Here is a 57,671-nt window from a genome sequence, read left to right as displayed (position 1 = left end):
AAGGTGTGCGCAGTCTGGCCGAAGTGGTTCGGGCGCCGCACCAGTTGGCGCGCCGGCTCGCGCAAATCGGAGTCATCGACGCTGCCGATGCGGCAAGGCTTCAGCCGTCGCTCGCGCCCGGCCAGCGTCTGGTCAGCCGTGAGGGCGGACTGTGGCGCTGGGACGGGCTGACCGCAAGCGCCGACGCACCGACCGCCGCCGCCCAACGCCTTGCGCAGAAGAACCGTCTGGCTGAACTCGATGCCGAGGCGGTCGAGGCGACGCTCCTGGTCCGGGCAGCCGAAGAGGCGCTGGCGCGGGCGGAAAATGTCGTGCGCGAAAATACCGAGGCCGAGCGGCAGGCACGCCAGGCATGGCGCGATGCACAACATCAGGTTGGCGCCGCCCGCGACGCGCTTGCGCAAGCAGAAAAAGCCGCCGGCGAGCTGACCAGCCGCCGCGCTGCCCTGGACGAGGCGCGGGCACGTGTCGCCGACGCGCACGAAGAGGCGCAGGCCGGCTATGTCGAAGCCGAGGACATGCTTGGTTCGGCGCCTGATCTCGCCGATCTCCAGGCACGTCTGGAACAGCTTTCCGGTGCTGTGGCGCGCGACCGATCGGCGGTGGCCGATGCGCGCGCGGTGCATGAGGGTCTCAATCGCGAGGCCGAGGCGAGGGTTCGTCGCCTGACGGCAATCGCCGCAGAGCGCCAGAGCTGGGTGGTGCGCGCCGAAAGCGCTGCCGAGCAGGTCGAAGCGCTTGCCGAACGGCGTGAGGAAGCCGCTGCCGAGCGCGAGGTGCTGGCCGAAGCGCCCGATGAACTTGATGCCCGCCGTCGTGCCTTGCTGTCGCAACTGACGCAGGCCGAGGCCCAACGCAAGGAAGTATCCGACCGGCTTCAGGATGCGGAAAACAAACAGGCCGTGCTCGACAAGGCGGCGACCGCCGCAATCCAGGGGCTGGCCGAAGCACGCGAGGCCAGGGCCCGCGCCGAGGAACGCTTGACTGCCGCCTACGAGCGCCGCCGGGAGATCGAGGCACGCATCCAGGAAGTGCTTGCAACACCGCCGCACCTGGTCATCCGCCATACCGGCCTCGAAGCCGACAGCCCGATGCCTGATCCCGCCGATATCGAACGGACGCTGGAGCGTCTCAAGATCGAGCGCGAACGGCTCGGTGCGGTCAATCTGCGCGCCGAAGAAGAGCAGAAAGAATTGTCCGACCGTCTGGAGGCGATCGTCTCCGAGCGTGAGGATATCATCGAAGCGATCCGCAAGCTTCGCCAAGGTATCCAGGGACTGAACCGCGAAGGCCGCGAGCGCCTTTTGGCCGCTTTCGACCTGGTAAACGGCCATTTCAAGCGGCTGTTCACCCATCTCTTCGGCGGCGGTACGGCGGAGCTACAGCTCATCGAATCGGAAGATCCGCTCGAAGCCGGTCTCGAAATCCTTGCGCGGCCGCCGGGCAAGAAGCCGCAGACGATGACGCTGCTATCGGGCGGCGAACAGGCGCTGACGGCGATGGCGCTGATCTTCGCCGTGTTCCTGACCAACCCGGCACCAATCTGCGTGCTCGATGAGGTTGATGCACCGCTCGACGATCATAATGTCGAGCGCTTCTGCAACCTGATGGACGAGATGGCCGCATCGACCGAGACGCGCTTTGTTGTCATCACCCACAACCCTATCACCATGGCGCGAATGAACCGGCTGTTCGGTGTTACGATGGCCGAGCAGGGCGTCAGCCAGCTGGTCTCGGTTGACCTCCAGGCGGCCGAAGCCCTGCGCGAGGCGAGCTAAGCCCGGGGATCAAGAGTTTTTGAGCTTGAGGCCGTAATGCTTGCGGTAGCGGCGGTAATTGAGCTGGCGTAGTGCTGTCTGGCCTAGTCCCTTGACCGATACGGTCCAGTGTCGCTGCTGCTTGATCTCGCTGCGTTCGGCCTCGATCGTGCTGCCGCCGAGCTCGTGGCTGACATCTGTGACGAGGTTGGGAAACACCGACAGCACGCGCAGGTCCAGTTCCCAGAAGAACTTGATGTCCTCATCGATCTGCCGGTAGACGGTCGGACGGGAGAGCATGCGCTCGGCTCCGCGTCGCGTGATCAGGTAACCGACCATGCCGGCAGTCGGGCTTCCGTGCGACACGATCGAAATGTCCGCCACCGCAACCGATTCAACTATGGGGCGCTCCTGAAAGTCGAAGAGCTTGAGGATGTCCCATTCGACCGGCGCTTCCTGAAGTGCTGAGACGCGCGCGACGAAAGCGGCGGGCTCGAGCAAGCGGAAGTCGTCCTCAAGGATCAATCCGAAAGGCACGCCGCAATCGAGAAACGCGCGCATTGCCTTGCGGTGGCTGGCATATGCCGCCACTTCGCTCGGAGCCAGCGGGCGCTTTGAACGCTTGCGATTCCGCTTGGCGTCGTAAAGATCAATGGTCTCGGTGGATTGTGGTGTCAGGCCTTCGACAAATGTGAAAGGCCAGGCGATTGCTGATAGCTGCGCGTGCGCCGACTTGCGACGAGGCCCAGCTTCGACATCCACGGTCACGACGAACGTGACGGGCAAAGGCGAAGTCATGTGTAGTGGCTCACTTAAAGGGTGTACCGCTAAATTAGAGTGGGATCACCGGGCAACATGACCACACGTTCGAACGCACGATGTTTTGTGCGGCGTTTGAATCTCATAAAAATTGCTCGACGTATAGTGATAAAATCGTGAGCGTCGGCAGGCTTTTTTTCAATGAACTACGATGCGGCTGCTTCGGCGAGCAGATAAGAAAGCGCCATATCACGTTCATCTTCATGGAGAATGTCCATGTCGAAAAGCTTCATACTGCGCAGCCCCTCAATGACCAGAAACGCGACGATCAGCTTGGATTGGTCGGGCGTTTCGGCTTTCAGGCGGTCGAGCAGACTACGTTTGAAGTCTCTGACCGGATTGAGGAAATCGGGATCCTCGGCGAGTGCGGCGAGTACGCCTGCCGCCGATGGCTGATTCTGCGCGCATTCCTCAACGGACAGTTCGATAAAGGCGGCCAGACTGTTGTCAGGCACGTCACTGGTCTTGTTGGCTGCCTTTGCAGCGAGCGCGTCCTCGAAGCTTTTGAGGTAGTTCTGGACCAGGGCCTGCATCAGCTTGGCCTTGGTCGGGAAGTTGTAGAGCAGCCCACCTTTGGAGACGCCGGCGCGCTGGGCCACCGCGTCGAGGGACAGGTTGCCCGGGCCGATGATGTCAGCCAGTTCCGCAGCGGCGGCAAGGATTTTTTCGCGAGAACTGGGTCTGTGGCCCGACATTGCAGGGTCTCCGTTTGGATCACATTATAGTGGATTGACAATACCGTCCAGACGGTACAGTAAGCTCGCCGCTCTTGGGTTTTCCAAGAAAAAGTCCAAAGTGCAGTGCGGCGCACCCGGGTGCCGATTCCAGACCGATTGGGGATCTCCTTTGATCAAGCGTTTCATCATCGCTATCGTATTGCTTGTACTTGTTTGTGGCGGCATCGTTGGCTTCAACATGTTCCGCGACAACGCAATCCAGCAGTTCTTCGCCAACATGCCTGTCGCATCGGTCACCGTGGCGACCGCCAAGGTCGAACCCGCTGCCTGGACCCCGGGCATTGAAACGATCGGTACGGTCGCTGCCTCCCAGGGCGTCGACCTGACAGTCGAGACGACCGGCATCGTCAAGGAGATCAAGTTCAAGGCCAACCAGCGCGTGAACAAGGGCGACGTGCTCATCCAGCTCGACGACAGCGTCCAGCAGGCTGACCTAGCTGCCGCCAAGACGCAGGCCGCGCTCGACAAGCAGCTGCTGGATCGCGCTGTTGCCCTGCAAGAGCGCGGCGTCGGCTCCGATGTCGTACGCGACTCGGCGGGCGCGAAAGCATCCACCTCGGCCTCGCAAGTCGAGAAGCTGCAGGCAGTGCTCGACCAGAAGCAGTTGCGCGCGCCGTTCTCCGGCACGATCGGCATTCCGAAGGTCGACGCCGGTCAGTATCTCCAGCCTGGAACCATCGTTGCCACGCTGCAGGATCTTGAGACGATGCGGGCGGATTTCGCCGTTCCCGAGCACCAGCTTAGCCTCCTGAAACTGGGCCAGCCGGTTCAGTTCGGGGTGACCGAAGGCGACATGCCGTTCACCGGTTCGGTGATTGGTATCGATCCGAAGGTCGACCCGCAGAGCCGCCTGGTTTCGGTCCGTGCGGAAATCACCAATCCGCAAGGCAAGCTGAGCCCCGGCCAGTTCGTGCGTGTGCGCGTCGTGCTTCCTGAAGAAGACGGTGTCGTAGCCGTGCCGCTGACGGCCTTGACCAGCAGTCTTTACGGCGACTTCGTGTACGTAGTGCGTCCCGCTGCTGACAAGGCGGAGGCCTCCGCTGCCGCGGCAGAGCCTGCCAAGGAGCAGGCGGAGCCAGCACTCGTGGTCAAGCAGATCTTCGTCAAGGTTGGCCGCCGTTCGGAAGGCCGTGTCGAGATACTGGAAGGTGTTTCCTTCGGTGACGAAATCGTCATCGCCGGTCAGAACAGGCTTTCCAACGGTACTCCGGTCAAGGTCGACAACACTGTCTCGCCAGTTGTCTCGACCGATGCGAAGGCATCCGCAAAATGAGTTTCTCCGACATCTTCATCCGCCGCCCCGTCCTTTCGACGGTCGTGGCCCTCATGATCCTGCTCCTGGGTTTCCAGGGGTTGTTCAACCTGTCCGTCCGCCAGTATCCGGAGGTCGAAGAGACGGTGATCACCATCACCACCGTCTATCCGGGCGCGAGTGCCGACCTCATCCAGGGCTTCATCACGGCACCAATCGCAGCTGCGGTGGCGACCACTGAAAACATCGACTACGTCAAGTCGCAGAGCAGCCCTTCGTCCAGCACCGTGACCGTGCAGATGGAGCTTGGCTCCAACCCCGATACGGCACTGACCGAGGTCATGTCGAAGGTCCAGCAGGTGCGCGGGCAGCTGCCGACCGACGCGGAGGATCCGACGATCGTCAAGGGCACGGGCATGCAGTTCGCCATCATGTATCTGGCGATGCAGAACCCCAACATGACGGCGGAGGAGCTGACCGAGTATATCGAACGCGTCATTCGTCCGCGCGTCTCGACCATCGAGGGCGTTGCAGAAGTGCAGGTCTTGGGTGCGAACAAGTATTCGATGCGCGTATGGATAGACCCGGTCAAGCTCGCGGCGCGAGGCCTGACGGCGCCTGAGGTCCTGCAGGCGATCAACGCGTCCAACTTCCTGTCCGCACCGGGCAAGACCAAGAACGAATACGTTGCCTATTCGATCACCATGAAATCGACCTTGCAGACGCCAGAGGCCTTTGGCGAACTGCCGCTCAAGTCGGACAATGGCAATGTCGTCAGGCTGCGTGACGTTGCGCGCGTGGAACTGGCGGCCGAAAGTACCGATACCGTCGTCAATTTCAACGGCGAGCCGGGCACCTTCATTGGTATCTTCCCGACACCTTCTGCCAATCCGCTGACCACCGCGGCCGCTGTCATCAATGAATTGCCGGCGATCAGGGCGAGCTTGCCCGAAGGCATGACCATCACGATGGTCTACGATTCGACCGAAACGATCAGCGCGTCGATCGACGAAGTGTTCAAGACCATCGCTGAGGCGGTCGCGATCGTCATCGTCGTGATCCTGCTCTTCCTCGGCTCGTTCCGCTCGGTGCTGATGCCGGTGGTGACCATTCCGCTGTCGCTGATCGGTGTCTGTTTCATCCTTTTGATGATGGGGTATTCGATCAACCTGCTGTCGTTGCTTGCGATGGTGCTGGCGATCGGCCTGGTTGTCGACGACGCGATCGTTGTGGTGGAAAACATCCACCGCCACATCGAGGAGGGCATGTCGCCGATGCAGGCGGCCTTCAAGGGCATGCGCGAGATCTTCGGGCCGGTGGTCGCCATGACCATCACGCTCGCTGCCGTGTTCGCGCCGCTGATGTTCACCGGCGGTCTTACCGGTTCGTTGTTCCGCGAGTTCGCTGTCACGCTTGCAGGCGCTGTCATCCTCTCGGGCTTCATCGCCGTGACGATCACGCCGATGATGTCGGCGCGCATGCTGAAGGCCGGCAACCACAGCCGCTTCGCCAAGGCTGTCGACCGCACCTTCGAGCGTATCGCCAACCGCTACGAGCGGCTGGTGGCGGGCTCGCTCAACTATCGACCGGTGACGTTGCTGGTCGTTATCGCCCTTGTCTCCGTAACGGGCTTCATGTTCTTCAAGACGTCGAACGAACTGGCGCCTGAAGAGGACTCCGGTGCATTGTTTGCGCTGGTCACCGCGCCTCGTTATGCGACAACCGATTACACCAGCCTCTACACCGACCAGATCCGCGACCTGACCAAGGATCTGCCCGAGCTGAAGACGAATTTCTCAATCGTCGGCATGGGCGGCGGCACCAATTCGGGTTTTGCCGTCTGGGCGCTCAAGGACTGGTCTGATCGTACGCGTTCGCAAAAGGAGATCCAGGCGGACATCCAGGCACGGCTGTCCAAGGTCAGCGGCGTGGAAGCACTTGTCTTTGCGCCCCCGTCCTTGCCGGGTGCAGGCGGCGGCTTGCCGATTTCGGTGGTCATCCAGTCGACCGGCGATCCGAGCCAGGTCTTCGAGGTGGCCGAGCAGATCAAGGCAAAGGCCCAGGCTTCGGGTCGCTTCATCGTCGTGCAGAACTCGCTGTCCTTCGATGCGCCCCAGGTGACCGTGACCATCGACCGTGACCGGGCCGCAGCCCTCAACCTGTCGGTGCGCGACATCGGCATGACATTGAGCCTGCTTGTCGGTGGCGGGTCGATCGCCCAGTTCGATCGCGATTCCAACAGCTATGACATTATCATGCAGGTGCCGGACCAGTATCGCGGCAATCCTGAAAGGCTTGGCGAGTTCTATGTCCGCAGCGTCAACGGCCAGATGGTTCCGCTGTCGGCGGTCGTGACGATCAAGACGAACTCCTCGCCGGCTGCGATCGAGCAGTTCAACCAGCTCAACTCGGCAACGATTTCCGCGCTGCCGGTACCGGGCGTGACCACGGGCGACGGCCTGAAGACGATCGAGGACATTGCCCGGCCGCTGCTGCCTGCCGGCTTCTTCATCGATTATGCAGGCCAGTCGCGTCTGGAAAGCGAACAGGGCAATACAATCCTGATCGCGTTCGCGCTGGCGATCGTGGTGATCTACCTGGTTCTTGCTGCCCAGTTCGAGAGCTTCCGCGACCCCCTCATCATCATGATGTCGGTGCCGCTGTCGATCTTCGGCGCCATCGTGCCGCTCAATCTCGGGCTCGGCACGCTGAACATCTATACCCAGGTCGGCCTGATCACACTGATAGGACTGATCACCAAGCACGGCATCCTGTTGGTCGAATTCGCCAACCAGCAGCGCGAGGAACACGGCATGTCGCGGCGCGATGCGATCATCGCTTCGGCCAAGGTTCGCCTGCGTCCGATCCTGATGACGACGGCTGCCATGGCGCTCGGCGTCGTGCCCTTGATCATCGCCTCGGGCGCTGGTGCTGCGGCACGTTATTCGATGGGCCTGGTGATCTTCTGCGGCGTCATCGTCGGAACGATCTTCACCCTGTTCGTGGTGCCGATGTTTTACACCCTCATCGCCCGCAAGGACCTGGCCGCGCACGTCGAGGAGCCTGACGCCGCGCAGATGGCGGAACCGGCCCATCACTGAGGTGAGCTAGGGACGGAACAAGAAAGGCCCTGGAGAAATCCGGGGCCTTTTTGCGTGGGACGCGTGAACCGCCTGTAGCATCCGCTCGAAAAATCGAAAACGTTTCTTGCAAGGCACGACGCGTCCAGGACGCACAATGCTCTAGCGAAATCTGATCGTTTCGTTGGCTGGCTCCGACGAAGCGGACTGAATATCAAGAAATTGGAAGAAATGGCTGGGGCGCCAGGATTCGAACCTGGGAATGTCGGTACCAAAAACCGATGCCTTACCGCTTGGCGACGCCCCAACAAGCCGTAGGCAACTCAAGAGTAAGCCGCAGGCGAGTCAATCGACCGCCGCCTTATATGCAGTGCGCGGCAAAAGCACAATCGCGCCTTTGCCGCTTTTCCATCTCAAAATGGCGATCATTCGCCCCAGACTGCGAGCTCGTTGCCGGCTGGATCGGCGAAATGGAAGCGCCGTCCGCCCGGGAAGGAAAAGATCGGTTTGATGATCGTCGCGCCGGCTTCCTCGACCGCAGCCAATGTTGCTTCCAGCGCTTCGGAATAGAGAATCGGCAACGGCTTGGCCGGCAGTTCCGCCTGGAACCCGCCGTCGAGGCCTTCCGAGAACGCCGAATAGTCGGGACCGTAGTCGGTGAAGGTCCAGCCGAAGGCGGCGCTGTAGAAGGATTTCACATGGTCGAGCGTGCCGCCAACAGCGGCCATTTCGATGTAGTCGAGCTTGCCGGACTTGCGCATTTTCGTCTCCAATGATTGTTCATGATATGTTCTATATGAGGCGGAAGCAGCCCGCAAGGGTGCTGCAACGCAGGTTCATTAATCGATTGTAGGTCATTCCGTGGGGGAACTGCGCCTTGCCTTTCGCAGCGCAGCATCATATCGCTCGGCCCAGAAGCGGGCGGCTGCCACCGTCTCGCTCCACACTCAGTCGGCGAGGAGAAGGCATGACCAAGTGGGTTTACAGGTTTGGCGACGGTGCAGCGGAGGGGCGCGCGAGCGACCGCGACCTGCTTGGTGGCAAGGGAGCGAATCTCGCCGAGATGTGCAGTCTTGGCCTGCCGGTTCCACCCGGTTTCACCATCACCACGGCGGCCTGCAACTGGTATTACGGCAACGGCCGCAGCTATCCTGAAACGCTTGAAGCCGACGTCCGCGCGGCACTCGACCATATCGGTGCGATTACTGGCCGCCGTTTCGGTGATCCCAAAAACCTGCTGCTCGTCTCGGTGCGCTCGGGCGCCCGCGCCTCGATGCCGGGCATGATGGACACGGTGCTCAACCTCGGCCTCAATGACGTCACGGTCGAAGCGCTTGCGGCGGATGCCGGAGATGCTCGTTTTGCCTATGACAGCTACCGCCGCTTCATCACCATGTATTCCGATGTCGTTCTCGGCCTCGATCATGAGGTATTCGAGGAACTGCTCGAAGAGGAAAAGGCCCGTCTCGGCTATGAACTCGACACCGAGTTCACCGCCCCCCAGTGGCAGGAAGTCATCAAGCTCTACAAGGCCAAGGTCGAGGAAGAACTCGGCCGCTCGTTCCCGCAGGATCCGCACGAGCAGCTGTGGGGCGCTATCGGTGCGGTGTTTTCGAGCTGGATGAACCATCGCGCGATCACCTATCGCCGCCTGCATGACATTCCTGAGAGCTGGGGCACGGCGGTCAACGTCCAGGCCATGGTGTTCGGCAACATGGGCGACACCTCGGCCACCGGCGTTGCCTTCACCCGCAACCCTTCGACCGGCGAGAAGATGCTCTATGGCGAGTTCCTGGTGAACGCGCAGGGCGAGGACGTGGTGGCCGGAATCCGTACGCCGCAGAACATCACCGAGGCCGCGCGCATTGCGGCAGGCTCCGACAAGCCCTCGCTGCAGAAGCTGATGCCGGAGGCCTTCAACAGTTTCGTGGCGATTTCCAATCGCCTCGAACAGCATTACCGCGACATGCAGGATCTCGAATTCACCATCGAGCGCGGCAAGCTGTGGATGCTGCAGACACGTTCGGGCAAGCGCACGGCGAAGGCAGCGCTCAAGATCGCTGCCGAGATGGCTGGCGAGGGGCTGATCACCAAGGACGAGGCGATCTGCCGGATCGACCCGTCCTCGCTCGACCAGCTGCTGCACCCGACAATCGACCCCAAGGCGCAGCGCGAGGTGATCGCGGTCGGGCTGCCGGCGTCACCGGGGGCTGCCACCGGCGAGATCGTGTTTTCGTCCGACGAGGCCGAAGAGCTGAAGTCGGCCGGGCGCAAGGTCATTCTCGTCCGGATCGAGACCAGCCCCGAGGATATCCATGGCATGCACGCTTCCGAAGGCATCCTGACCACGCGTGGCGGCATGACCAGCCACGCGGCGGTGGTTGCCCGCGGCATGGGCAAGCCTTGCGTTTCGGGCGCCGGATCGCTGCGCGTAGATTATCGCGCCGGCACGCTGATCACCATGGGCCACACCTTCCGCAAGGGCGACATCATCACCATCGACGGCTCCAACGGCCAGGTGCTGAAGGGGTCGGTGCCGATGCTGCAGCCGGAACTGTCGGGCGATTTCGCCGCGATCATGGAATGGGCCGACGCCGCGCGCCGCATGAAGGTGCGCACCAATGCCGAGACGCCGGCGGACGCGCGCATGGCGCGCTCCTTCGGCGCCGAAGGTATCGGCCTTTGCCGTACGGAGCACATGTTCTTCGACGGCGACCGCATCGTTGCGATGCGCGAGATGATCCTTGCCGACACCGAAAAGGACAGGCGCATAGCGCTCGACAAGCTGTTGCCGATGCAGCGTTCGGATTTCATCGAGCTGTTCGAGATCATGGCCGGCCTGCCCGTGACGATCCGACTGCTCGATCCGCCGCTGCACGAATTCCTGCCCAAGACCGAGGAAGAGATATCTGAGGTCGCGGCAGCGATGAACGTGCCGGCCGACAAGCTGCGCCAGCGTACCGAGGCGTTGCACGAGTTCAACCCGATGCTCGGCCATCGCGGCTGCCGTCTTGCCGTCTCCTATCCCGAGATCGCCGAGATGCAGGCGCGCGCCATCTTCGAGGCGGCGATCGAAGCAGGCAAAAAGACCGGAAGCCCTGTGGTACCCGAGATCATGGTTCCATTGGTCGGCCTGATGAAGGAGCTCGACTTCGTCAAGGCGCGCATTGATGCAGTCGCCAAGAGCGTCATGCAGGAAACCGGCATCAACATCGACTATCTCGTCGGCACGATGATCGAGCTGCCGCGTGCGGCGATCCGGGCGCACGTCATCGCCGAAGCGGCCGAGTTCTTCTCCTTTGGCACCAACGACCTGACGCAGACCACCTTCGGCATCTCGCGCGACGATGCAGCGTCTTTCCTTGAGACCTATCGCCAGAAGGGCATCATCGAACAAGACCCGTTTGTCTCGCTCGATATCGAGGGCGTCGGCGAACTGGTGAAGATGGCGGCCGAGAAGGGCAGGGCGACGCGGCCTGAGATCAAGCTCGGCATCTGCGGCGAGCATGGCGGTGATCCGGCCTCGATCCACTTCTGCGAAAGCGTCGGGCTCGACTATGTGTCGTGCTCGCCCTTCCGCGTGCCGATCGCACGATTGGCGGCAGCGCAGGCCGCGGTGAAGGCGAAGCGCTAGGGCGTAGGTCTTCGGGTATACCCATTTCGCAAATTGGGTATAACCGCCTGTATCAGATAATCTGGCTAAGCAGGCGGCCGATTTCGGGCCGCTGCTTCAGAGATGCGTTGATGGCTTCGCGCCATTTCGTTCCGTTACCCAGAGCGGTCTCATAAGCGATTGCCAGTTCCTGCGGGCGATCCTCGACCAGGACGCGGATCAGCGTTTCGGCTTGGGCCAGGTCTTTTGCTACCTTGCCCAAACCCGGCCCGGTTCGTCTTTGGGCGACGATCAACTTGTGCACCGCGTAGCGCTCGGGTTTCGGTATCTGAACCAGCACTCCGCTCCGATACAGCGCCACGGCTGGTATCGGCTCCGCGATCAGGAAGTTCAGAAATGGAAGCGTCTGTGCGTAGACGTTCAGCGGTTCTAGCCTGACGATCTCGCTTTTGCTCTGCATGCGAGGCGCAAGAAAGTCGACCATCGCTCCGCCGCCTTTCAAGCGCCAACGCGTAGACCTTCCTTTCGGGTCCAGGCCGGGCGCGGGTTCCAGAGACAGGGATTTGAACGTTTCAGCGAGAGATGGATCGACCTGATCGTCGATCGCCAGTTTGAGGTTTTCGAATGCGGCAATGTCGACGTCCTGCGTAACTGCGAGTGTGCCTGAAAAGGCAAATCCCAGTTCGGCGCCGTAAAGCCGGAACGCGTGTGTTCCAACCAGCGTTCCACCCAGGCGAAACACGCCTACTCTCGCCATGGCGTTCAGAATGCTACCGGTTTGGCGATCAACAGTAACGAGACCTGCGGCGCGCAATTGAGCGACCAGCAATGCGCAGTGCCGTTCAAAGCTCTTGTCGTCTTCGATATCTTCCCGCATGCGTGCGATGCGTTGACGGAGGTCTTCACTGTCGGGGCCGATATAGCGATCGACCGGCTTGTCGCCAATTTTTTGCCGGGCGTACCAGTATTTGCCCTGCGGAAGCTCCTTGAGGAATGGAGCCCCGGCGATGGTCTTCACGTCGCGCATTCGATGGGCTTCGAGAAGGTCCTGATAGGCAGTGTGAGTTGAGAGCGGCAAGCGCATGACGATACCCTACGTCAATCTTTGGCGTAGGGTACAAAATATACCCTACGCAAGCAACTCGTGTAGGGTACGGCGCCAGCGGCTCTGGCGAGTGGAATGGCGAAATAGCCTGAATTGTCATCATGGCGCCAGAATTGGGGTGCCATTGCCCGGCAGTTCGAGACAGCAATCCCCGAAAGTTCGCATGCGCATGCTTGGCAGGTTTTTGATTGGCGTCGGCCTTGCGGCGCTGGTGAGTTCTTCAGCCTCGGCTGCATTGCTCGAACCCCGGTTGCATCTCAAGCCGTCCGGCGAATCCAGTCCGCGCGTGGCACTGACGCTGGACGCATGCGGCGGCAAGACCGACACCCGCATTCTCTCTGCTCTCGTCGAAAACAAGATACCGGCGACGATCTTCGTCACCGGCATGTGGCTGAAGCGGAACGGCGAAGCCCTGGCGATCATGAAGGCGCATCCGGAACTGTTCGAACTGGAAAACCATGGCGCCAGGCATATTCCGGCTGTCGACACGCCCCGCAGTATCTATGGGCTGAAAAGCGCGGGCAGTGCCGAGGCCGTGCAGGCCGAGGTTGAGGCCGGCGCACTGGCATTGACCGCGCACGGCGGAGCAGCTCCAACGTGGTTTCGCGGCGCGACAGCGCAATACAGTCCGACCTCCATCGCGCTGATCCGTGGGCTTGGCTTCAAGATCGCCGGCTATTCGATCAATGGCGATGGCGGCTCGCTGCTCGGCGCGCATGAAACCGACCGCCGCGTATCCGCCGCAAGGGACGGCGACGTCATCATCGCCCACATCAACCAACCCACGCACGCTGCCGGTGGCGGACTGGTCAAGGGGCTACTGAAGCTCAAGGCAAAAGGCTACGCCTTCGTACGCCTGAACGACGTTGACGATAGCGGCACAGACGGCACGACAAACTAGTCCTTGCGCGTCATGCCGGTCGCGCAAGGCGCTGTTGCTCAGGCCGCTGCTCGAAACGCCTCGACCACACCGACATAGGCCACGGCGAGCTTGGCTAGAGGGCTGTTGCTGCGCGAGGCCGATTCCACCTTGAGCTTGCCGCCACTGACGGGAAGCGAAAGCAAAAGGAACTGACGCCGGGCGCCATCGCCGATCGAAGCCGCGGCGACATGCTTGTCGTCGCCGTCTTCGTCGATGCGCATCTTGAACAGAAGGATGCCGCCCACCGCTTCGAGCGCGTCATCGACCATTTGCGTAAATTCGGCCTCCGATACGTCAGTGGGCGCCATGGCCGGGACATCGACCTGTATGCGCTCGACAGCCAGTTCGTCGCTGGCAAGTTCGGCAGGCTCCGTTTCGTTGTCGGTCACGTCCTCAGTGACCGGCACATGCCCTTCGGCTGGCGTCAACTCTGGGAGGTTTTCGGCCGCATCTTCGGGTTGCGTGGCGGTCGTTGCGCCGAGCAGTTCTGTCGCCACCAGCTCAAGGTCGTCGGTTGCCTCGTCGAACGGCTCGTCGACGCCATCCGCCAGAACAACCGCATCGGCTTCATCGGCAGCAACAGGCTCTTCAGATTGCATCTCATATTGCGGCAGGATTTCATCCTCCGCGCGCGGCTGCGTATCCATGTGATCCCTCACATTGCTCGACCCACCACACCAGCCGGTAAGAAAGGTTAACCTCGACCGTGGCCGCATTATGGCCGTCGGTCTTTTGCCGGCTCGACGTGACTTTGGTCAGGCTGGACAAACCAGGTATTGCGACCAGAATGGCGGGATACGATCTGGGAGGACCACATGCTTGGACTGATGCAGGAATGGCCGCTGCTGTGCCACAAGATCATTGACCATGCGGCCAGGCAACACCCGCATCGAGAGGTCGTATCGAGATCGATCGAGGGGCCAATCGTCCGCACCAGCTATGCCGAATTTCGCAGACGCTCGCTGAAGGTTGCGCAAAGGCTGGAACGGGACGGCCACAAGATTGGTGACCGTATCGCCACGCTTGCCTGGAACTCCGCCCGGCATATGGAAGCGTGGTACGGCATCATGGGCATGGGCGCTGTCTACCACACGCTCAACCCGCGCCTTTTCCCCGAGCAACTGGTCTGGATCATGAACCATGCCCAGGATCAGGCACTGTTCGTCGACTTGACCTTCGTGCCGCTGGTGGAAAAGATCGCGCCGCAGGTGCCCTCGCTCAAGCGCATCATCGTGCTGACCGACGCAGACCACTTGCCACAGACGACGCTGTCGAATGTCGTGGCCTACGAGGATTGGCTGGCCGAGGCCGACGGCGACTTTGTCTGGAAGGCGCTGGACGAGCATGATGCAGCCGGTATGTGCTACACCTCAGGGACGACAGGCGATCCCAAGGGCGTCGTCTACAGTCATCGATCCAACGTGCTGCATGCGATGATTGCGGTGATGCCGGATGCGATGGGCATTTCGGTGCGTGACGTCGTCATGCCCGTGGTGCCGATGTTCCATGCCAACGCCTGGGGGCTTGCCCAGAGCACGCCGATGGTCGGCGCGAAGCTCGTCATGCCAGGGGGCAAGATGGACGGTGCGTCGATCTACGAAATGCTGGACAGCGAACGCGTCACATTCACCGCTGCCGTGCCGACCGTGTGGCTGATGCTGCTGCAACACCTCGAAGAGACCGGCAAGAAGCTGCCGCATCTCAACAAGGTCGTGATCGGCGGCTCGGCCTGTCCGCGCGCGGTAACGGAGAAATTCGAGCGCAACTACGGGGTCGAGGTCATTCACGCATGGGGCATGACGGAGATGTCGCCGCTCGGCACCTTGTGCACGATCAAGCCGGAGTATGACGACCTCGACGGCGCTGATCGATTGAACATTCAACAAAAACAGGGTTTTACGCCATTCGGCGTCGAAATGAAAATCACCGACGACGACAACAATGAGCTGCCTTGGGATGGCAAGACGTTCGGCCGGCTCAAGGTGCGCGGTCCGGCGGTCTCAGCCTCGTATTTCGGCGGCGCCAGCGCCGAGCAATTCGATGCCGATGAATGGTTCGACACGGGCGATGTCGCACATATCGACACCCACGGCTACATGCAGATCACCGACCGCTCCAAGGATGTGATCAAATCGGGCGGCGAATGGATCTCCAGCATCGAGCTGGAAAATCTTGCCGTCGGTCATCCCGACGTCCAGGAGGCGGCGGTCATCGGGGTCAGGCACTCGCGCTGGGACGAGCGTCCGCTGATGGTGATCGTGCGCAAACAGGGCAGGGAGCCTGACAAGACCGACATACTGGCCTTCCTCAACGGCAAGGTCGCCAAGTGGTGGATGCCGGACGATGTGGCCTTCGTCGACGAGATACCTCACACGGCAACCGGCAAGATCCAGAAGATGGCGCTGCGCGAGACGTTCAAGGATTATCGACTGCCCACCGACACCGGCGCCTGAACAAGGTTCATGTGCGGGAAGGCGTTCAATGCCGCCTTTCCGCTTCAACCTCCGGCGGAAAGGCTCTAGTTTGGACCTGCAGCTATCTTAGCCGTGGGGGCGTGCTGCCTTATACGCAGTGGGCAACGGGGTACTATGGTTGAGTTTCAGACGATGTATATTGAGCAGCGCACGACACGCGCGGCCGGCCTGTCCCGGGGCATGGCGTCTTTCTCGGCCGTACTGCTGATCACCGCGGTGCTTGGCCATCGCCGCGGCCTCGTCGACACCACGGCTTTCTTCTGGGTTCTCGGCATCGTCGCATTGCTCGCAGCCTTTGCCCTGCTGCTCTCTGGTTTTGCCTTTTCGCGCCTGTGGAAATTTGGCGACCGGGGCGGCCATGACTTGACCGTGGGAGCCTTGCTGGGGCTGGCGGTGCTCGCACCCTTCGCCTTCATCGCCTACCAGATAGCCACCTTGCCGATGCTGCGCGACATCTCGACCGATGTCGAAGACCCGCCCGCCCTTACGGCGGCGATGTCATTGCGAACGCCGGCCATGAACCGGATGGAGCCGTCGACGGCGGGTGAGCGCGCGTTGCAGGCGCAGGCCTATCCGCTGGTTGCCGGCCGCCGCTATGACCTGTCGCTCGACCGGGTGTTGGAAAGCGTAAATGCGGTTCTGGCGCGACAGGGCTGGGAGATCGTCGTGCCACCGCCCGCCGCCGACCAGGCAATCGGCGAGGTGGACATCGAGGCCGTCGCGCGCACCTTCATCCTGGCGCTGCCCTCTGACGTCGTGATCCGGCTGGTGGATGACGGCGACTCGACCTTCGTCGACATGCGCTCGGCCTCGCGCTATGGCCGCCATGATCTCGGCGACAACGCCGAACGCATCATCGGCTTCCTGACTGAACTCGATCAGGAGATCGCCGCCCAGGCCGGCACGGCGACGTCCACAACGACGGAGCAGTAGCGTCAACTGGCGGGTGAATAGACGCTGTCGATGGCGGGCGCCTCGTTGCTGAGTGCCTTGCCACGCCCGACCAGGTCTTCGAGATGGGCAAGAACCGACAGGCCAGCTGCGCCATGAAGCCTGGGGTCGGTGTCGCGATAGATCGCACGCACGATATCAGGGATAGAGCAGTCGCCTGCAACAAGGCGTTCGAGGATGGCACGTTCGCGTATCTTGCGGTGCGCCTTCAGGCCGCGCACGAATTTCTGCGGTGAAACCACCGGGCCACCATGGCCGGGCAGGTAGATGCGGTCGTCGCGTCCGATCAGCTTTTCAAGTGAGGCCATGTAGTCGGACATCGCCCCGTCGGGCGGTGCCACGATCGAGGTCGACCAGGCCATCACGTGGTCGGCGGAAAACAGGATGCCTGTGCCTTCGAGCGCAAACGCGGCGTGATTCGCCGCATGGCCCGGCGTCAGCACCGCGCGCATGCTCCAGCGGTCGCCTTCTACAACCTGGCCATCGCCAACGACCAGGTCGGGAACGAAATCGGTGTCGCTGCTCGCGTCGAGCGGTGCGATTTCACCGATGCGCAATGGACGAGCCGAGCGGTGCGGCCCTTCGGCGACCGTCACGGCCCCGGTCAGCGCCTTGAGCCGAGAGGCGAGCGGCGAGTGGTCGCGATGCGTGTGGCTGACGAAGATGTGGCTGACCGGACGGCCGGCAATGGCGCGGACCAGCGCCTCGAGATGCGCATCGTCTTCGGGGCCGGGGTCGAGGATCGCCAGCGTTTCGCTGCCAATGATGTAGCTGTTGGTGCCGTGGAAGGTGAAAGCGCTCGGATTGTTGGCGGTGAGCCGCACAACGCTGTCCGCGACGGCGACGGGCTGGCCGTAGGCGGGTTCGAAGCGTTTGTCGAAATCGAGAGACATGGCCAGCCGATATCTGTGAGTTCGGGGAGCGAACGGCAAATTCGTTTGCCGCTTAGCACGGAAGACAATATAGGGAAAACCACGTCTACAGCGCTTTGGCGCGCTTACCACAAGGGGATTTACATGGCTGTTGCATCCAGTTCCACCGCGCTCGTTTCCGCGGCGCTGCCCGAAAAGGGTGCGATGCGCCTGGCGACCCAGCTTCTCCTGGCTGTCGCCGGCTCGCTGCTGCTCATCGCTTCGGCCAAGACGAAGGTCGTGCTCGGACCAGTCGACATGTCGCTGCAGACTCTCGTCGTGCTGGGCATCGGTGCAGCCTACGGCCTGCGCCTCGGCGTAGCGACCTTGCTGCTCTACATGGCGCAGGGCGCCATGGGCTATCCGGTGTTCCAGAGCACGCCTGAGAAGGGCCTCGGCATCGCCTACATGCTCGGCTCGACCGGTGGCTATCTCCTGGGCTTCGTCGCCATGGCGGCAATCGTTGGCTGGGCCGTCGATCGCGGCTGGGGACGCAGCATCGTCAAGATGCTCGGCGCCATGCTCGTCGCCGAAGTCGTCATGATGGCACTCGGATTTTCGTGGCTGTCGCTGCTGATCGGTGCTGAAAAGTCCTGGCAGTTCGGCGTCGTGCCGTTCATCGTGCCGGATCTGATCAAGGTCGCACTTGCTGCCGCGGCTGTTCCGGCCGTTTGGGCGCTGCTGCCCAAGAAGGGCTGATCAGTCAGCAGCGAGTACTGGTTTTAGCAACGCCCCGGCCTTAGAAAGGCCGGGGCGTTTGCATTTGAAGAGACGGAGATCATGACTGTTCTTGTCACGGGCGCGGCTGGCTTCATCGGTTTCCATGTCGCCAGGCGACTTCTAGCCGAGGGCCATGATGTCGTTGGTTTTGACAGCGTCACCGACTACTACGACACCTCGCTCAAGCGCTCGCGTCTCGACGTGCTCGCCGAACATGGGGATTTCCGCCTCATCCAGGCTGATCTCGCCGATGCGGCGGCGGTGAAATCGGCATTCGAGTGCCGTCCCGAGGTCGTCATCAACCTCGCGGCACAGGCCGGGGTGCGTTACTCGCTCGATCATCCCCAGGCCTATGTCGACGCCAACATCACGGGTTTTCTCAACATCCTCGAAAACTGCCGGGCGATGCCGCCGAAACACCTGATCTATGCCTCGTCGAGCTCGGTCTATGGCGGCAACAAGAAGCAGCCCTATTCGCCGCGCGACGGCGTCGACCATCCGGTCAGCCTGTATGCGGCGACCAAGAAAGCCAACGAGTTGATGGCGCATACCTACAGCCATCTGTTCGGCGTGCCGGCAACCGGTCTGCGTTTCTTCACGGTTTACGGCCCCTTGGGGCGGCCAGACATGGCCTACTACAAGTTCACCCGCGCCATCTTCGCCGGGGAGACCATCGACATCTACAATGGCGGCGACATGTACCGCGACTTCACCTACGTCGACGACATCGTCGAAGGCATCGTTCGCGTGATCGACCTGCCGCCCAGGGCCGATCCAGACTATGACATCGCAGCCGGCGGTGCGTCGGGCAGCTGGGCGCCGCACCGGGTGATGAATATCGGCAATCGCCGCAAGGAACATCTGATGGAGATGATCCGTGTTCTCGAACGCGCTACGGGCCGCGAGGCGGTGAAGAATTTCATGCCGCTGCAGCCGGGCGACGTACTGAGCACCTGGGCTGACGTGAGCGACCTCGAAGCATTGATCGGCGAGCTTCCACACACGCCGATCGAAGAGGGATTGGTCCGCTTCGTCGATTGGTACGGCAGGTATTACCGCGTCCAGTAGCGAAGCGACCGGTCAGGCATACTGCGCTCCCGTTACGGTGCTACCGACAGCATTGCCCGGCAGATAGGTCGCGCCGCCGCCGACCGTGTTGATCACGCCGTTGAGGCTGGTGTTGTAGCGAGTTCCCGTAGCCGCACCGTTGAAGGTCATGCCGCCACAGCTAATATTGCCGTTCTGGCAGGACGCGAAGGCCGTCGCGAAAGCCGGCGTGCCGACAAACGTGACCGTACGGCCTTCGGTGGTGATCGCTCCGCCGCTGCGCGTGCTCCAATGGATCGGCGAGGGTCCGGTAATGGCGTAGTTGCCGGTGGCGGTCACGGCACCGTTGTTCTGGCTCATGATGTGGCCCTGGGCGCAGGCGCCGAACCTGACATTCTGGAACTGGATCGTGCCGCCGTCGGCATCCAGGCCAAACCCGCTGGTGGCCGTCCTGACCTTCAGGCCCTTGAGCAGACAGTGCGTGCCCGCTGGAGCAGTGATGGCGCTGGACGCGGTGGTGGAGATGATGACGCTGGCGGGCGCGCCGCTGTTGCCGGCGAGAACCAGGGCCGATGCGCTCGCCTGGCCTACCGTAACCGGAATGGTCAGCGCGCCGCTGTAGGTTCCGTCGCCAATCTGGATGGTGACGGTGAAACCGGCAAGGTCGAGACTTGCTGCGACGTCGAGGGCCTTCTGGATGGTCATGAGCGCGCCGCCGGCCGTGTTGGCGAGCCCTGTGTTGGCATCTGACCCATCCGTGCGAACGTAGTATGTGCGGTTGCCGGTGAGCATCTCACGCACGTGATGTTTGGCCACTGCCTGGTTCTGGTCCGTCAGAGCCAGGCCTGGCTGCAGCAGCACGCGCCCGTCGCTGCCGCGGACCTTCAGCGCTTCCATCCAGGTCGAGCCGTCGGGCGACACCTTCACATGCCAATCGTCGTCGCCAGCTAGGCCGAACTCTGCTCGGCCCGAATAGCCGGTCTGAAACAGCAAGGAGCCATTGTCGCCGGCGGCGGCCTTGTTGATCTTGACCTGCTGTCCCGCGCCCAGATTGTCGAACAGCACGGCCTGGCTCTTCACCGACAACCGGTTGGCCGTATCGGCAGTGGTATTGATGCCGACCATGGCGACCGGATTGACTCCGAGCGCCACCGCATCCTGCCAGGCGCTGCCATCATGGGCGAAGATGCGCTGTTCGTCGTTCACCCAGGCGATCCAGCCTTTTGCTGGGACGTGGAAAGCCCAGGCGCCGTCTTGCCAGGCTGCTATCTGTCCGCTCTTGCCGGTCCAGGCGCCCGCTCCCGCGGCGGCGACGATGTAGCGGTCACCTTCGACGGGCAAAGCAGGCGGCGCGGCCATGTGCCGGTCGAGAACCGAAAGCTGCACCACGACATCCAGCGCCAGCAGCGCCTCGTTGTGGGTGACGTGCTTCTGTGCCTGCGACGGCATGATGAAGGGCATCTTCAGATTGGTCGTTTGGTCCAAGGCCGGCTCCTGTCGTTGGCTTTGGTGCAATGATAAGGCCGCGCGGAAGGGCGTGGACAAACGGGCGTCTCTATCCACGCTTGGAGCCTGATCGCGTACGCGGTGGAATTGCATTCCCGTAGTCGTCGTGCAGGGGGCAAAACTGACTTGGCAGGCCCTCAAATTTGGTCTTGTGCTGCTTGAGACGCCGCCGGTTTGCAAGGAAACTGCGCGCAACAGGTCATTTCGGCGCCAAAGCCGCGACCAGGAACGATTTCCGAAGGCCTTGCAATGCTTGCCAGACTGACTCACCTGGACCGTCTCGAGGCGGAGGCGATCCACATATTCCGTGAGGTCGCCGCCACTTTTACCAAGCCTGTGATGCTCTATTCCGTGGGAAAGGATTCCTCGGTCCTGCTGCATCTGGCGATGAAGGCATTCTATCCGGCCAAGCCGCCATTTCCGTTCCTCCACGTCGACACGACCTGGAAATTCCGCGAGATGATCGAGTTCCGCGATGCCATGGCGCGCGAGCTCGGCTTCGACCTGCTCGTCCACGTCAACCCTGACGGCGTCCGCGATAATATCAATCCATTCGACCACGGCTCGAACACGCATACCCACGTCATGAAGACGGTCGGCTTGCGCCAGGCGCTCGACAAATACGGCTTCGACGCGGCATTTGGCGGTGCCCGCCGCGACGAGGAAAAGTCGCGAGCCAAGGAGCGCATCTTCTCGTTCCGCAACGCCCAGCATGCGTGGGACCCGAAGAACCAGCGCCCGGAAATGTGGAAGATCTTCAATACCCGCGTTTCCCCGGGTGAATCGATCCGCGTCTTCCCGCTCTCCAATTGGACCGAGCTCGATATCTGGCAGTACATCTTGCAGGAAAACATCCCGATCGTGCCGCTCTATTTTGCCAAGCACCGGCCAGTGGTCGAGCGCGACGGAATGCTGATCCTGCGCGACGACGACCGCATGAAGCTGCATCCCGGCGAGGTGGTGGAAAACAAGCTTGTGCGCTTCCGCACGCTCGGCTGCTACCCGCTGACCGGGGCGATCGAATCCGATGCGGACAGCCTCGAAGGCATTGTCAGCGAGATGCTGACTGCCCGCACATCCGAGCGGCAGGGACGCCTCATCGACCGCGACGAAGCCGGTTCGATGGAAAAGAAGAAGCGCGAAGGGTATTTCTGAGAATGCGCCACGCCATGGCCACCACGATCGAGCCCGCCGAAAGCGTCCGCGATTACCTCGCAGCGCAAGAGCAGAAATCGCTCCTGCGCTTCCTGACCTGCGGTTCGGTGGATGACGGCAAGTCGACGCTGATCGGCCGGCTGCTGTCCGACACCAAGCAGATCTTCGAGGATCAACTGGCAGCACTAGAACGTGACTCGCGCAAGCATGGCACGACAGGCGAGGACGTCGATTTCGCGCTGCTCGTCGACGGCTTGGAGGCCGAGCGCGAACAGGGCATCACCATCGACGTTGCCTATCGCTTCTTTGCCACTCCCAAGCGCAAGTTCATCGTCGCCGATACGCCCGGCCACGAACAGTACACGCGAAACATGGCGACGGGCGCTTCGACGGCCGATCTCGCCATCGTCCTGGTCGACGCGCGCCAAGGGGTGCTGCGCCAGACCCGGCGCCACTCGATCATCGCCTCGTTGCTCGGCATCAGGAACATTGTCGTTGCCGTCAACAAGATCGATCTCGTCGGTTTCGACCAGAAGGTGTTCGAACGCATCACAGCTGAATATGCGGTCTTTGCCGAGAGCCTCGGCTTCAAGTCGATCGTGCCGATCCCGATGTCGGCGCGCTTTGGCGACAACGTCATGCGGCGCTCGGACAAGATGGGCTGGTACTCCGGCCCGACGCTCATCGAGCATCTCGAAACCGTGGTGGTCGAGGAAGAGGCGGTCGCGCGTCCGTTCCGCTTTCCGGTGCAATATGTGAACCGGCCCAATCTCGATTTCCGCGGCTTTGCCGGAACCATTGCCTCAGGCTCAATCTCGCAGGGCGACGAGATCGTCGTCGCGAAGTCGGGCAAGCCCTCGACGGTCAAGCGCATCGTTGCCCATGGCGGCGACCTGCGGACGGCGGTTGCAGGCCAGGCGATCACGCTGGTGCTCGATGACGAGGTCGAGGTTTCGCGCGGCAATGTGCTTGTGACCCCTGACGCGCGACCGCATGTCGCCGACCAGTTCGCTGCCAATGTCGTGTGGTTCGACGAAAACGCGCTGCTGCCCGGCCGCTCCTATATCCTGCGCACCGAGACCGACCAGGCGAGTGCCACAATTACCGAGCTCAAGTACCGTATCAACGTCAACGACTTTGCTCATGAAGCGGCGAAGTCGCTGGAGATGAACGAGGTCGGCGTCTGCAATGTCTCGGTCCAGTCGCCTGTTGCCTTTGACAGCTTCGCCGACAATCGCACCACCGGCGCTTTCATCCTGATCGACCGGATCAGCAATGCCACCGTCGGTGCCGGCATGATCGTGCATGCGCTGCGCCGGTCCGAGAACATCCACTGGCAGTCGCTCGACGTGTCGCGCAAGGCTCGTGCCGACCTCAAGAACCAGCGGCCTTCGGTACTCTGGTTCACCGGCCTGTCAGGCTCCGGCAAGTCGACGGTCGCCAACCTTCTGGAAAAGAAGCTGCACGCGGCCGGCCGCCACACCTACGTGCTCGATGGCGACAATGTCCGCCACGGCCTCAACCGGGATCTCGGCTTCACCGACGAAGACCGGGTCGAAAATATCCGTCGGGTCGCCGAAGTCGCCAAGCTGATGGCCGACGCCGGCCTGATCGTCATCGTGTCGTTCATTTCGCCCTTCCGTGCCGAGCGTCGCATGGCGCGCGAGATGATGGGGCAGGGCGAGTTCGTCGAGGTCTTTGTCGACACGCCGTTCGAGGAATGCGCCAAGCGCGACCCCAAAGGGCTTTATGCGCGTGCCCTGGCCGGTGCGATCAAGAATTTCACCGGCGTCGATTCACCCTATGAAACTCCGGAGAATCCTGAGATTCATCTCCAGACCCTCGGCAAGACGCCTGAGGAGATGGTCGAGGCGGTCGAGAGCTGGTTGAATGAGCGTGACCTTGCAGAACGTCAATACGACGACGGCGGCGGCATCTGACGCGGCGATCCTCGAACTGCTCGAACGCCTTGCGCTCGACGCGGGGCGCGCGGTGATGGAGGTCTTTCATTCCGGGATCACGGTAACCGACAAGGCGGACGCTTCGCCTGTCACCCAGGCCGATCGTGCCGCCGAGCACGTGATACTCGAAGGCCTGCGCGCGGCCTTTCCCGACGTGCCCTGTGTCGCCGAGGAAGAGACAGCCGAAGGCGTAGTTCCGCCTGAGCTCGGCAGGACGTTCTTTCTCGTCGACCCGCTTGATGGCACCAAGGAGTTCGTCAGGCGCCACACCGATTTCACCGTCAACATCGCACTGATCAGGGACGGCGCGCCTAAGATCGGCGTGGTATATGCGCCGTGCACCGGCCGCTTCTTCTCCGGTCGTCCAGGCAGAGCGGAGGCTTTCGAGGCTCGCGACGGCAAGCCCGTCTCGGAGCGCCATCGCATTCACGTGCGCGAGGGACGTCAGCCGCTGACCATTGTTGCCAGCCGTTCGCACCGCACGCCCGAGACCGATGCCTTCATCAAGAAGGTTTCGGCCGCCGAAATCGTTTCGGTGGGTTCGTCTCTGAAATTCTGCCTGGTGGCGGCCGGCGAGGCAGACCTCTATCCGCGCTTCGGCAGGACGATGGAATGGGATACGGCAGCTGGCGATGCGGTACTGCGCGCCGCGGGTGGAAGCACCCATACGCTCGATGGCAAGCCGCTGGTTTATGGCAAGCGCAACCAGGCGGACGATGCGGATTTCGCCAATCCGCATTTTGTCTCGAGCGGCCGGATCATCGACCCGGCCTTCATCTTCTGATCAGAAAATCGCCGCTTACTCAGCCGCGATCTTGGCCGAGTTCGAGCCGACATAGTTGCGGATCGCGGTGATGATCTTGTCCTGGTCGGATTCGCTGAGATAGGGATGCATCGGCAAGCACAGGATCGTGCCCGGCACGGCTTCCGAAACCGGCAGGCCGCCCGGTGCGCGCGGATAGTCGCGATAGGCGACCTGGGTGTGCAGCGGCTTCACATAGTAGATGACCGAAGGAATGCCCTGCTCCTGCAGGTGCGCCTTGAGCCCGTCGCGGCCGGTGGCCTCGATGGCATATTGCGCCCAGGCCGAACGGCCGCCTTCCGGCGCGCGCGCAGCCTTGATGACGTCGCCCAGGCCGTCGGCATAACGCTTTGCGACAGCCGCGCGGGCCTGCATCTCGTCTTCGAGGATGGCAAGCTTTTCAATCAGGATCGCGGCCTGCAGCGTGTCGAGCCGCGAATTCAGGCCGACATGGATGTTGTCGTACTGGGTCTCGCCCTTGCCGTGGAAGGCGAAGGAGCGCAGGCGCGCTGCGAACGCGTCGTCGTTGGTGAACATCGCGCCGCCGTCGCCGTAGCAGCCCAACGGCTTGGCCGGGTAGAAGCTGGTGGATGCGACATGGCCGTATGCGCCGCACATCTTGCCGTCCTGCGAGCCGCCGATCGACTGGGCGGCGTCTTCGATGACCAGGAGGTTCTCCCGCTTGGCGATGGCGTCGATCGCGGCATAGTCGGCTGCAATGCCGAACAGATCGACCGGTATGATCGCCTTCGGCTTGAGACGGCCTTCCGCCTTGATCATGGCGATCGCGGCTTCGAGGCTTTTGATGTCGATGTTGTAGGTGTCGGGCTCGATGTCGACGAACACCGGCTCGGCCTTGGCGAGCGCCACCACTTCGGCGGTGGCGGCGAAGGTGAAGCTCGGTACGAACACGGCATCGCCGGGGCCGATGCCCGAGGCGAGAAGCGGCAGCAAAAGGGCGTCGGTGCCGTTGGCGCAGGCCACGACATGCTTGACGCCGACATACTTGGCCAGCTGGTTTTCGAACTCGGTGACTTCAGGACCGAGGATGTAGCGGCCGTCGTCGACGACCTTGTCAATTGCCGCCTTCAGACGGTCGCGGATTCTTTCGCGTTGTGCGCCGAGATCGATGAACTGCATTATGGCCCCAAAACCCAATCGTTTTCTTCGGGCCGCTGATAGCAGAGTTGCCGAAATCGAAAAAGACGACCGGCCTGCGGCATCCTTGGCGCGCCTGCGGTTCTTGTTACTTTCGGTTGACGCGTTTTCGCGCTCAAATTGGCGGAAAACATGGGATTTCGCGGGCAGGCTGCTGAGCCGGCTTGGCGAAGCGAAACATAAAGTGATCGGCCAAACCGCCGGAAAACGGCGAAATCAGGCCAATTCACGTCGCCATGGCGGGTTTGCGCCGGCGCGTGAAACAGTCACCGCAGCGGCACGCGCGCCAAGTAAAAGCGCCTTTTCAATGGCTGCTTCGGACAGCTTGGCTATGGCGTTTTTGGCCAGAACATTCTGTTCGTGCAACGAGGCGAGGACGCCTGCGTTGAAGGTGTCGCCGGCACCGACGGTATCGACAACGGTCACCTTTTCCGGCGTGACTGTAACTGTGTGCTCGTCGCTATAAGCGGTGGCGCCCTTGCTGCCCTTGGTGATGATGATCAGCGAAGGGCCCTTGCGCAGCCAGTTGGCAGCAATCTCGTCATGGCTGCCGGTCTCGCCGAACCATTCGAGATCCTCGTCCGAGAGCTTGACGATATCTGCCATGGCAAGCATGCGCAGCATGCGCTCAAGGTGAGCCTGCTTGTCCAGGATGAAACCGGGCCGGATGTTGGGATCGAACATCATCACGCGGTTTTTGTGCTCGCGCTTCATCAGTGCTTCATAGGCCGAACCGCACGGCTCAGGGATCAGGCTGATCGCGCCGAACAGCATTGCGTCCACGTCGCCGCCAAGCGCTGGCAGGTCCATTTCCGTGAGCATTCGCCCGGCGGTGTTCTCGTCGTAGAAAGTGTAGGTCGCGTGACCATCGCTAAGCCGGACGAAGGCGAGCGTGGTCGGGCGCGGCGAGACATTGGCATAGAGCGAGCCGACATTGCTGGCGGCAAGGACCTCGCGGATCTGCTGGCCGAACAGATCGGAGGAGAGCCCGGAAAAGAACTCCACCGGCACGCCGAGGCGCCCGAGGGCTATGGCCGAGTTGAAGATCGCGCCGCCGGCATAGGGCGCAAAGGCCGGTTCACCTGCCTGGCTTTGCCTTGGCAGCATGTCGATGAGCGCCTCGCCGCAGCACAGGATCATGGCTAGCCGGTTCCTTTTGGATAGATGACACCCTTGCGGATGATGACATTGGCGTAGAGCCTTGGCTCGCCGGTGGCAATGACCGTGTGTGCCGCCTTCACCCGTTCGTAGAAACTATTGCCGGCGAGCGGCACGACCGCGAAGCCGGGCGCCCTGCTGGCGCAGACCGCGTCGATCTCTTCGTGCACTTGGTCGGACAAGGTCGGGTCGCCCTTGACCGACGAGCGGAAGATCGCTTGCGGTACGAAGTCGTCCACCGGCATCACCTGGAGGATGGCGTCGAGCACCGGGATCAGTCCCAGCCCATCGGCGCGGATGACCCGCCGTCCGTGTTCAAGGGCCGGGTAGTTGCCGTCGACGATGGCAATCTCGTCGCCGTGCCCCATGGCGCGCAGAGTGAAGAGCAGGTCCGGACCGAGCAGGGCAGGAATGCCTATGAGCACCTTCAAACCCCTCGCGATGGAGCTGTCGAGCCGATCAGGAAACGTTCCGAAAGCGGCAGGCTGGCTCCGCCCAAGGCGCGCGCATGGATACCCACCGTGCCCTCACGAACGCTCGGCATGCGCAAGCCTTCGACGTCGATCTTGCCGATCGCTGCCTGCACGGCATCAACGAGCCGCGCACGGATCGTTGGTGGCATCCAGCCGTCGATGACAGCGCATTCGAAGTCGATGACCGATGCCGATGCAACGATCGCATAGGCGAGCGCATACGACGCGGTTGCGATCCACGCATCCAGTTCGGGGCCGAGTTCGCCCCATTCTTCCGGGGAGGTCCACAGATAGGCGGCGTCGATGCCTTTGGCGTTCAGGGCCTTTTCGAGCACGGCGATCGATGCGATGTCGATAAGCTGCGTTGGCTTGCCGCCGGGGCCTGGAACGGGCATCGAGCCGAGTGCTCCGGCATTGCCGGTCGGTCCGCCAAAGAGCCTGCCGTTAAGCACCACGCCGCCGCCAGCAAAGGCGCCGATGTAGAAATAGACGAAGTCGCGCAATGTGCCGATGTCACCGAAAACCAGCTCGGCCCCGCAGGCCGACGTGGCGTCGTTCTGCAGATAGACGGGAAATCCGAACAGCGCCTGCAGGTCGCTGCGGATGTCGCGGTTGCGCCATTCGTCCATGATCTCGCGCGGGGCGCCAGCGGTATCGACCCAGTTCCACAGTTCGAACGGCATGGCGACACCGAGGCCGGCGATGCGTTGATCCTGTTCGCGCTTCAGAGTGGCGCGCATCTGGGCGATGCCCGACTTGACGAAGTCGATGGTGTCGCGCGGGGTGGGGTAGCGGTAGGAATTCTGCAGCATCGCGCGCGTCTTGCCGACAAAATCGATCAGCACAAGCTCGGCGCTGCGCCGCCCGATCTTGAGGCCAATGAAATAGGCGCCATCAGGATCGAGCGCCATCGGGATGGAAGGTTGGCCGATCTTGCCGCGCACCGGCGCTTGCCTGAGCAAAAGGCCCTCGTCTTCCAGTTCGCGCATGATGACCGAGACTGTCTGGGCCGACAGGCCGGTCATGCGCGCGATGTCGGATTTCGCCAGCGCGCCGCTCTGCCGCACCAGCGAAAGCACCAGCCGTTCGTTGTGCTCGCGCATACCGCTTTGATTGGTGCCGCGCGGCTGCGGGCTCTCCGCAGCATCTGGCGATCCTTGCCTCACACTCCCGGCCTCCACCGGCTTCCTCCCCGTGATTTCCATCTTTTTGTTTTGGGACAGAATGCGGGCCGACTGCAATCCTGTCAATAATAAATAAGAGTGATTTAATTATTGACTCGTGGTTGCGTTTGGTGTTTCGTTGATGCCGGATACTCGACTGGGAAGAGTGCATGAGTGTCCGGGGCGGCGCCCGGTGGACGGGGCCGCATGGTTTGATTTTGGGAGGAGTACCCGATGAAGTTTTCAGTTCTGAAGACGACCGTCTTTGGTGCGGTTGCAGCACTTGCCGGTTTCGCAGCGCCTGCTTCGGCTGCCGACGTTGGCGCATGCCTGATCACGAAGACCGACACCAATCCCTTCTTCGTCAAGATGAAAGAGGGTGCCACCGCCAAGGCGGCTGAGCTCGGCGTGACGCTGAAGAGCTATGCCGGCAAGATCGATGGCGACAGCGAAAGCCAGGTCGCGGCGATCGAAACCTGCATCGCCGATGGCGCCAAGGGCATCCTGATAACGGCTTCCGACACCAAGGGCATCGTGCCGACGATCAAGAAGGCGCGCGATGCGGGCATTCTGGTGATCGCGCTTGACACCCCGCTTGAGCCAGCCGATGCGGCTGACGCGACATTCGCCACCGACAACCTGCTTGCCGGCAAGCTGATCGGCCAGTGGGCCGCCGCGACTCTCGGCGACAAGGCCAAGGACGCAAAGATTGCCTTCCTCGATTTGACCCCGTCGCAGCCCACCGTCGACGTTTTGCGCGACCAGGGCTTCATGATGGGCTTCGGCATTGACGTGAAGGATCCCAACAAGATCGGTGACGAGGACGATGCCCGCATCGTTGGTCACGACGTCACCAACGGCAACGAAGAGGGCGGCCGCAAGGCCATGGAAAATCTTCTCCAGAAGGATCCCGGCCTAAACGTCGTCCATACCATCAACGAGCCTGCCGCCGCGGGTGCCTATGAGGCTCTCAAAGCTGTCGGCATGGAAAAGAACGTTTTGATCGTTTCCGTCGACGGCGGTTGCCCAGGCGTCAAGAACGTCGAGGCCGGCGTTATCGGTGCAACCTCGCAGCAATATCCGCTGGCCATGGCCGCCCTCGGCATCGAGGCGATCAAGAAGTTTGCCGACACCGGCGAAAAGCCCAAGCCGACCGAAGGCAAGGCCTTCTTCGACACGGGTGTGTCGCTGGTGACCGACAAGCCGGCTGCGGGTGTTGAATCCATCGACGTCAAGTCCGGCCTTGAGAAGTGCTGGGGTTGATCTAGGCGCCTGACGGCGTGACACTCTCTTCAGACGAAGGGCGGCCCCTTGGTCGCCCTTCCTACAAGAGGGATAGAAATCCCTCATTGGGAGGAAATCGACATGTCTGACGCATCGGCAAACGCCGGGCGACCGCAGGAGTTCGAGAAAGTTCTCTCGGGCAGCGACACGTCAGTGGCAAGCTTCGACACACATACCCGCTCGCCGGTAGAAAAGGTCCAGCACTTTTTGCATTCGAACCCGGCGGCGGTCCCGCTGATCGTGCTCGTCGCCTCGCTGATCGCCTTCGGCGTCATCATAGGCGGCAAGTTCTTCTCTGCATTTTCGATGACTCTGATCCTGCAGCAGGTCGCCATCACCGGCATCATCGGCGCTGCGCAGACGCTGGTCATCCTGACCGCCGGCATCGATCTTTCGGTCGGCGCTATCATGGTGCTGTCATCGGTGGTGATGGGACAGTTCACCTTCCGCTATGGCTTGCCACCCTCGTTGGCGATCCTTTGCGGCTTTGCCGTCGGCGCCTTCTGCGGCTGGGTCAACGGCGTGCTCGTCGCCTATATGAGGTTGCCGCCGTTCATCGTCACTCTTGGCATGTGGCAGATCGTGCTCGCCTCGAATTTTCTCTATTCGGCGAATGAGACAATCCGCGCCCAGGATATCGAAGCGCAAGCGCCGATCCTCCAATTGTTCGGCGCGACGTTCAGGCTTGGCAATGCGGTGTTCACGTATGGCGTGGTCGCCATGGTGCTCCTAGTGATGGTGCTTTGGTACATCTTGAACCAAACTGCCTGGGGTAGGCACGTCTATGCCATCGGTGATGACCCCGAGGCGGCCCAGCTTTCCGGCGTACGCGTCAACAGGGTGCTGATTTCTGTCTACGTCATTTCCGGGCTGATCTGTGCGCTCGGTGGCTGGGTGCTCATCGGCCGTATCGGCTCGGTTTCGCCGACCGCTGGCCAGTTCGCCAACATCGAATCCATCACTGCGGTGGTGATCGGCGGCGTCTCGCTGTTCGGCGGGCGCGGTTCGATCCTCGGCATGCTGTTTGGCGCGCTGATCGTCGGCGTCTTCCAGCTGGGCCTGCGCCTGATCGGCACCGACCCGCAGTGGACCTATCTGTTGATCGGCGCGCTCATCATCATCGCTGTCGCCATCGACCAGTGGATCAGAAAGGTTGCAGGCTAATGTCGACCGAACCACTTCTCACCGCCCGCGGCCTGGTCAAGCGCTACGGCCGTGTTACCGCCCTCGACCAGGCCGATTTCGACCTCTATCCCGGCGAAATCCTCGCCGTGATCGGCGACAACGGTGCCGGCAAATCCTCGCTGATCAAGGCAATCTCAGGCGCGATGACGCCCGACGAAGGCGAAATCCGTCTCGAAGGCAAGGTGATCAACTTCAAGGCGCCGATGGAAGCCCGCGACGCCGGCATCGAGACGGTTTACCAGAACCTTGCTTTGTCGCCGGCCCTGTCGATCGCCGACAACATGTTCCTGGGCCGCGAGATCAGGAAGCCAGGTATACTCGGCAACTGGTTCCGCATGCTCGACCGAACGACCATGGAAAAGCGCGCCCGCGACAAGCTGACGGAGCTTGGCCTGATGACCATCCAGAATATCAGCCAGTCGGTCGAGACCCTGTCTGGCGGCCAGCGTCAGGGCGTGGCGGTGGCGCGCGCCGCCACCTTCGGCTCCAAGGTCGTCATCATGGACGAGCCGACGGCGGCATTGGGGGTCAAGGAATCGCGGCGCGTGCTGGAACTGATCCTCGACGTGAAACGGCGGGGCCTGCCGATCGTGCTGATTTCGCACAACATGCCGCATGTGTTCGAAGTGGCCGACCGCATCCACATCCATCGCCTTGGCCGCAGGCTCACGGTCATCGATCCGAAGGAGTATACGATGTCGGATGCCGTCGCCTTCATGACCGGGGCGAAGGCGCCGCCGGAGGCGGCGCTCGCCGCCTGAGCAGTCGGCCACAACCTTAAGTCTCCGCGTCGCGCAATATTGACGCGGAGGTTTAAATCGATTGAGATCGCATTCGGAATGGCTAACATGAGTGCGGGAGGACAGGTGTCGGCGAGGGAGGCAACAAACCGGTGGCCGAACAGCATGCGAGAGGCGACATGACCCGCGCAGAGACCCCTAAAATCCCGCAGCCGCAGCTTGGCGACACCAGCCCTGAGGCCCTTGCTGCTGAAATCCTGAAGGCGCTGAAGTACCGGCTCGGCAAGGACGCTACCGTTGCCACCGAATACGATTGGCTGACAGCATCGATCAAGGTGGTGCGCGACCGCATCGTCGATGAATGGATTTCCTCCACCAAGGAGGCTTACGACCAGAGCGCCAAGCGGGTCTACTACCTCTCCTTGGAGTTCCTGATCGGTCGCCTGATGCGCGACGCGTTCTCCAATTTGGGCCTGATGGAAGCGATGCGTGAGGCACTTGCTTCACTCGGCGTCGACTTCGATGTCATTGCCAAGCTGGAGCCCGATGCGGCGCTCGGCAATGGCGGTCTTGGCCGCCTTGCGGCCTGCTTCATGGAAAGCATGGCGACCGTCGACATTCCCGCCCATGGCTACGGCATTCGTTATGCCAACGGCATGTTCCGTCAGGAGATACATGACGGCTGGCAGGTCGAATTGCCTGAAACCTGGCTCGAACATGGAAATCCTTGGGAATTCGAGCGCCGCGAGCGTGCGTTTGAAGTCGGCTTCGGCGGATCGGTCGAATCCATCACCGCCAAGGACGGGCGGCTCGAGCGTCATGTGTGGAAGCCGACCGACCGGGTGCTGGCCGTAGCCTACGACACACCAGTGGTCGGCTGGCGCGGTGCGCGTGTGAACACGCTGCGCCTCTGGTCCGGCATGCCGCTCGACCCGATCCTGCTCGACGCATTCAACGCGGGCGACCACATCGGCGCGCTGCGCGAAAGCAACAAGGCCGACGCGCTGTCGCGCGTGCTCTATCCGGCTGACGCTACGCCGGCAGGCCAGGAGCTTCGGCTGCGCCAGGAGTATTTCTTCTCCACCGCCTCGCTGCAGGACATCCTTCAGCGGCATCTGAGCCAGTATGGGGACCTGAATTCCTTGCCTGACAAGGCAGCGATCCATCTCAACGACACGCATCCGGCTGTGGCTGTGCCCGAATTGATGCGGCTGTTGATGGACGTGCACGGGCTCGACTTCGATACGGCCTGGGGCATCACCAAAAGCACCTTTGCCTACACCAATCACACGCTGCTGCCGGAGGCGCTGGAAAGCTGGCCGGTGCCGCTGTTCGAGCGGCTGTTGCCGCGCCACATGCAGATCGTCTACGCGATCAACGCCGAAGTGCTGCTGGAAGCGCGGGCGACCGGCCGCTTCACCGGCGAACAGATCACCCGCATCTCGCTGATCCAGGAAAATGGCGAGCGCCGCGTGCGCATGGGCAATCTGGCCTTTGTCGGCTCGCACAGCGTCAATGGCGTCTCGGCTTTGCACACCGAACTGATGAAGGAGACGGTGTTCGCCGATCTCCACAGCCTTTATCCCGAACGCATCAACAACAAGACCAACGGCATCACGCCGCGCCGCTGGCTGATTCAATGCAATCCGGGCCTGACCGGACTGGCGCGCGAGGCGATCGGTGACCGCTTCCTCGACGAAATCGAGGCGATCCGGGAGCTGGATGGCCTTGCCGGCGACGCGGCGTTCCGGGAGAAGTTCGCCGGCGTCAAGCGCGCCAACAAGGAGAGGCTTGCCAATCTCGTTGCCGAGCGGCTGGGCATCAGGGTTGACCCGTCGGCGCTGTTCGACATCCAGATCAAGCGCATCCACGAATACAAGCGCCAGCTTCTGAACATCATCGAGGCGGTCGCGCTCTACGATCAGATCCGCTCGCATCCCGAGCGCGAATGGATGCCGCGGGTGAAATTCTTCGGCGGCAAGGCGGCGCCGAGCTACCACAACGCCAAGCTGATCATCAAACTGGCCAATGACGTCGCCAAGGTGATCAATCGCGACCCCTCGGTGCGCGGGCTGCTCAAGGTCGTCTTCGTGCCGAACTACAATGTCAGCGCCGCCGAAATCCTGATGCCGGCAGCAGACTTGTCGGAGCAGATTTCGACCGCCGGCATGGAGGCGTCGGGAACCGGCAACATGAAGTTCGCGCTCAATGGAGCGCTCACCATTGGCACGCTCGACGGCGCCAATGTCGAAATCAAGGAGCATGTCGGCGACGACAACATCTTCATCTTCGGCCTGACGACCGAGGAGGTAGCCCAGCGCCGCAACAGCGGCTACCAGCCGGGCGCGGTGATCGACGGTTCGCCCGAGCTCAAACAGGCGGTAGCGGCGATCTCGTCTGGCGTGTTTTCGCCCGACGATCCGGCCCGCTACCGCGAACTGATGGATGGGCTCTACCAGCACGACTGGTTCATGGTCGCGGCTGATTTCGATTCCTATGCCGCCGCCCAGCGGCAGGTCGATGCTGTCTGGCGCGACAGCCCGGACTGGTACGCGCGCGCCATCCGCAATGTCGCGCGTGTCGGCTGGTTTTCTTCCGACCGGACCATTCGACAATACGCCAAAGAAATCTGGAACGTGCCGGCCTGATGTGATTGCATGAGCTGACCTCGCGCAGAACCCTGGGAGGGGAAACCGCAACATGCTGAAGCCCGGCGCCGCCGCCGAAACGAAACCGGAGCTTGAAAAAGCGGCGGACAGCGATGTTGAGGCGATCGTCAACGGAACCCATGGCGATCCGTTCGCGGTGCTGGGACTCCAGCAATCGGGCAAAAGCTTCCTCGCACGCTGTTTCGTGCCGCACGCTGAATCTGTCACGGCCCACACGCTGGACGGCAAAGCCTGCGGCGAGCTTGCGCGCCGCAACGATACCGGTTTTTTCGAAGGCAAGTTGACGATCCGCAAGCGCCAGTCGCTGCGCTACCATGCGCGCAACGCGGGCGGCGACTGGTGGCTCACCGATCCCTACAGCTTCGGTCCGGTGCTTGGGCCGATGGACGACTACTTCATATCGGAGGGTTCGCATCTCAGGCTGTTCGACAAGCTTGGCGCGCATCTGATTTCGCATGAAGGCGTCGACGGCGTGCATTTTGCCGTGTGGGCGCCCAATGCCCATCGCGTCTCAGTCGTCGGTGATTTCAACGACTGGGACGGCCGCCGCCATTCGATGCGGTTGCGCCAGGACACCGGCATCTGGGAAATCTTCATTCCCGGCATCGGTCCCGGCCGGCCCTACAAGTTCGAGCTGATCGGTGCCCGAGGTGTCAGGCTTCCGCTCAAGGCCGATCCTTACGCCATCCGCTCCGAACTCAGGCCCGCGACAGCATCGGTGACCGACAGGCCCCAAGTCCACGAATGGGCCGACGACGCCCACCGCGCTTACTGGAAAGCCGCCGACCATCGGCGTCAGCCAATCAGCATCTACGAGGTTCATGCGGGCTCGTGGCAGCGGCGAGACGATGGTAGTTTCCTGTCTTGGGACGAGATGGCCGACAGGCTGATCCCCTACGTTGCGGAGACGGGGTTCACCCATATCGAGTTCCTGCCGATCTCCGAGCACCCTTACGATCCATCTTGGGGCTACCAGACAACAGGGCTCTATGCGCCCTCGGCACGTTTCGGCGATCCCGACGGCTTTGCCCGTTTTGTCGATGGCGCCCATCAGGCCGGGATCAGCGTCATTCTCGACTGGGTGCCCGCGCACTTTCCGGTCGACGAACACGGACTTGCGCATTTCGACGGCACGGCACTCTACGAACATGCCGACCCGCGCCAGGGCTTCCACCCCGACTGGAGCACCGCGATCTACAATTTCGGCCGACGCGAGGTGGTGTCCTTCCTGGTCAACAACGCGCTGTTCTGGGCCGAGAAATACCATGTCGATGGCCTGCGCGTGGATGCGGTGGCGTCGATGCTTTACCTCGACTACTCGCGCAAGGAAGGCGAGTGGATCCCCAACGAGTTTGGCGGCCGCGAAAACCTGGAGTCGGTCCGTTTCCTGCAGAAGATGAATGTCGCCGTCTATGGCACGCATCCCGGCGTGATGACGATTGCCGAGGAGTCAACGTCGTGGCCGAAGGTATCGCAACCGGTGCATGAGGGCGGGCTCGGCTTCGGCTTCAAATGGAATATGGGCTTCATGCACGACACGCTGGAGTATCTTTCGAAAGAGCCGATCCATCGTAAACATCACCACGGCGAGATCACATTCGGGCTAATCTACGCGTTCAGCGAGAATTTCGTTCTGCCGCTGTCCCACGACGAAGTCGTGCACGGCAAAGGCACGCTGCTCAGCAAGATGGCCGGCGACGACTGGCAGAAGTTTGCCACGCTGCGCGCCTATTACGCATTCATGTGGGGCTACCCCGGCAAGAAGCTTTTGTTCATGGGCCAGGAGTTTGCCCAGCGCGCCGAGTGGAACGAAGCGAAGGCGCTCGACTGGAACCTGCTCGACTATGCGCCGCACCGAGGCGTGCAGACCTTAGTGCGCGATCTCAACTTTCTCTACCGCTCGCGCCCGGCACTTCATGCGCGCGATTGCGAACCCGAGGGTTTTGAGTGGCTGATCGTCGATGACGCGGCGAACTCGGTGTTTGCCTGGCTGCGTAAGGCGCCGGGTGCTGCCCCTATTGCCGTCATTTCAAGCTTCACGCCGATCATGCGCGAAAACTATCGCGTGCCGCTGCCCAAGGCCGGCACCTGGCGGGAAATCTTCAACTCCGACGCGCTGGATTATGGCGGGTCGGGCAAGGGAAACAGCGGCGTGGTCACCGCACGGCCGACGGATGGAGGAGGGGCAGCCGCGACGCTGCTTCTGCCGCCGCTGGCGACGATCATGCTTGAATTTGTGGCGGACTGAGCAGGGAGGGTGCCATGGAAATCAAGAGAAACCAGCCGCTGGCGCGCGATGCCATGGCCTATGTCCTGGCGGGCGGGCGTGGTAGCCGGCTCAAGGAACTGACTGACCGGCGCGCCAAGCCAGCTGTCTACTTCGGCGGCAAGACGCGCATCATCGATTTCGCGCTCTCCAACGCGCTCAACTCGGGCATCCGCCGTTTGGGCGTCGCCACCCAGTACAAGGCGCATTCGCTGATCCGACACCTGCAGCGCGGCTGGAACTTCCTGCGGCCCGAGCGCAACGAGAGTTTCGACATCCTGCCGGCGAGCCAGCGTGTCTCCGAGACGCAGTGGTATGAGGGCACCGCCGACGCGGTTTACCAGAACATCGATATCATCGAGGCATATGGCCCTGAATACATGGTCATCCTCGCCGGCGATCACATCTACAAGATGGATTACGAGCTGATGCTGCGACAGCACGTCGATGCGGGAGCTGACGTCACCGTCGGCTGCCTTGAAGTGCCGCGCCTGGAGGCGTCGGGCTTCGGCGTCATGCATGTCGACAAGAAGGACAACATCATCTCCTTCATCGAAAAGCCGGCCGATCCGCCCGGCATTCCCGACAAGCCCGACTATGCGCTCGCTTCGATGGGCATCTATGTCTTCAAGACCAGGTTCCTGATGGAGCAGTTGCGCCGCGACGCCGCCGAGCCTGAATCGAGCCGCGACTTTGGCAAGGACATCATCCCCTACATCGTTCAGCACGGCAAAGCGGTTGCACATCGCTTCGCCAAATCCTGCGTGCGCTCGAGCACCGAAGGCGAGGCCTATTGGCGCGATGTCGGAACTGTCGACGCCTATTGGGAGGCCAATATCGACCTGACGGACATTACGCCCGAACTCGACCTCTACGATCGCGACTGGCCGATATGGACTTACTCCGAACTGACGCCGCCGGCCAAGTTCGTGCATGACGAGGACGGCCGTCGCGGCTCAGCCGTGTCGTCGCTCGTGTCGGGCGATTGCATCGTTTCGGGTGCTTCGCTGCGGCGGAGCCTGATCTTCACCGGCGCTCGGATCAATTCCTACGCTACGCTGGAAGATGTGGTGATGCTGCCGGCTTGCCATGTTGGACGCTATGCCCGGCTTAATCGCGTGGTCATCGATCACGGCGTACACATCCCCGAGGGGCTGGTCGTCGGCGAGGATCCCAAGCTCGACGCCAAGCGTTTCCGCGTCTCGGAAAAGGGCATCTGCCTGATCACCCAGGACATGATCAACAGGCTGGAGTTGTAACTGGTGCAGGTGCTTTCGGTCACGCCCGAGATTTTTCCGCTGATCAAGACCGGCGGGCTGGCCGACGTGACCGGCGCACTGCCAGTGGCGCTAGCCGGGCTGGGCATCAAGACGCGCAGTCTGGTGCCGGGTTATCCCGTTGTGATGGCTGCGCTGAAGAAGAAAAAAGCACTCCACCAATACGCGGCATTGCAGGGCGGCAAGGCGGCATTGCATGCAGCCGAGGTTGCTGGCCTCGATATGCTCGTGCTCGACGCGCCCCATCTGTTCGATCGGCCGGGTGGTCCGTATGGCGATGCCACGGGAGCCGACTGGCAGGACAATTGGCGGCGCTTCGCTGCGTTGGGTCGAGTTGGCGCCGACATCGCCTCTGGCGTGATCAAGGACTACAAGCCAGACATCGTGCATGCGCATGATTGGCAGTCGGCAATGACACTTGCCTACATGCGTTACGGCGAAGCGGCAAACGTGCCCTCGGTCATGACGGTTCACAATCTGGCCTTTCAGGGCCAGTTTGGTGCGAACATCTTCAACGGCCTTGGGTTGCCGCAGCAGGCTATGGCGCTGGACGGCGTCGAATATTATGGCGGCGTCGGTTTCCTCAAGGCAGGCCTGCAAGCTGCTTGGGCGGTCACCACGGTGAGCCCGACCTATGCTCAGGAGATCAGGTCGCCAGCCTTCGGCATGGGTCTTGACGGGCTGATCAACCTTCGGGCGGGCGAACTCCACGGTATCGTCAACGGCATCGACGACGACATCTGGAACCCCGAGACGGACAAGCACCTGGCCGCTACCTATACGGCCAAATCGTTGAAAAGCCGCAAGGCCAACAAACGCGCCATCGAAGAGCGTATGACCCTCGATAGTGATATGGGGCCGGTCTATTGCGTGGTCAGCCGCCTGACCTGGCAAAAGGGGATCGACATCCTCGCTTCCATCATCGATCCGGTTGTCGCCTCCGGTGCACGGCTGGCGATCCTCGGGTCGGGCGACGCAGGTCTGGAAGGCGCGCTCCTGGCCGCCGTCGCTCGTCATCGCGGGCGGGTCGGCGTCGTCATCGGTTATGACGAAGGGCTGTCGCATCTGCTCCAAGGCGGTGCTGACGGCATATTGATTCCATCGCGGTTCGAGCCCTGCGGCCTGACCCAGCTCTACGGCTTGCGCTATGGCTGCGTGCCGATCGTTGCCCGCACCGGCGGCCTTGCCGACACAGTCATCGACGCAAACGAGGCGGCCGTGGCGGCTGGTGTCGCAACCGGTTTCCAGTTCACGCCGGAAGATGCCGGCGCGTTTCATCACGCCATCCTGCGAGCGAATGCACTTTATGCCGAGCCGGCAGGCTGGACCTCCCTGCAGCGGCAAGGCATGAAATCGGATGTCTCCTGGGATCGAAGCGCCCAGAAATATGCCGCACTTTACCGCAAGCTTCTCTCAAAAAGGGATGCCTGAATGATTCGTACTGTCTCGACCTCGCCCTATGATGACCAGAAGCCCGGCACTTCGGGGCTGCGCAAGAAGGTGCCCGTCTTCCAGCAGCCCAACTATGCCGAGAATTTCATCCAGTCGGTGTTCGATTCGCTTGAAGGCTTTGCCGGCAAGACGCTGGTGGTTGGCGGCGACGGCCGCTTCTACAACCGCGAGGTGATCCAGAAGGTCATCGCCATGGCGGTGGCCAACGGCTTCGGGCGCGTCGTGGTGGGGCAGGGCGGCATACTGTCGACACCGGCGGCCTCCAACCTGATCCGCAAGCGCAAGGCCTTTGGCGGCATCATCTTGTCGGCCAGCCACAATCCGGGCGGGCCGAAAGAGGATTTCGGCATCAAGTACAATGCCGAAAACGGCGGCCCCGCGCCTGAGAAACTGACGGATGCGATCTACGCCCGCAGCAAGGTCATCTCGAGCTACAAGATCGCCGATGTCGGCCCGGTCGATCTCGACCGCCTTGGTACCTTCGAGGTTGGTGGCATCAAGGTCGAAGTCGTCGACCCCGTATCCGATTACGCCGAGCTGATGGAGACGCTGTTCGATTTCGACGCGTTGCGCGCGCTGTTCAAGTCAGGCTTCCGCATGCGTTTCGACGCCATGCACGCGGTGACCGGCCCCTATGCCAAGGAAATCTTGGAAAAGCGGCTTGGCGCTGCCAATGGCACCGCGCGCAACTTCGTGCCGCTGGAAGACTTCGGCGGCCATCATCCCGACCCGAACCTCGTTCACGCCAAGCATCTCTATGACGAGATGATGGGGCCGAACGCCCCCGACTTCGGAGCCGCGTCGGACGGCGACGGGGACCGAAACCTGATCATCGGCCGCGGAATCTTCATCACGCCGTCGGATTCGCTGGCGATGCTGGCGGCAAACGCCCATCTCGCGCCCGCCTACAAGACGGGCCTCAAGGGTATCGCGCGATCGATGCCGACGAGCGGTGCCGCCGACCGCGTCGCCGAAAAGCTCGGCATCGGCATGTATGAGACGCCGACCGGCTGGAAGTTCTTCGGCAATCTTCTCGACGCCGGCATGGCGACGATCTGCGGCGAGGAAAGTGCGGGCACCGGCTCCGACCATGTCCGGGAGAAGGACGGGCTGTGGGCCGTGCTGCTATGGCTCAACATCCTCGCCGTGCGCGGGGAAAGTGCCAAGGACATCGTCGCCAAGCACTGGGCGACTTACGGCCAGAACTACTATTCGCGTCACGATTACGAAGAGGTCGAGACCGATCGCGCCAACGCGCTGGTCGATGAGCTGCGCGGCAAACTGCCGACGCTGCCGGGCACAAGCGTGCGAGGAATGAAGATCGCCAGCGCCGACGACTTCGCATACCACGACCCGGTCGACGGCTCGGTGAGCAAGAACCAGGGCATCCGCGTGCTGTTTGAGGGCGGCTCGCGTGTTGTCTTCCGCCTGTCGGGTACGGGCACGTCGGGTGCCACATTGCGCGTCTATATCGACCGCTACGAGCCTGACCCGGCGCGCCATGGGCTCGACACGCAGGCAGCGCTTGCCGATCTGATCCAGGCGGCAGAGGACATTGCCGGCATCAAGAGCCATACCGGTCGCGACAAGCCGAGCGTCATCACCTGATGCCCATGGACGCAGAGGCTGCACATCGGCCGCGGTTGGGCGCGACCGTTACCGACAGCGGCATTCGTTTCGCCGTCTGGTCGAGTGCAGCCGAACGAATGTGGGTCTCGCTGTTCGACGCCGAGGGCAAGGTCGAGATCGAGCGGCTGGAGTTGAAGCGCGAAGATGAAGATGTCTTCGCGCTCGCGGTTGCCGGATTGGGCGAAGGGGCCCGCTACGGCATCCGCGCCGACGGGCGATACGCGCCGGACGAAGGGTTTTGGTTCGATCCCGACAAGCTGCTGGTCGATCCCTACTCAATACGCATGGACCGTGCCTATCGATACGATGGCCGGCTGGCTGCACCGCGCGGGCAGGGCGGCGACACTGCTCAACTGGTGCCGAAGACGGTGGCGACTGCTCATCGGCCCGCGCCAACAGCGCCGCCCATCTTTCGGCAGGGGGGACTGATCTACGAAGTTCCGGTGCGAGCCTTTTCGATGGCTCACCCGGGCATTTCGAAGAAGCTTCGTGGAACCATTCGCGCGCTGGCCGAGCCTGTCGTCATCGAGCACCTCTTGAAGCTCGGCGTGTCGGCCGTCGAACTCATGCCGGTGACGGCGACGATGGACGAGCGCCATCTGCCCCGCCTCGGCCTCGGCAACGCCTGGGGCTATAATCCGGTTACCTTCATGGCGCTCGATCCGCGATTGGCGCCTGAGGGCATCGACGATCTGCGCGACGCGACGGCGGCACTGCACGAGGCGGGTATTGGCGTCATCCTCGATCTCGTCTTCAACCACACCGCGGAGAGCGACGAGTTCGGCCCGACCCTGTCGCTGCGCGGCCTCGACAATCGCGCCTATTATCGCGAGGCGGTGGACGATCCGGGCCGCTATGCCAACGATACCGGAACCGGCAACACGCTCGCCTGCGATCGCCCGGCAGCACAGGCGCTGGTCCTCGATAGTCTCAGGCACTTCGTCGTCCATGCTGGCGTCGATGGTTTTCGCTTCGATCTGGCGCCGGTGTTGGGCCGGGTTGGTGGCGAATTCACCGCCGATGCGCCGCTGCTCCAGGCGATGCGGAACGATCCTATCATCGGCGACCGCGTCCTGATCGCTGAACCGTGGGACATCGGCCACAACGGTTATAGGCTCGGTGGCTTCCCCGGAGAGTTTCTCGAATGGAACGACCGCTACCGCGACGACGTCAGGCGGTTCTGGCGCGGCGACCGCGCAATGGTTGGGGCGCTGGCAACACGGCTGGCCGGGTCATCCGACATTTTCGGCAATGGCGCGCGGACGCGAACCGTCAATTTCGTCGCGGCCCATGACGGCATGACATTGGCTGACATCGTTCGCTACGAGCGCAAGCACAACGAGGCCAATGGCGAGCACAATCACGACGGGCACAACGAGAACTTTTCGTGGAACAACGGTGTCGAGGGCGAAAGCCGCGATCCAGACATTCTGGCCGATCGCGACCGCGATGCGCGCGCGATGCTGGCCACGCTGTTTGCTTCGCGCGGAACCATCATGCTGACTGCCGGCGACGAGTTTGGACGCAGCCAGCGCGGAAACAACAACGCCTACGCGCAGGATAACGAACTAACGTGGCTCGACTGGGCCGACCGCGATATCGCCCTGGAAGACTTTGTCGCCGCCCTTTCCAAGCTGAGGCGAGAGGTGCCAGCGCTGGTGGGACTGGACTTTTTCACAGGCAAGCCCCGCGATGGATCGGCCGTGCCCGATGTCGAATGGCTGACGGAGGCTGGCCGGCCGATGTCGGACGCCAACTGGCATGAGCCCGACCGACATCGCTTGTCGATGCTCCTCGCAAACGGCGACAAGCCCGGCGGACGGTTGGCTGTGCTGATCAATGGAACGCGGCGCGACGCCGGTTTTCGGCTTCCCGTTCGGTCAGGCTTTCTCTGGCGGCCGGCAGTCGATGGGCTGGAGCCGGTGAATGAACGCTTTGCGGTCCAAGCGCGCAGTGTCCGGTTCGCACTTGAACGCCCTGCTGATGACAGCCAAGGAGAGTCGTCATGATGCCGAAAGACGGAGCAACGCCGGCAGCCGACTGGTGGCGCGGCTGCGTCATTTACCAAGTCTATCCGCGCTCGTTTCAGGACACGACAGGCGACGGCAGCGGCGACCTTGCCGGAGTCACCCGGCGTCTGCCGTACATCGCGTCGCTTGGTGTCGATGCGGTCTGGCTGTCGCCCTTCTTCAAGTCGCCGATGGCTGACATGGGCTACGACGTCTCGGACTACCGCGATGTCGATCCCATGTTCGGCACGCTTGCCGATTTCGATGCCCTGATCGCCGAGGCTCATCGGCTCGGTCTCAAGATCATCATCGACCAGGTGTTGTCGCACTCATCGGACAAGCATCCCTGGTTTGTCGAAAGCCGCGCGAGCCGCGACAATCCCAAGGCCGACTGGTACATTTGGGCTCCGCCCAAGCCTGACGGAACCGCCCCCAACAACTGGATGTCGATCTTTGGCGGCCCAGGCTGGGAGTGGGATTCGACCCGCAGGCAATATTACCAGCACAACTTCCTCGCCTCGCAGCCAGACCTCAACTTCCACAATCCGGACGTACAGGATGCGCTTTTGGAGTCGGTGCGATTCTGGCTTGATCGCGGCGTCGACGGTTTCCGGCTCGACACTGTCAATTTCTACGTCCACGACAAATGGCTGCGCGACAACCCGCCATTGCCCAAGAGCATCGCTGGCGAAAACGAAGAACCCAATCCTTACGAGTATCAGGATCATCTCTTCGACAAGACGCAGCCCGAAAACATCGATTTTCTCAAACGCTTCCGCGCATTGCTCAACGAGTATAAAGGGCGCGCTTCGGTAGGCGAAGTCGGCGATGGTGCGCGTTCGCTGCAGACGGTGGCCGCCTACACGTCAGGCGGCGACAAGCTCAACATGTGCTACACGTTCGACCTGTTGGGCCCGAAATTCTCGGCAGATCATGTCCGCACTTGCATCGCAGATTTCGAAAAGGCTGTGACCGATGGCTGGGTCTGCTGGGCCTTTTCCAATCATGATGTGATCCGCCATGTGACACGCTGGACAAGGCCCGGAGGCGACCCTGAAACCGTGGCCAAATTCTCCATCGGCCTTCTTGCCTGTCTGCGAGGATCGATTTGTATCTATCAGGGCGAAGAGCTTGGTCTTGAGGAGGCGGAGCTTGCCTTCGAGGATTTGCGCGATCCCTACGGCATTCGCTTTTGGCCGGGCTACAAAGGCCGCGACGGCTGCCGCACGCCCATGGTTTGGGAGGCCCAGGCCGAGCAAGGCGCCTTTACAGATGGCAAGCCGTGGCTGCCGATTCCGTCGGAACATCGCGCTCTCGCGGTCGACCGGCAACAGCGTGAAACGGAATCGGCGCTGGCTCGCTACCGTTCAGTTTTTGCTGCGCGCGGAACGCTTTCGGCACTTATCCACGGCTCGATTGCGCTTCTGGAAGCCAAGGGCGACGTGCTCGCTTTTGTGCGGGAAGCCGGGGATGAGCGGTTGCTCTGCATCTTCAATTTTGCCGACAAAGCAGCTTCATGGCCGGTTCCAGCACGGCTTGGCGGTGCAGAACCATTCGCGTTTCCCGGAGCTGCCGGCGACCTCGAAGTAGGCCGTATCACATTGGCTCCGCTCGGTTACTTTATCGCGCGCTTGGTTTGAACTCGCTCAAGTTGACTTTAGGTGAGCACGAGTCGTGTTGAAAATAAAAAAAGTCGTGTCTAGTGTCAGCCACCGCTGGCGGTAGGGAGCTGCCGGCTCGCTCAACGAAACCGGAAAAATCCGGCATTCGGGCGCTAACCAGGCGAGGCCGTGTTTACGGGGAACACGCCTAATTGGGAGTAGTAACACATGCTGAAGAACATGCTGAAAGCGACAGTGTTTGCGACGACGCTTGCGCTGTCCGCCGGAGCGCTGTCCGCTCCGGCTTTTGCGGAGGTCGTCTTTAATCGCGGCAATTCGGCCGATCCGGAATCGCTTGATCCGCACAAGACCTCGACGGTCTATGAAGCTCACATCCTGCGCGACCTTTTCGAGGGTCTGGTGATGCAGGACAAGGACGCCGAGATCATTCCGGGCGCTGCCGAGAGCTGGACCGTATCGGACGATGGCACCGTCTACACCTTCAAGCTTCGCCAGGGCGGTACCTGGTCGGATGGCAGCCCGGTTACGGCTGACGACTTCGTCTACTCCTTCCGCCGCCTCGAGGATCCGGCAACCGCCGCAGAATACGCCTCGATGCTCTATGTCGTGAAGAACGCCGAAGAAGTGAACACCGGCAAGGCCAAGCCCGAAGAACTCGGCGTCAAGGCTGTCGATGCCAACACCTTTGAAGTGACGCTCAAGTCGCCGACCCCTTATTTCCTCGAGATGCTGACGCACCAGTCCACCTATCCGGTGAACAAGGCTGCGATCGACAAGCTCGGCGCCGACTGGATCAAGCCGGGCAACCTGGTTTCCAATGGCGCATTCACGCTCGCTGAGTTCGTGCCGAACGACCACATCAAGCTCGTCAAGAACCCCAAGTTCCATGACGCCGCCAGTGTGAAGCTCGACGCCGTCAACTACTTCCCGACCGAAGATCGCTCGACCGCCATCAAGCGCTTCGAAGCCGGCGAACTCGACTCCAACGACGATATCCCCACCGAGCAGATGGCTGACCTCAAGGCCAAGTTCGGCGATCAGCTGCGTATCGGCGCCTATCTCGGCACCTATTACTACGCGATCAAGACGGACAAGGCGCCGTGGGACAATGTCGAGCTGCGCAATGCGGTTTCGATGGCGATCGACCGCGACTTCCTGGCCGAAAAGGTCTGGCAGAATTCGATGCTGCCCGGCTACTCGATGGTGCCTCCAGGCATCGAAGGCTACTCCTCGTCGATCGCCAAGTTCGCCGAGATGTCGCAGATCGACCGCGAAGACGAAGCCAAGAAGGTCCTCGAGAAGCTCGGCTATGGCCCTGACAAGCCGCTGAAGATGGAAATCCGCTACAACACGTCGGAGAACCACAAGAATACGGCTGTCGCGATCCAGGAGCAGCTCAAGCCGCTCGGCATCGAGGTGACACTGCTCAACACCGACACCAAGACCCACTACGGCCACCTGGAACAGAAGGGTGACTTCGACGTTGCACGCGCCGGCTGGATTGCCGACTACAAGGATCCGGAAAGCTTCCTCGGCATCTCGCGCAAGGCTTCGGGCAACAACTATTCGAACTACAACAGCCCGGCCTTCGAAGCCGCGATGGACAAGGCAGCCGCTGATGGTGGCAAGCCGGAAGTCCGTCTGAAGGACCTCGAAGAAGCAGAGCGCATCCTGATCGACGACGTCGGCCAGATCCCGCTGCTCTACTATAGCTACAAGAACCTCGTCTCGCCCAAGATCAAGGGCTTCGATGAGAACGTCATGGACGTTCATCCTTCGCGCTTCGTCAGCAAGGACTAGTCCCGGCACTTCCGCCGCCTCCTGAAAACGGGGGCGGCGGTCCCGGCTAACCTGCGAAGGCGTGGTAGCTATGTTTATGTACGTATTCCGGCGGCTTTTGACCGCCATCCCGACGATGTTTGTCATCGTCACGCTTGCCTTTTTCCTGATCCGCGTCGCCCCTGGCGGCCCATTCAATCAGGAGCGCGGTCTCAGCCCCGAGATCAAGGCAAACCTAGAAGCCCAATTCGGTCTCAGCGATCCGATCTGGCTTCAATATTTCAATTATCTCAAGAATCTGCTGCACGGCAATTTCGGTCCCAGCTACAACCTGCCCGATTTCACCGTTACCGAGCTGTTCGCCAACGGTCTGCCGATCTCGGTTCAGCTTGGCCTGTCGGCTCTCGTCCTGGCGCTTGCTGTCGGCACGGTGCTCGGTATCGTTGCAGCACTCAACCAGAACAGGCTTGGCGACTATTCGGTGATTGCACTTGCCACCGCTGGCAGCACGATCCCGACCTTCGTCATCGCTCCGGTCATCCAGCTGCTGTTCGGCCTGACCTGGAAGCTGCTGCCGATCGGCGGCTGGGGGGACGGTGCATGGATCAACAAGATCGGCCCGATCCTGACGCTGTCGCTGCCACAGATCGCGATCGTGGCGCGCCTGATGCGTGGTTCGATGATCGAGTCGCTGCGCTCCAATCACATCAGAACGGCGCGTGCGCTTGGCCTGTCAGACTGGTCGGTGGTGGTCAAGCATGCGCTGAGAGGTGCTGTCCTGCCCATCGTGTCTTATGCGGGTCCGGCGGCGGCGGCGTTGCTGACCGGCTCGATCATCGTCGAGACGATTTTTGCCATCCCCGGAATCGGCCGCTACTTCGTCGATGCCGCGCTCAATCGTGACTACACGCTGGTGATGGGCACGGTGGTGGTGATTGCGATGTTTACGATCGCCTTCAACCTGATCGTCGATATTCTCTATGCCTTCTTCGATCCAAGGGTGCGCTATGACTGATACAGCCATTACCGCGCCTGTCGTAGGGCGTTCGCTTTGGGGTGATGCCTGGGCACGCCTCAAGGCCAACAAGGCTGCGATGTTCAGCCTTTTCTACCTGATCGCGATGGCGACGGTCTGTATCGTCGGGCCGTTCTTCGTGCCGCATCAGTACACGACGATCTATCCCGACTACGTCAGGACCCCGCCAAGCATTTCGGCCTACCCGAAGCCCGAGATGATCGAGACCGCCATGAACGATGCTGTCAGGCGCATGCGTGTCGACGTCAAGGAATGGCGGCAGGAAGGCGAGCGTGTGTTCATCACGGTGACGTCGGCCAAGCCGCTCGACGAACGCAACATCCGCTATCTCGACCGTTCCGACACCTTCGACGACGCCAAGCTGGAAAGCACGGCTGCCGATGGCTTGTCGGCGGTGATGAGCGCTTCGATCAAGCAGCAATACTTCCTGTTCGGTACCGACAACACCGGTCGCGACCTGCTGTCGCGTACGCTGATGGCCGGCCGAATCTCGCTGGCGATCGGCCTCCTCGCCGGTATCGTCGCTGTGGTCATCGGGGTCGTCTATGGCGCCACCGCGGGCTTCATGGGAGGCAAGACCGACGAGGTGATGATGCGCATCGTCGACGTGCTCTATTCACTGCCCTTCATCTTCTTCGTCATCATGCTGGTCGTCTTCTTCGGGCGAAACTTCGTGCTGATGTTCTTAGCGGTGGGAGCGGTGCTGTGGCTCGACATGGCGCGCATCGTACGTGGCCAGGCCTTGTCGATCCGTAGACAAGAGTATGTCCAGGCGGCGGAAGCGCTCGGCGTCAGGTCGCGAGGCATCGTGCAGCGGCACGTCATCCCCAACCTGCTCGGCCCGGTGGTCATCTACATGACGCTGCTGGTACCGCAGGTTATCATCCTGGAGAGCTTCCTGTCGTTCCTTGGGCTCGGTGTGCAGGAACCGATGACCAGCTGGGGCGTGCTCATCTCCGTCGGAGCCAAGAACATCGGTACCGCCAATTGGCTACTGTTGTTCCCGGCCTTCTTCCTGGTCTCGACGCTGTTTGCGCTGAATTTCATCGGCGACGGACTTCGTGACGCTCTCGATCCGAAGGACAGGTGAGATGGCTGGAGAAACAATCCTTTCGGTCAAGGACCTGCGGGTCCGCTTCCGTACGCTCGACGGCGTCGTCAATGCGGTGAAGGGCATCAACCTTCACGTCGACGCCGGCGAGACTGTTGCCGTGGTCGGTGAGTCCGGCTCCGGCAAGAGCCAGACGATGATGGCGGCGATGAGCCTTTTGGCATCCAATGGCGAGGCCACCGGCGTTGTCGACTATCGTGGCAAGAACCTGCTGACACTTGGCAAATCGGAACTCAACAAAGTCCGTGGCCGCAAGATCAGCATGATCTTCCAGGAGCCGATGACCTCGCTCGATCCGCTCTACACAATCGGCAACCAGTTGATGGAGCCGATCCGCAGGCATCGCGGACTGAGCGGGGCTGAGGCACGCGCCGAAGCACTGAGGCTGCTCGAACTGGTCAAGATTCCCGACCCGGAACGGCGCCTCAAGTCTTATCCGCACGAAATGTCGGGCGGCCAGCGCCAGCGCGTGATGATCGCCATGGCGCTTGCCAACGATCCCGACATCCTGATCGCTGACGAGCCGACAACGGCTCTCGACGTGACGATCCAGGCGCAGATCCTGATGCTGCTTGCCGAACTGCAGCGCAAGCTCGGCATGGCAATCGTCTTCATCACCCATGATCTCGGTATCGTCCGGCGCTTTGCCGACCGTGTCTATGTCATGCGTTATGGCGAGGTGGTGGAAGAAGGCAAGGCCGACGAGCTGTTTGCCAACCCGCATCATGACTACACCAAGATGCTGCTCGCCGCGGAGCCGACCGGTCGCAAGGCCGCACCTCCAGACAATGCGCCGATCCTGCTCGAAGGGCGCAATGTCGAGGTGGAGTTCAAGATCGGTGGGGGCTTCCTTGCCGGTCCGCCGATGCTGCTCAAGGCTGTCGATCGCATTTCGGTGACGCTCAAGCGCGGCCAGACCATCGGCATCGTCGGCGAGTCGGGATCGGGAAAGTCGACGCTGGGCCGTGCCTTGCTCAGGCTGCTGCCGAGCGAAGGCGTGATCCGCTTTGCCAATCAGGACCTGTCGAAGGCCGACAAGAGCGAGATGCGTCCGTTGCGCAAGGAACTTCAGCTGGTCTTCCAGGACCCGTTCGGTTCGCTGTCGCCACGCATGACGGTGGGGCAGATCATCACCGAGGGCCTGCTCGTGCACGAGCCGTCCTTGTCTTCCAAGGAGCGCGACAAGCGCGCGGTGGAAGCACTCCGCGAGGTCGGCCTCTCCCCTGAAACGCGCAACCGCTATCCGCACGAATTCTCCGGCGGGCAGCGTCAGCGCATCGCTATCGCGCGGGCGATGATCCTGAAGCCGAAGGTCGTCGTGCTCGACGAGCCGACATCGGCGCTCGACCGGTCGGTGCAGAAGCAGATCGTCGAACTGTTGCGCACGCTCCAGGCGGACCACGATCTTTCCTACCTGTTCATCAGCCATGATCTGGCCGTCGTGCGCGCGATGTCGGACTACATCATCGTGATGAAGCAGGGAAAGATCGTCGAGGAAGGTCCGACCGAAGAGATTTTCGGTCACCCGCGCGAAGCCTACACCAAGACCCTGATGGCGGCGGCGATCGACGAAACCAAGTTCCGCCAGTCGGCATGACAACGCCGGCGCGGGTCTCCGCGCTGGCGCCTCTTTCAACGTGATAAATCGGCCCGGAAATCGCTTTCGATTTCCGGGCCGATTCACGTTGAGGCGATGAGCGGGATCTGCGCGCAATCGCGGTTGCGCGGTAGTGCACCCGTCAAATGGCTCTTGGTTCAGAAAGCCGGACCGTTGCCGGCGATTGGTCAGTTGCGCGGATTGCCGTCGGCTCCTTGGCGCGGGCCCAGCAGTAGTAAAGCAGGAACGAACCGATCGCATAGGGCTGCAAGATGTCGACCTCGAAGAACGAGCGGATGACTAGGAGCGCGAGCAATCCCGTCTGCAAGAGCGGCTCGGTCCAGTCTCTTTCATTGAGGAGCCGCCAGATGCAGCTTCTGAGCACGCCAAGAAGCGGCAGGATGATGGCCGCGGCACCGACATAGCCAAGTTCCACCAGCGCCTCGACATAGGTGTTGTGGAAATGGAACCCGGTTCGCGAGGCGATATAGAACTCGTTCCAAAGGCGCTCCGCCTCGGAGAAGCCTTGCACCCAATAGGCTTGGTAGCCAACGCCCAGCCAGGGCGTGTTGGCTGCCGCCTCCAGCCCTTGCTGCCAGAGGTAGGTGCGTCCGGTCAAAGTCGTGTCCTTGCCGAAGGCGCCCAAAACCATGTCCACCGCGCCGACATTGAGTGCCGCGAGCACTGCGGCACCGGCGAGCACCGAGCCCGTGAGAAAGAAGATCTTGCGGTGGGTGGGAGAGAAGGCTTCAAGGCCGGCAATCGCAATCACCAGAGCGACGGCTGCGGGTGTCGCCAGCATGGAGGTCGCCGAATGCGACATGACCAGCAATGCTGCCGACAAGAGCACGACGCCGAGCGCAAGCAGGCGTGCGATGCGCCCTCGGGTGAGGAACAGCCCGAAGTAGCAGCCGAGAAGCACGCCCAGCGACGCGTAGAAGCCAAGCTGGTTCTTTGAGCCGAAGGCACCGACGAAACTGTAGGTGCCGTCGAGCGCATCGTAGACCGAGCTGCCGACAAGGATGGAGTAGACCAACACCACCACGATCCCGGCCATGGCGCCGATGCTGAGCGTACGGGCATCGATCACCCTGGCGGCGATGACTGCGCAAACGACATGCGACAGATATTGCAAAGCGGCCCGGCTGGTCACATCAGGCGCGTCGGACCAGAAATAGGACAGGCACGCGATCAGCGCGAAGGCCAGCAGTTGTGGCGAGCTGGCGAGACGACCAAGCGTTAAGCGATAGTCTACCAGGATCAGCGGCAGCCAGACCGCGTAGTACATCAGGATCGAACCCTGGCCGAGGCGGAACGAATAGGCGAACACGAAGAACGAAACGGTGACCGCGAAGGCGCCGTAAAGCGTGTTTTTGCCTGGGTCGACCAGCAATGCCTTTCTGATCCGCATCTTGGTGCGTCTGCCGTGGCTACTGCATCAACGGGCTGGCTGCGCGCTCGACCTTGAGGACGTCGCCGGGTAGCACCGGCGTATCCTCGGCGGCGGCGATTTCCTTGGTCTTGCCACTGCTCTTGCGCACAAGCACATAGGATAGCGGCTGTCTGGCGCCGGCAGTTGCGGGTGCGACGCCGCCCGCCTCAGAGATGAGCCCTTTTTGGGTTCCAAGCTTGAGCGTCACGGCATTGAGTTCGGCCACTACCTTTTGGCGCTCGACGGCGAGTTCCGACACATTGTCATTCTTGAGGTCGATCGCCTCCTGCTCGGCCTTGCTGATGTCCTGCTTCGCTCGAAGCATTGCCGTGTCGAGGTCGAGGATCTTGCCTTCCATTTCGGCAATGGCGCGCTCGGTCGACAGCAGTCGCGTGTTCACCACCAGGCCCTTTTGGGCGAGCGTGTCGATGCCGCTGAGCTCCTTGCGGGCAAGCTCGACCTGGCGCTTCTGCGTCTCTGATTTCTGACCCAGCGACACGATCTCGCGCTCAAGCAGTCCTTTGAGGTCATCGAGGGCTTGCAGCCTGAGCGTGATCTTTTTCTGGCGCGACACCATGATGGCGGTTTCGTCGGCGATCATTGCGGGCACAGCAGGCAAGGAGGCAATGTCCTTTGGTGCTGCAACCTCCGTGTCGCCGGCAAGTTCGGCCTCGATGCGGGCCCGGGTCACCATCAGGCGAAGCTGTTCGTCGGACAGGACGGCATGGCTGCCTTCCGCGGTGATCAGGTCACGCTCGGTGCGCTCGCCATCGGCGCCGCGGCGCATGCCGCCAGCGATACTGATTGCCTTGAGCACGGTGAGGTCCGGAGCGTAGGGATATTGCCCCGGCGTCTTGATGTCGCCCGAGATGTAGAAGGGGCGGTATTGCGCGACCTCGACCGATGCCTCTGGCCGGTCGGAAAGGCCGAATTTCTGTTGCAGCGTCTTGCCGATCGTCTCGGCGATTTCGGCTGTGGTCTTGCCCGATGCCGGCGTTTCGCCGACGAAGGGCAGCGACAGATTACCCGACGGTCCGATCGTGTAGTCGCCGCTGACCGACGACCAGTCGCGGAACGCACCCTCGACCGTCTGCCATTCGACGACGCGAACAGTCAGCTTGTCCTGGGTGCCAAGCTGGTAGTCGTCGGCAAATGCCGTCGATGCGGAAAGGGCGATTACAAGACAAGCAAGGCCGCCGATCTGCCGCGCGCGCGAGCGCGAAAAAAGTGCCGTGTAGGATTTCAAATCTGCTGTCCGTTCCTGTGCCGCGGCATGCGAAGATGCCGACAGGTGAGGGGGAGGCGCGCCCTGTCAGGGCACCGCCTCGATTGCGGCAGCTCAGTAGCTGCCGCGCGACATGCAGACGGCCGGGACCGTCTTGAGGATGATGCGGATGTCGCCGGCCAGCGACCAGTTCTCGACATAGTGTCGGTCGAACGCCACCCGACTGTCATAGGAGACGTCGTTGCGTCCGCTGACTTGCCAAAGGCCCGTCAGGCCCGGCCGCGACTTGAAGTAGAACACCACGGCCTTGCCGTAATATTCGAGTTCGTCGCGCACCACGGGACGGGGGCCGACGATGCTCATGTCGCCCAGCAGGATGTTGACGATCTGCGGCAGTTCGTCGAGGCTGAGCTTGCGCAAAACGGCACCGACGCGAGTGACACGCGGGTCGTCCCTGAGCTTGCGTGATGATTCCCATTCGGCCTTGGCTTCGGGATTGTCGCGAAAATGCGCGGCGAGAACAGCGTCGCCGTCCCGCACCATGGTGCGGAACTTGAGGCAATGGAAAATCCGGCCGGCGCGGCCGATCCTGCGATGGCCATAGAACACAGATCCGCCATCCGAAACCTTGACCAGCAAGGCGATCAGCAAGAACAGCGGGCTGAGAACGATGAGCCCGGCGCTGGCGCCAACGACGTCGAAACCACGCTTGATTGCGCCACCTAACGGTGGAAATTCCATGGCCGCGTGCGGAAATTCCAAGCTGGTCGACTTGGCAATATCCCTCATGCTGCTACTCCAGTTGGTCAATGACCCGCCCGGGGCAAAAATAGCCACGGCATGCTGCGCTGCAAAACACGATTTCTTGGCGCTTGAAACAATGCAGCCAATGCAAGGATGATTGTCGACCGCAGGTTGCACAGGAAATGCGCATTGTGACAGCTTTATGGTCAGCAAAATTTGTATTTCAGAAGAATCGAATATACGGACTTGCGGCAGTGCGTCTCAAGTAATTTCAGTGATTATTGGCAACATGCCATCCAAAGAAGCGCGTTAAATGATGAAATCTCGAACTGGTGACCGAATTTGAACAGCTAGCAGGTTCAATTCTGTTGCAGAAACCATCGAATGGCTCCGTCGCCACGGTTTTCGTGCAGTGCAACACGCATCGGCATCGATGTGGACAAGGCGCGACAGAGTGCTCGGCTTGCTGAGGACCGGGCCGACCAATATAATGGCACGACGTTCCTCGGATTGACCGGCCATCAATACGTCCGCGCCAAGATGAATGCGGGGAATAGGCGCTGGCGGAAGCTTGCGAGGGCTAGGGGCATGGCAAGTATTAACGCGACGGTTATGAGGCCGCTGCCCAAGGCAGGCGGCCAAACGTAATGACATTGCCAAAGTTTATCCTTGGTCTGGTGATTGTGATCGCCATCGTGGCACTCTGGTCCTATCTGGATGCTGCTAGCTGGGGCGTGATCTTGCTGCGCATAGTCATCTGCGCGGTGATTCTGCAGGTCGGATACTTCCTGGCGGTCGTTGCGATGGTGCTTCGCAGCGCACCGAAAAATGCCGGAAATCACAACAGTGCGCAGGCTCCGGCGGAAAACGGCGCTGCTGTGCCCACTGAGGACATGACCTCGAAAGGCAGCGCTCACTGAGCAGGTTGGCGGGCCAGAATCGCTTGCCGCGCCACTCCGCCTTCATCACGGCGAACCGGCTCCAGCCTGGGCCGACACGCATCTTTGCATCGCCATCATTACGAAAATCGCGGCCACGGGATGTGATCGCCGCGATCTGACGGCATGCCTTGGAAAGCTGCGCGTCAGCGGTCCAAGGAGCCGATGCCCGCGGGCAGGAACGTGAATCGCCGTAACAAAAGTTGGGGTTCCCATGTTCGCAGGTGCAATATAGCTCTGCCCGAGGCGGGACTATGACGGAAAGGCTACCGACGTGAGCGGAACCGACGTCTGTGTCATCATTGCCGCGCACAATGCGGCAGAGACGATTGCGACAGCCATAGACTCGGCTCTACGGGAGCCCGAAGTGGCTGAGGTCGTGGTCGTGGACGATGCTTCGACCGACGCGACCGAAGCTGTGGCGCGTGCCGCAGAAGACGGCAGCGGCCGGCTTCTGGTGCTGCGCCTCGACGTCAATCGTGGCCCCTCTTTCGCGCGTAACCTAGCTATAAGGCAATCGAAGGCGCCGCTCATCAGTATCCTCGACGCAGACGATCTCTTCCTGGAAGGCAGGTTCAAAAGGCTGTTGCGCGGGTCTGACTGGGACCTGATTGCCGACAACATCGTCTTTGTTCACGCAGGTTCCGCCCGAGATTTGCTGTCAGGCAAGGTGCCGCGCTTTGCCTCCGCTCCCGAGTTTCTGGACCCGGTGCAGTTCATCAAGGGCAATATTTCTCGGCGCGGCGCCCAGCGCGGCGAACTCGGCTTTCTCAAGCCGGTGATCCGTCGCGCGGCACTTGAGACGCATGGCCTGTGCTATGATGAATCGCTACGATTGGGCGAGGATTACGCACTCTACACCAGGGCGATGCTGAATGGCGCGCGCTTCAAGCTGATCCGGTCATGCGGCTACGGCGCTGTCGTGCGGCCGAATTCGCTCAGCGGCCGGCATCGCACCGAGGATTTGCGGCGGCTGGCCGACGCCGATCTTTCGCTTTTGGGCGATCCAGAGCTTGCGGCGGAGTTCAAGGCGGTGCTGCGCCGACATGAGCGCCACGTCAGGGACAAGTACAGGCTGCGTCGCTTCCTCGACCTCAAGGCTGCAAGCGGGCTCGCCGACGCAGCAGCTTTTGCATTTCGCTCCCCGTCCAATTTGGCTGGTGTCGTGGGCGGGATCGTCAGGGACAAGATCGAACCGCTGCGCCGGGCGGTGTCTCGCGCGCCTTCTCGGGGCGAACCCCGCTACCACTATTTGATGCCCGGCACGGCAGTTGCCGGTGAGTGCGCGGGCGCTAGCATGTCATTCGACTATTAGCGCGGAGCAGCACGATGACATCGATCTTCGCATTTCGCACCCGCAGCCCAGATCGCGACGAGGACACGGATCGCGCGCGCTTCGAACGGCTGGCGCGCGCGCTAGACCAACTTGCTTCCGAGGTCGAGGCGGAAAAGGCGGGCATCAGGAGCCGTTACGAGGCGGTATCGGCCAATGCTGCGTTTCTGGTCGAAGCCATGGACAATGATGCTGCAACTTCGCGGCGGGCAGCTGAGATGGATCAACTGACCGAAGCTCTCAAGAACTGCCTTCGCCGCATCGAGGTGTTGGGCAGGCAAACGGAATTCGTTTCCGGACTTCGTCATTCGGTCGACATGTTTGCTGCCGAAGGTGGCAAGGCTGTGGGGGAAGTGGCCACATAGCCTGACGCTGAAGCGATATCGGCCTGGCAACAAAATCAGGGAGGTTGGAGGAGGAAGTTTGCCGGCTGGGCGCGAGCCCGGTCGGGTGTTGGATGTGGTTCTCGGGCGGGAGGCACGCAGGCACAAGGATGACTTGGGTATGAACTTCGACAAGAAAAATGTCGCCAACCGCTTCTGCGCCCTGCAGTTGTCGGTCGCGCTCGTGGGTTTGCTTGCCGCAACAGGCGGTGCGCTGGCAGAGGATGCCACCGGCAAATCATTCGTCGACAATTTCGACAGTCTCAGCAGTTCGCGCTGGTTCGTCTCCGACGGATGGGACAACGGCAAGCATCAGAACTGCACCTGGTCGAAGGACCAACTCAAGCTCGCCGACGGCAAACTGATACTGACCTTCGAAAAGAAGCCGTTCAAGAACCGCGATTATTCCTGCGCCGAAGTGCAGACCAAGCAGCGCTTCGGCTACGGCACTTATGAGGCGCGTATGAAGACCGGCACCGGCTCAGGGCTCAACGCGGCCTTCTTCACCTATATCGGTCCTGTGCACAAACAGCCGCATGACGAGATCGATTTCGAGGTGCTGACCAAGGATCCCTCCAAGGTGCAGGTCAACGCCTATGTCGGCGGCAAGTCGAATGATGAAAAACTGGTCGATGTCGCAGGTGGCACTGATCAGGGCTTCAACGACTATGCCTTCGTCTGGGAAAAGCAACGGCTGCGCTGGTACGTCAATGGCAAGCTCGTGCACGAGGTGACCGATGCCTCACAACTGCCCAGCCATCCCCAGAAGATCTTTTTCAGCCTGTGGGGCACCGACACGCTGCGTGAGTGGATGGGCGCATTTGTCGATCCCGGCAAGCCGGTGACGATGGCTGTCGAGCGCGTTGCGTTCACCGCGCTTGGCGAACCTTGCCAGTTCGAGGGTTCGGTCGCTTGCGCCCTGCAGTGATCCGCAAACGGCGAGCAGTCCCGCACCGGACTTGCAACATTACAAACAACAGGATTTGACGGGATGAACTTGACGGTATTTGGAATTGGCTATGTCGGGCTTGTGCAGGCTGCGGTTCTGGCCGAGGTCGGCCATGACGTTGTCTGCGTCGATGTCGATGCGGCCAAGGTCGAGCGGCTGAACCAGGGGTTCATCCCGATCTTCGAGCCGGGGCTCGAGGCGCTGGTGCGCGAAAACCATGCGGCGGGGCGCATCGTCTTCACCACCG

General features: G+C 61.7%; 44 protein-coding genes, 1 tRNA gene and 1 pseudogene (1 of these 46 running past the window's edge). 31 read left to right on the top strand and 15 right to left on the bottom strand.

The annotated features are described in order from the left end of the window. A protein-coding gene (smc, locus tag C8K44_RS15545) for a chromosome segregation protein SMC (protein WP_109576712.1) crosses the window boundary here: on the top strand, positions 1–1,778 show its 3' portion. 1,681 nt of this gene lie to the left of the window's left edge; only the last 1,778 of its 3,459 coding nucleotides appear in the window; its start codon lies off the left edge, out of view; its stop codon occupies positions 1,776–1,778. A 9-nt stretch (positions 1,779–1,787) separates the two neighbouring features. Here smc and C8K44_RS15540 read toward each other — a convergent pair whose 3' ends face one another. Both C8K44_RS15540 and C8K44_RS15535 read right to left on the bottom strand, forming a co-directional pair. After that, a complete protein-coding gene (locus C8K44_RS15540) occupies positions 1,788–2,555 on the bottom strand; it encodes a glycosyltransferase family 25 protein (protein ID WP_109576711.1) in 768 nt (255 codons plus the stop codon). Between the two features lie 167 nt (positions 2,556–2,722). Next, the gene (locus C8K44_RS15535) at positions 2,723–3,271 is read right to left on the bottom strand and encodes a TetR/AcrR family transcriptional regulator (protein WP_109576710.1); all 549 of its coding nucleotides are present in this window, start codon (positions 3,269–3,271) and stop codon (positions 2,723–2,725) included. Between the two features lie 151 nt (positions 3,272–3,422). Here C8K44_RS15535 and C8K44_RS15530 point away from each other — a divergent pair, with 151 nt between their 5' ends. Both C8K44_RS15530 and C8K44_RS15525 read left to right on the top strand, forming a co-directional pair. Further along, complete coding sequence (locus tag C8K44_RS15530; protein ID WP_109576709.1) at positions 3,423–4,586, top strand: efflux RND transporter periplasmic adaptor subunit; 1,164 nt, start codon at positions 3,423–3,425, stop codon at positions 4,584–4,586. Beyond that, positions 4,583–7,666: an efflux RND transporter permease subunit gene (locus C8K44_RS15525; RefSeq protein WP_109576708.1), complete on the top strand. Its 3,084-nt coding sequence runs from the start codon at positions 4,583–4,585 to the stop codon at positions 7,664–7,666. Before C8K44_RS15530 ends, C8K44_RS15525 begins: the two co-directional genes overlap by 4 nt. 211 nt (positions 7,667–7,877) lie before the next feature. Here C8K44_RS15525 and C8K44_RS15520 read toward each other — a convergent pair. After that, positions 7,878–7,952: transfer RNA gene (locus C8K44_RS15520), tRNA-Gln, on the bottom strand. Between the two features lie 118 nt (positions 7,953–8,070). Continuing rightward, the gene (locus tag C8K44_RS15515; RefSeq protein WP_109576707.1) at positions 8,071–8,406 is read right to left on the bottom strand and encodes a VOC family protein; all 336 of its coding nucleotides are present in this window, start codon (positions 8,404–8,406) and stop codon (positions 8,071–8,073) included. A gap of 206 nt (positions 8,407–8,612) precedes the next feature. Between C8K44_RS15515 and ppdK the strand changes: the two genes are divergently transcribed. Then, positions 8,613–11,279 carry a pyruvate, phosphate dikinase gene (gene ppdK, locus C8K44_RS15510; RefSeq protein WP_109576706.1) on the top strand — a complete coding sequence of 889 codons (2,667 nt, stop codon included), beginning with the start codon at positions 8,613–8,615 and terminating at the stop codon, positions 11,277–11,279. A gap of 52 nt (positions 11,280–11,331) precedes the next feature. On the opposite strand, the gene C8K44_RS15505 is transcribed toward ppdK, so the two are convergent. Further along, on the bottom strand, positions 11,332–12,342 hold the full coding sequence (locus C8K44_RS15505; RefSeq protein WP_199227106.1) for a GSU2403 family nucleotidyltransferase fold protein: 1,011 nt from the start codon (positions 12,340–12,342) through the stop codon (positions 11,332–11,334). Between the two features lie 184 nt (positions 12,343–12,526). Between C8K44_RS15505 and C8K44_RS15500 the strand changes: the two genes are divergently transcribed. Beyond that, positions 12,527–13,264 (top strand): polysaccharide deacetylase family protein, encoded by a 738-nt coding sequence (locus tag C8K44_RS15500; protein ID WP_109576704.1) that lies wholly within the window; start codon positions 12,527–12,529, stop codon positions 13,262–13,264. 38 nt (positions 13,265–13,302) lie between these two features. Here C8K44_RS15500 and C8K44_RS15495 read toward each other — a convergent pair whose 3' ends face one another. Next, positions 13,303–13,932, bottom strand: coding sequence for a hypothetical protein (locus C8K44_RS15495; RefSeq protein WP_109576703.1), 630 nt, complete (start codon positions 13,930–13,932; stop codon positions 13,303–13,305). 168 nt (positions 13,933–14,100) lie between these two features. On the opposite strand from C8K44_RS15495, the gene C8K44_RS15490 reads away from it, so the two are divergent. Together C8K44_RS15490 and C8K44_RS15485 are read left to right on the top strand one after the other, a co-directional pair. Further along, on the top strand, positions 14,101–15,738 hold the full coding sequence (locus C8K44_RS15490; protein WP_109576702.1) for a fatty-acid--CoA ligase: 1,638 nt from the start codon (positions 14,101–14,103) through the stop codon (positions 15,736–15,738). Positions 15,739–15,891: 153 nt separating this feature from the next. Beyond that, complete coding sequence (locus tag C8K44_RS15485) at positions 15,892–16,692, top strand: DUF1499 domain-containing protein (RefSeq protein ID WP_199227105.1); 801 nt, start codon at positions 15,892–15,894, stop codon at positions 16,690–16,692. A gap of 2 nt (positions 16,693–16,694) precedes the next feature. Here the strand turns inward: C8K44_RS15485 and C8K44_RS15480 are convergent, their stop codons facing one another. After that, positions 16,695–17,603 (bottom strand): MBL fold metallo-hydrolase, encoded by a 909-nt coding sequence (locus C8K44_RS15480; protein ID WP_109576701.1) that lies wholly within the window; start codon positions 17,601–17,603, stop codon positions 16,695–16,697. A 123-nt stretch (positions 17,604–17,726) separates the two neighbouring features. On the opposite strand from C8K44_RS15480, the gene C8K44_RS15475 reads away from it, so the two are divergent. Continuing rightward, on the top strand, positions 17,727–18,320 hold the full coding sequence (locus tag C8K44_RS15475) for a biotin transporter BioY (RefSeq protein ID WP_109576700.1): 594 nt from the start codon (positions 17,727–17,729) through the stop codon (positions 18,318–18,320). Between the two features lie 81 nt (positions 18,321–18,401). Then, positions 18,402–19,409: an NAD-dependent epimerase gene (locus C8K44_RS15470; protein WP_109576699.1), complete on the top strand. Its 1,008-nt coding sequence runs from the start codon at positions 18,402–18,404 to the stop codon at positions 19,407–19,409. 12 nt (positions 19,410–19,421) lie between these two features. Here the strand turns inward: C8K44_RS15470 and C8K44_RS15465 are convergent, their stop codons facing one another. Then, positions 19,422–20,873: a DUF2793 domain-containing protein gene (locus C8K44_RS15465; protein ID WP_158282742.1), complete on the bottom strand. Its 1,452-nt coding sequence runs from the start codon at positions 20,871–20,873 to the stop codon at positions 19,422–19,424. Between the two features lie 270 nt (positions 20,874–21,143). On the opposite strand from C8K44_RS15465, the gene cysD reads away from it, so the two are divergent. The 3 genes from cysD to cysQ are packed head-to-tail and all read left to right on the top strand — an operon-like array spanning position 21,144 to position 24,794. Next, positions 21,144–22,049, top strand: coding sequence for a sulfate adenylyltransferase subunit CysD (gene cysD / locus C8K44_RS15460; RefSeq protein WP_109576825.1), 906 nt, complete (start codon positions 21,144–21,146; stop codon positions 22,047–22,049). 2 nt (positions 22,050–22,051) lie between these two features. Further along, positions 22,052–23,989 (top strand): sulfate adenylyltransferase subunit CysN, encoded by a 1,938-nt coding sequence (cysN, locus tag C8K44_RS15455; RefSeq protein WP_158282741.1) that lies wholly within the window; start codon positions 22,052–22,054, stop codon positions 23,987–23,989. Further along, on the top strand, positions 23,940–24,794 hold the full coding sequence (gene cysQ, locus C8K44_RS15450) for a 3'(2'),5'-bisphosphate nucleotidase CysQ (RefSeq protein ID WP_109576697.1): 855 nt from the start codon (positions 23,940–23,942) through the stop codon (positions 24,792–24,794). The genes cysN and cysQ overlap by 50 nt, the downstream gene beginning before the upstream one ends. A 15-nt stretch (positions 24,795–24,809) precedes the next feature. On the opposite strand, the gene C8K44_RS15445 is transcribed toward cysQ, so the two are convergent. From C8K44_RS15445 to C8K44_RS15430, 4 genes are all read right to left on the bottom strand, one after another. Then, the gene (locus C8K44_RS15445) at positions 24,810–25,952 is read right to left on the bottom strand and encodes a DegT/DnrJ/EryC1/StrS aminotransferase family protein (RefSeq protein WP_109576696.1); all 1,143 of its coding nucleotides are present in this window, start codon (positions 25,950–25,952) and stop codon (positions 24,810–24,812) included. Positions 25,953–26,186: 234 nt separating this feature from the next. Next, positions 26,187–27,110 (bottom strand): carbohydrate kinase, encoded by a 924-nt coding sequence (locus C8K44_RS15440; RefSeq protein WP_109576695.1) that lies wholly within the window; start codon positions 27,108–27,110, stop codon positions 26,187–26,189. Between the two features lie 2 nt (positions 27,111–27,112). Further along, on the bottom strand, positions 27,113–27,553 hold the full coding sequence (locus C8K44_RS15435) for an RbsD/FucU domain-containing protein (protein ID WP_109576823.1): 441 nt from the start codon (positions 27,551–27,553) through the stop codon (positions 27,113–27,115). 2 nt (positions 27,554–27,555) lie between these two features. Next, complete coding sequence (locus C8K44_RS15430; RefSeq protein WP_199227104.1) at positions 27,556–28,782, bottom strand: ROK family transcriptional regulator; 1,227 nt, start codon at positions 28,780–28,782, stop codon at positions 27,556–27,558. Between the two features lie 216 nt (positions 28,783–28,998). Here C8K44_RS15430 and C8K44_RS15425 point away from each other — a divergent pair, with 216 nt between their 5' ends. The 14 genes from C8K44_RS15425 (at position 28,999) to C8K44_RS15360 (ending at position 50,420) form a co-directional block, all read left to right on the top strand. Then, on the top strand, positions 28,999–30,027 hold the full coding sequence (locus tag C8K44_RS15425) for a sugar ABC transporter substrate-binding protein (RefSeq protein ID WP_109576693.1): 1,029 nt from the start codon (positions 28,999–29,001) through the stop codon (positions 30,025–30,027). 102 nt (positions 30,028–30,129) lie between these two features. Further along, the gene (locus tag C8K44_RS15420) at positions 30,130–31,212 is read left to right on the top strand and encodes an ABC transporter permease (protein ID WP_109576692.1); all 1,083 of its coding nucleotides are present in this window, start codon (positions 30,130–30,132) and stop codon (positions 31,210–31,212) included. Beyond that, the gene (locus tag C8K44_RS15415; protein ID WP_109576691.1) at positions 31,212–31,994 is read left to right on the top strand and encodes an ATP-binding cassette domain-containing protein; all 783 of its coding nucleotides are present in this window, start codon (positions 31,212–31,214) and stop codon (positions 31,992–31,994) included. Before C8K44_RS15420 ends, C8K44_RS15415 begins: the two co-directional genes overlap by 1 nt. 158 nt (positions 31,995–32,152) lie before the next feature. Further along, entirely contained in the window at positions 32,153–34,621 is a 2,469-nt protein-coding gene (locus C8K44_RS15410; protein ID WP_109576690.1) for a glycogen/starch/alpha-glucan phosphorylase, read from the top strand. A gap of 52 nt (positions 34,622–34,673) precedes the next feature. Beyond that, entirely contained in the window at positions 34,674–36,890 is a 2,217-nt protein-coding gene (gene glgB / locus C8K44_RS15405; protein ID WP_109576689.1) for a 1,4-alpha-glucan branching protein GlgB, read from the top strand. A gap of 14 nt (positions 36,891–36,904) precedes the next feature. Further along, positions 36,905–38,167 (top strand): glucose-1-phosphate adenylyltransferase, encoded by a 1,263-nt coding sequence (gene glgC, locus C8K44_RS15400; RefSeq protein ID WP_109576688.1) that lies wholly within the window; start codon positions 36,905–36,907, stop codon positions 38,165–38,167. 3 nt (positions 38,168–38,170) lie between these two features. Next, positions 38,171–39,616, top strand: coding sequence for a glycogen synthase GlgA (gene glgA / locus C8K44_RS15395; RefSeq protein WP_109576687.1), 1,446 nt, complete (start codon positions 38,171–38,173; stop codon positions 39,614–39,616). Beyond that, positions 39,617–41,245, top strand: coding sequence for an alpha-D-glucose phosphate-specific phosphoglucomutase (locus C8K44_RS15390; RefSeq protein WP_109576686.1), 1,629 nt, complete (start codon positions 39,617–39,619; stop codon positions 41,243–41,245). It abuts the gene before it with no gap. Further along, a complete protein-coding gene (gene glgX / locus C8K44_RS15385; protein ID WP_245417498.1) occupies positions 41,245–43,275 on the top strand; it encodes a glycogen debranching protein GlgX in 2,031 nt (676 codons plus the stop codon). Before C8K44_RS15390 ends, glgX begins: the two co-directional genes overlap by 1 nt. Continuing rightward, positions 43,275–44,915, top strand: a complete 1,641-nt coding sequence (locus tag C8K44_RS15380; RefSeq protein WP_109576821.1) for an alpha-glucosidase family protein — start codon at positions 43,275–43,277, stop codon at positions 44,913–44,915. The genes glgX and C8K44_RS15380 overlap by 1 nt, the downstream gene beginning before the upstream one ends. A 189-nt stretch (positions 44,916–45,104) precedes the next feature. Next, positions 45,105–46,697 (top strand): peptide ABC transporter substrate-binding protein, encoded by a 1,593-nt coding sequence (locus C8K44_RS15375; protein WP_109576685.1) that lies wholly within the window; start codon positions 45,105–45,107, stop codon positions 46,695–46,697. A gap of 70 nt (positions 46,698–46,767) precedes the next feature. Further along, a complete protein-coding gene (locus tag C8K44_RS15370; protein WP_109576684.1) occupies positions 46,768–47,691 on the top strand; it encodes an ABC transporter permease subunit in 924 nt (307 codons plus the stop codon). After that, on the top strand, positions 47,684–48,802 hold the full coding sequence (locus C8K44_RS15365; RefSeq protein WP_109576683.1) for an ABC transporter permease subunit: 1,119 nt from the start codon (positions 47,684–47,686) through the stop codon (positions 48,800–48,802). Before C8K44_RS15370 ends, C8K44_RS15365 begins: the two co-directional genes overlap by 8 nt. A gap of 1 nt (position 48,803) precedes the next feature. Further along, positions 48,804–50,420, top strand: coding sequence for an ABC transporter ATP-binding protein (locus C8K44_RS15360; RefSeq protein WP_109576682.1), 1,617 nt, complete (start codon positions 48,804–48,806; stop codon positions 50,418–50,420). Between the two features lie 142 nt (positions 50,421–50,562). On the opposite strand, the gene C8K44_RS15355 is transcribed toward C8K44_RS15360, so the two are convergent. From C8K44_RS15355 to C8K44_RS15345, 3 genes are all read right to left on the bottom strand, one after another. Beyond that, the gene (locus C8K44_RS15355; protein WP_109576681.1) at positions 50,563–51,831 is read right to left on the bottom strand and encodes an O-antigen ligase; all 1,269 of its coding nucleotides are present in this window, start codon (positions 51,829–51,831) and stop codon (positions 50,563–50,565) included. 19 nt (positions 51,832–51,850) lie between these two features. Beyond that, the gene (locus C8K44_RS15350; RefSeq protein WP_245417497.1) at positions 51,851–53,098 is read right to left on the bottom strand and encodes a polysaccharide biosynthesis/export family protein; all 1,248 of its coding nucleotides are present in this window, start codon (positions 53,096–53,098) and stop codon (positions 51,851–51,853) included. A 93-nt stretch (positions 53,099–53,191) separates the two neighbouring features. Continuing rightward, positions 53,192–53,866 carry a sugar transferase gene (locus tag C8K44_RS15345; protein WP_109576680.1) on the bottom strand — a complete coding sequence of 225 codons (675 nt, stop codon included), beginning with the start codon at positions 53,864–53,866 and terminating at the stop codon, positions 53,192–53,194. Between the two features lie 602 nt (positions 53,867–54,468). Here C8K44_RS15345 and C8K44_RS15335 point away from each other — a divergent pair. The 5 genes and pseudogenes from C8K44_RS15335 to C8K44_RS15315 all read left to right on the top strand — a co-directional run. Then, positions 54,469–54,741 carry an exopolysaccharide production repressor protein gene (locus C8K44_RS15335; RefSeq protein WP_245417496.1) on the top strand — a complete coding sequence of 91 codons (273 nt, stop codon included), beginning with the start codon at positions 54,469–54,471 and terminating at the stop codon, positions 54,739–54,741. Between the two features lie 292 nt (positions 54,742–55,033). Then, entirely contained in the window at positions 55,034–56,074 is a 1,041-nt protein-coding gene (locus C8K44_RS15330; RefSeq protein WP_109576678.1) for a glycosyltransferase family 2 protein, read from the top strand. A 14-nt stretch (positions 56,075–56,088) separates the two neighbouring features. Next, complete coding sequence (locus C8K44_RS15325; RefSeq protein ID WP_109576677.1) at positions 56,089–56,457, top strand: hypothetical protein; 369 nt, start codon at positions 56,089–56,091, stop codon at positions 56,455–56,457. Positions 56,458–56,596: 139 nt separating this feature from the next. Beyond that, positions 56,597–57,403 (top strand): glycoside hydrolase family 16 protein, encoded by an 807-nt coding sequence (locus tag C8K44_RS15320; protein ID WP_109576676.1) that lies wholly within the window; start codon positions 56,597–56,599, stop codon positions 57,401–57,403. A 63-nt stretch (positions 57,404–57,466) separates the two neighbouring features. After that, positions 57,467–57,671: pseudogene (locus tag C8K44_RS15315) on the top strand (UDP-glucose 6-dehydrogenase); the annotation flags it as partial.

The organism is Aminobacter sp. AP02 (assembly GCF_003148805.1).
Taxonomy (GTDB): Bacteria; Pseudomonadota; Alphaproteobacteria; order Rhizobiales; family Rhizobiaceae; genus Aminobacter.
The sequence above is the reverse complement of the archived record's forward strand: the minus strand, read 5'-3'. Positions and strand labels throughout refer to the sequence as shown.

Excerpts from the sequence above, each read along its gene's own strand:
- C8K44_RS15345 (WP_109576680.1), bottom strand. The coding sequence starts at position 53,866 with ATGAGGGATATTGCCAAGTCGACCAGCTTGGAATTTCCGCACGCGGCC.
- C8K44_RS15440 (WP_109576695.1), bottom strand. The coding sequence starts at position 27,110 with ATGATCCTGTGCTGCGGCGAGGCGCTCATCGACATGCTGCCAAGGCAA.
- C8K44_RS15425 (WP_109576693.1), top strand. The coding sequence starts at position 28,999 with ATGAAGTTTTCAGTTCTGAAGACGACCGTCTTTGGTGCGGTTGCAGCA.
- C8K44_RS15365 (WP_109576683.1), top strand. The coding sequence starts at position 47,684 with ATGACTGATACAGCCATTACCGCGCCTGTCGTAGGGCGTTCGCTTTGG.
- C8K44_RS15525 (WP_109576708.1), top strand. The coding sequence starts at position 4,583 with ATGAGTTTCTCCGACATCTTCATCCGCCGCCCCGTCCTTTCGACGGTC.
- C8K44_RS15360 (WP_109576682.1), top strand. The coding sequence starts at position 48,804 with ATGGCTGGAGAAACAATCCTTTCGGTCAAGGACCTGCGGGTCCGCTTC.
- C8K44_RS15475 (WP_109576700.1), top strand. The coding sequence starts at position 17,727 with ATGGCTGTTGCATCCAGTTCCACCGCGCTCGTTTCCGCGGCGCTGCCC.
- C8K44_RS15370 (WP_109576684.1), top strand. The coding sequence starts at position 46,768 with ATGTTTATGTACGTATTCCGGCGGCTTTTGACCGCCATCCCGACGATG.
- C8K44_RS15535 (WP_109576710.1), bottom strand. The coding sequence starts at position 3,271 with ATGTCGGGCCACAGACCCAGTTCTCGCGAAAAAATCCTTGCCGCCGCT.
- C8K44_RS15320 (WP_109576676.1), top strand. The coding sequence starts at position 56,597 with ATGAACTTCGACAAGAAAAATGTCGCCAACCGCTTCTGCGCCCTGCAG.
- C8K44_RS15515 (WP_109576707.1), bottom strand. The coding sequence starts at position 8,406 with ATGCGCAAGTCCGGCAAGCTCGACTACATCGAAATGGCCGCTGTTGGC.
- ppdK (WP_109576706.1), top strand. The coding sequence starts at position 8,613 with ATGACCAAGTGGGTTTACAGGTTTGGCGACGGTGCAGCGGAGGGGCGC.
- C8K44_RS15415 (WP_109576691.1), top strand. The coding sequence starts at position 31,212 with ATGTCGACCGAACCACTTCTCACCGCCCGCGGCCTGGTCAAGCGCTAC.
- C8K44_RS15480 (WP_109576701.1), bottom strand. The coding sequence starts at position 17,603 with ATGTCTCTCGATTTCGACAAACGCTTCGAACCCGCCTACGGCCAGCCC.
- C8K44_RS15470 (WP_109576699.1), top strand. The coding sequence starts at position 18,402 with ATGACTGTTCTTGTCACGGGCGCGGCTGGCTTCATCGGTTTCCATGTC.
- cysQ (WP_109576697.1), top strand. The coding sequence starts at position 23,940 with ATGAGCGTGACCTTGCAGAACGTCAATACGACGACGGCGGCGGCATCT.
- C8K44_RS15445 (WP_109576696.1), bottom strand. The coding sequence starts at position 25,952 with ATGCAGTTCATCGATCTCGGCGCACAACGCGAAAGAATCCGCGACCGT.
- C8K44_RS15335 (WP_245417496.1), top strand. The coding sequence starts at position 54,469 with ATGACATTGCCAAAGTTTATCCTTGGTCTGGTGATTGTGATCGCCATC.
- glgC (WP_109576688.1), top strand. The coding sequence starts at position 36,905 with ATGGAAATCAAGAGAAACCAGCCGCTGGCGCGCGATGCCATGGCCTAT.
- C8K44_RS15325 (WP_109576677.1), top strand. The coding sequence starts at position 56,089 with ATGACATCGATCTTCGCATTTCGCACCCGCAGCCCAGATCGCGACGAG.
- glgB (WP_109576689.1), top strand. The coding sequence starts at position 34,674 with ATGCTGAAGCCCGGCGCCGCCGCCGAAACGAAACCGGAGCTTGAAAAA.
- cysD (WP_109576825.1), top strand. The coding sequence starts at position 21,144 with ATGCTTGCCAGACTGACTCACCTGGACCGTCTCGAGGCGGAGGCGATC.
- C8K44_RS15485 (WP_199227105.1), top strand. The coding sequence starts at position 15,892 with ATGTATATTGAGCAGCGCACGACACGCGCGGCCGGCCTGTCCCGGGGC.
- cysN (WP_158282741.1), top strand. The coding sequence starts at position 22,052 with ATGCGCCACGCCATGGCCACCACGATCGAGCCCGCCGAAAGCGTCCGC.
- C8K44_RS15380 (WP_109576821.1), top strand. The coding sequence starts at position 43,275 with ATGCCGAAAGACGGAGCAACGCCGGCAGCCGACTGGTGGCGCGGCTGC.
- C8K44_RS15490 (WP_109576702.1), top strand. The coding sequence starts at position 14,101 with ATGCTTGGACTGATGCAGGAATGGCCGCTGCTGTGCCACAAGATCATT.
- C8K44_RS15420 (WP_109576692.1), top strand. The coding sequence starts at position 30,130 with ATGTCTGACGCATCGGCAAACGCCGGGCGACCGCAGGAGTTCGAGAAA.
- C8K44_RS15410 (WP_109576690.1), top strand. The coding sequence starts at position 32,153 with ATGACCCGCGCAGAGACCCCTAAAATCCCGCAGCCGCAGCTTGGCGAC.
- C8K44_RS15505 (WP_199227106.1), bottom strand. The coding sequence starts at position 12,342 with ATGCGCTTGCCGCTCTCAACTCACACTGCCTATCAGGACCTTCTCGAA.
- C8K44_RS15390 (WP_109576686.1), top strand. The coding sequence starts at position 39,617 with ATGATTCGTACTGTCTCGACCTCGCCCTATGATGACCAGAAGCCCGGC.
- C8K44_RS15375 (WP_109576685.1), top strand. The coding sequence starts at position 45,105 with ATGCTGAAGAACATGCTGAAAGCGACAGTGTTTGCGACGACGCTTGCG.
- C8K44_RS15355 (WP_109576681.1), bottom strand. The coding sequence starts at position 51,831 with ATGCGGATCAGAAAGGCATTGCTGGTCGACCCAGGCAAAAACACGCTT.
- C8K44_RS15495 (WP_109576703.1), bottom strand. The coding sequence starts at position 13,932 with ATGGATACGCAGCCGCGCGCGGAGGATGAAATCCTGCCGCAATATGAG.
- glgX (WP_245417498.1), top strand. The coding sequence starts at position 41,245 with ATGCCCATGGACGCAGAGGCTGCACATCGGCCGCGGTTGGGCGCGACC.
- C8K44_RS15540 (WP_109576711.1), bottom strand. The coding sequence starts at position 2,555 with ATGACTTCGCCTTTGCCCGTCACGTTCGTCGTGACCGTGGATGTCGAA.
- C8K44_RS15500 (WP_109576704.1), top strand. The coding sequence starts at position 12,527 with ATGCGCATGCTTGGCAGGTTTTTGATTGGCGTCGGCCTTGCGGCGCTG.